Annotated in this window: 55 protein-coding genes, 1 tRNA gene and 1 pseudogene (2 of these 57 only partly in view); 19 read left to right on the forward strand and 38 right to left on the reverse strand. The window is 60.8% G+C overall.

The window, feature by feature from the left end; all coding sequences use genetic code 11:
- From J3P88_RS22800 to aceK, 8 genes are all read right to left on the reverse strand, one after another.
- Positions 1-240: the 5' portion of a GNAT family N-acetyltransferase gene (locus tag J3P88_RS22800; RefSeq protein WP_434571764.1), read on the reverse strand. It extends 885 nt beyond the left edge of the window; the window shows 240 of its 1,125 coding nt (coding positions 1-240); the start codon lies at positions 238-240; the stop codon falls past the left edge of the window.
- A gap of 123 nt (positions 241-363) precedes the next feature.
- Positions 364-1,362 (reverse strand): RHS repeat-associated core domain-containing protein, encoded by a 999-nt coding sequence (locus tag J3P88_RS22805; RefSeq protein WP_434571766.1) that lies wholly within the window; start codon positions 1,360-1,362, stop codon positions 364-366.
- Positions 1,363-1,662: 300 nt separating this feature from the next.
- On the reverse strand, positions 1,663-2,973 hold the full coding sequence (locus J3P88_RS22810) for an OprO/OprP family phosphate-selective porin (RefSeq protein ID WP_053120140.1): 1,311 nt from the start codon (positions 2,971-2,973) through the stop codon (positions 1,663-1,665).
- Positions 2,974-3,266: 293 nt separating this feature from the next.
- Positions 3,267-3,503 (reverse strand): anti-sigma factor family protein, encoded by a 237-nt coding sequence (locus J3P88_RS22815; protein WP_186704593.1) that lies wholly within the window; start codon positions 3,501-3,503, stop codon positions 3,267-3,269.
- Entirely contained in the window at positions 3,497-4,108 is a 612-nt protein-coding gene (locus J3P88_RS22820; RefSeq protein WP_434571768.1) for an RNA polymerase sigma factor, read from the reverse strand. Before J3P88_RS22820 ends, J3P88_RS22815 begins: the two co-directional genes overlap by 7 nt.
- 199 nt (positions 4,109-4,307) lie before the next feature.
- Entirely contained in the window at positions 4,308-5,429 is a 1,122-nt protein-coding gene (locus tag J3P88_RS22825) for a beta-ketoacyl-ACP synthase III (RefSeq protein WP_434571770.1), read from the reverse strand.
- Positions 5,430-5,766: 337 nt separating this feature from the next.
- Complete coding sequence (gene hrpA / locus J3P88_RS22830; RefSeq protein WP_434571772.1) at positions 5,767-9,678, reverse strand: ATP-dependent RNA helicase HrpA; 3,912 nt, start codon at positions 9,676-9,678, stop codon at positions 5,767-5,769.
- Between the two features lie 363 nt (positions 9,679-10,041).
- Entirely contained in the window at positions 10,042-11,763 is a 1,722-nt protein-coding gene (gene aceK, locus J3P88_RS22835; protein ID WP_434571774.1) for a bifunctional isocitrate dehydrogenase kinase/phosphatase, read from the reverse strand.
- A 130-nt stretch (positions 11,764-11,893) separates the two neighbouring features.
- On the opposite strand from aceK, the gene J3P88_RS22840 reads away from it, so the two are divergent.
- A complete protein-coding gene (locus tag J3P88_RS22840) occupies positions 11,894-12,802 on the forward strand; it encodes a DMT family transporter (RefSeq protein ID WP_434571776.1) in 909 nt (302 codons plus the stop codon).
- Positions 12,803-12,922: 120 nt separating this feature from the next.
- On the opposite strand, the gene J3P88_RS22845 is transcribed toward J3P88_RS22840, so the two are convergent.
- The 3 genes from J3P88_RS22845 to cysK form a co-directional block, all read right to left on the reverse strand.
- Positions 12,923-13,786, reverse strand: a complete 864-nt coding sequence (locus J3P88_RS22845) for a DMT family transporter (RefSeq protein ID WP_434571778.1) — start codon at positions 13,784-13,786, stop codon at positions 12,923-12,925.
- A gap of 339 nt (positions 13,787-14,125) precedes the next feature.
- Positions 14,126-15,064 (reverse strand): aspartyl/asparaginyl beta-hydroxylase domain-containing protein, encoded by a 939-nt coding sequence (locus J3P88_RS22850; protein WP_434571782.1) that lies wholly within the window; start codon positions 15,062-15,064, stop codon positions 14,126-14,128.
- Between the two features lie 362 nt (positions 15,065-15,426).
- A complete protein-coding gene (gene cysK / locus J3P88_RS22855) occupies positions 15,427-16,401 on the reverse strand; it encodes a cysteine synthase A (RefSeq protein ID WP_434571784.1) in 975 nt (324 codons plus the stop codon).
- A 146-nt stretch (positions 16,402-16,547) separates the two neighbouring features.
- Here cysK and J3P88_RS22860 point away from each other — a divergent pair, with 146 nt between their 5' ends.
- The 3 genes from J3P88_RS22860 (at position 16,548) to J3P88_RS22870 (ending at position 19,940) form a co-directional block, all read left to right on the forward strand.
- Entirely contained in the window at positions 16,548-17,624 is a 1,077-nt protein-coding gene (locus tag J3P88_RS22860; protein ID WP_434571786.1) for a DUF748 domain-containing protein, read from the forward strand.
- Positions 17,625-17,881: 257 nt separating this feature from the next.
- Positions 17,882-18,727, forward strand: a complete 846-nt coding sequence (locus tag J3P88_RS22865) for an AAA family ATPase (RefSeq protein WP_186704583.1) — start codon at positions 17,882-17,884, stop codon at positions 18,725-18,727.
- Between the two features lie 34 nt (positions 18,728-18,761).
- Positions 18,762-19,940 carry a vWA domain-containing protein gene (locus J3P88_RS22870; protein ID WP_003198888.1) on the forward strand — a complete coding sequence of 393 codons (1,179 nt, stop codon included), beginning with the start codon at positions 18,762-18,764 and terminating at the stop codon, positions 19,938-19,940.
- Positions 19,941-20,046: 106 nt separating this feature from the next.
- Here the strand turns inward: J3P88_RS22870 and J3P88_RS22875 are convergent, their stop codons facing one another.
- The 7 genes from J3P88_RS22875 to J3P88_RS22905 all read right to left on the reverse strand — a co-directional run bounded on the left by J3P88_RS22875 (position 20,047) and on the right by J3P88_RS22905 (position 25,925).
- Positions 20,047-20,967 carry a biotin-dependent carboxyltransferase family protein gene (locus J3P88_RS22875; RefSeq protein ID WP_434571788.1) on the reverse strand — a complete coding sequence of 307 codons (921 nt, stop codon included), beginning with the start codon at positions 20,965-20,967 and terminating at the stop codon, positions 20,047-20,049.
- A complete protein-coding gene (pxpB, locus tag J3P88_RS22880) occupies positions 20,964-21,668 on the reverse strand; it encodes a 5-oxoprolinase subunit PxpB (protein ID WP_434571790.1) in 705 nt (234 codons plus the stop codon). Before pxpB ends, J3P88_RS22875 begins: the two co-directional genes overlap by 4 nt.
- Positions 21,665-22,417: a 5-oxoprolinase subunit PxpA gene (locus J3P88_RS22885; RefSeq protein WP_434571792.1), complete on the reverse strand. Its 753-nt coding sequence runs from the start codon at positions 22,415-22,417 to the stop codon at positions 21,665-21,667. The genes pxpB and J3P88_RS22885 overlap by 4 nt, the downstream gene beginning before the upstream one ends.
- 76 nt (positions 22,418-22,493) lie before the next feature.
- Entirely contained in the window at positions 22,494-23,780 is a 1,287-nt protein-coding gene (locus tag J3P88_RS22890; protein WP_060738732.1) for an MFS transporter, read from the reverse strand.
- A 283-nt stretch (positions 23,781-24,063) separates the two neighbouring features.
- Complete coding sequence (locus J3P88_RS22895) at positions 24,064-24,606, reverse strand: DUF2937 family protein (protein WP_039593345.1); 543 nt, start codon at positions 24,604-24,606, stop codon at positions 24,064-24,066.
- A gap of 12 nt (positions 24,607-24,618) precedes the next feature.
- Positions 24,619-25,395: a class II glutamine amidotransferase gene (locus tag J3P88_RS22900; protein ID WP_434571795.1), complete on the reverse strand. Its 777-nt coding sequence runs from the start codon at positions 25,393-25,395 to the stop codon at positions 24,619-24,621.
- Positions 25,396-25,427: 32 nt separating this feature from the next.
- Entirely contained in the window at positions 25,428-25,925 is a 498-nt protein-coding gene (locus J3P88_RS22905) for an MFS transporter (RefSeq protein ID WP_250962775.1), read from the reverse strand.
- A 135-nt stretch (positions 25,926-26,060) separates the two neighbouring features.
- On the opposite strand from J3P88_RS22905, the gene J3P88_RS22910 reads away from it, so the two are divergent.
- Positions 26,061-28,115 carry a S9 family peptidase gene (locus J3P88_RS22910; RefSeq protein ID WP_434571797.1) on the forward strand — a complete coding sequence of 685 codons (2,055 nt, stop codon included), beginning with the start codon at positions 26,061-26,063 and terminating at the stop codon, positions 28,113-28,115.
- Between the two features lie 222 nt (positions 28,116-28,337).
- Positions 28,338-28,811, forward strand: coding sequence for a cyclic nucleotide-binding domain-containing protein (locus J3P88_RS22915; RefSeq protein WP_014337065.1), 474 nt, complete (start codon positions 28,338-28,340; stop codon positions 28,809-28,811).
- Between the two features lie 153 nt (positions 28,812-28,964).
- On the opposite strand, the gene J3P88_RS22920 is transcribed toward J3P88_RS22915, so the two are convergent.
- Positions 28,965-29,252, reverse strand: a complete 288-nt coding sequence (locus tag J3P88_RS22920) for a hypothetical protein (RefSeq protein ID WP_207965389.1) — start codon at positions 29,250-29,252, stop codon at positions 28,965-28,967.
- 73 nt (positions 29,253-29,325) lie between these two features.
- On the opposite strand from J3P88_RS22920, the gene J3P88_RS22925 reads away from it, so the two are divergent.
- The 4 genes from J3P88_RS22925 to J3P88_RS22940 all read left to right on the forward strand — a co-directional run bounded on the left by J3P88_RS22925 (position 29,326) and on the right by J3P88_RS22940 (position 31,613).
- The gene (locus tag J3P88_RS22925; RefSeq protein ID WP_018607541.1) at positions 29,326-30,012 is read left to right on the forward strand and encodes a spermidine synthase; all 687 of its coding nucleotides are present in this window, start codon (positions 29,326-29,328) and stop codon (positions 30,010-30,012) included.
- Between the two features lie 48 nt (positions 30,013-30,060).
- Positions 30,061-30,435, forward strand: coding sequence for a YajD family HNH nuclease (locus tag J3P88_RS22930; protein WP_003184246.1), 375 nt, complete (start codon positions 30,061-30,063; stop codon positions 30,433-30,435).
- Between the two features lie 252 nt (positions 30,436-30,687).
- Positions 30,688-31,158 carry an RNA methyltransferase gene (locus J3P88_RS22935; RefSeq protein ID WP_030141187.1) on the forward strand — a complete coding sequence of 157 codons (471 nt, stop codon included), beginning with the start codon at positions 30,688-30,690 and terminating at the stop codon, positions 31,156-31,158.
- Positions 31,159-31,235: 77 nt separating this feature from the next.
- Entirely contained in the window at positions 31,236-31,613 is a 378-nt protein-coding gene (locus J3P88_RS22940; protein WP_434571800.1) for a YgaP family membrane protein, read from the forward strand.
- 198 nt (positions 31,614-31,811) lie between these two features.
- Here J3P88_RS22940 and J3P88_RS22945 read toward each other — a convergent pair whose 3' ends face one another.
- Together J3P88_RS22945 and J3P88_RS22950 are read right to left on the reverse strand one after the other, a co-directional pair.
- Positions 31,812-33,041 (reverse strand): hypothetical protein, encoded by a 1,230-nt coding sequence (locus J3P88_RS22945; protein ID WP_434571802.1) that lies wholly within the window; start codon positions 33,039-33,041, stop codon positions 31,812-31,814.
- Between the two features lie 32 nt (positions 33,042-33,073).
- Positions 33,074-33,523: a YcgN family cysteine cluster protein gene (locus J3P88_RS22950; protein WP_413794475.1), complete on the reverse strand. Its 450-nt coding sequence runs from the start codon at positions 33,521-33,523 to the stop codon at positions 33,074-33,076.
- A gap of 160 nt (positions 33,524-33,683) precedes the next feature.
- On the opposite strand from J3P88_RS22950, the gene J3P88_RS22955 reads away from it, so the two are divergent.
- Positions 33,684-34,277: a nitroreductase family protein gene (locus J3P88_RS22955; RefSeq protein WP_186704571.1), complete on the forward strand. Its 594-nt coding sequence runs from the start codon at positions 33,684-33,686 to the stop codon at positions 34,275-34,277.
- A 271-nt stretch (positions 34,278-34,548) separates the two neighbouring features.
- Here the strand turns inward: J3P88_RS22955 and J3P88_RS22960 are convergent, their stop codons facing one another.
- The 6 genes from J3P88_RS22960 to J3P88_RS22985 all read right to left on the reverse strand — a co-directional run bounded on the left by J3P88_RS22960 (position 34,549) and on the right by J3P88_RS22985 (position 41,029).
- A complete protein-coding gene (locus J3P88_RS22960; RefSeq protein ID WP_434571805.1) occupies positions 34,549-35,481 on the reverse strand; it encodes a D-2-hydroxyacid dehydrogenase in 933 nt (310 codons plus the stop codon).
- Between the two features lie 123 nt (positions 35,482-35,604).
- On the reverse strand, positions 35,605-35,898 hold the full coding sequence (locus J3P88_RS22965; RefSeq protein WP_186704569.1) for a YcgL domain-containing protein: 294 nt from the start codon (positions 35,896-35,898) through the stop codon (positions 35,605-35,607).
- On the reverse strand, positions 35,895-37,028 hold the full coding sequence (gene rnd / locus J3P88_RS22970; protein WP_186704568.1) for a ribonuclease D: 1,134 nt from the start codon (positions 37,026-37,028) through the stop codon (positions 35,895-35,897). The genes J3P88_RS22965 and rnd overlap by 4 nt, the downstream gene beginning before the upstream one ends.
- Positions 37,029-37,149: 121 nt before the next feature.
- Positions 37,150-37,791 carry a class I SAM-dependent methyltransferase gene (locus J3P88_RS22975; protein ID WP_434571807.1) on the reverse strand — a complete coding sequence of 214 codons (642 nt, stop codon included), beginning with the start codon at positions 37,789-37,791 and terminating at the stop codon, positions 37,150-37,152.
- A 68-nt stretch (positions 37,792-37,859) separates the two neighbouring features.
- Positions 37,860-39,509 (reverse strand): phosphoethanolamine transferase, encoded by a 1,650-nt coding sequence (locus J3P88_RS22980; protein ID WP_186704566.1) that lies wholly within the window; start codon positions 39,507-39,509, stop codon positions 37,860-37,862.
- A 152-nt stretch (positions 39,510-39,661) separates the two neighbouring features.
- Positions 39,662-41,029, reverse strand: coding sequence for a glutamine synthetase family protein (locus J3P88_RS22985; RefSeq protein ID WP_434576592.1), 1,368 nt, complete (start codon positions 41,027-41,029; stop codon positions 39,662-39,664).
- A gap of 534 nt (positions 41,030-41,563) precedes the next feature.
- Here J3P88_RS22985 and J3P88_RS22990 point away from each other — a divergent pair.
- Complete coding sequence (locus J3P88_RS22990; protein WP_434571809.1) at positions 41,564-42,505, forward strand: LysR substrate-binding domain-containing protein; 942 nt, start codon at positions 41,564-41,566, stop codon at positions 42,503-42,505.
- Here the strand turns inward: J3P88_RS22990 and J3P88_RS22995 are convergent.
- From J3P88_RS22995 to J3P88_RS23020, 6 genes are all read right to left on the reverse strand, one after another.
- Complete coding sequence (locus J3P88_RS22995; protein ID WP_207965379.1) at positions 42,499-42,864, reverse strand: 5-carboxymethyl-2-hydroxymuconate Delta-isomerase; 366 nt, start codon at positions 42,862-42,864, stop codon at positions 42,499-42,501. The two genes, J3P88_RS22990 and J3P88_RS22995, sit on opposite strands and share 7 nt — an antisense overlap.
- A gap of 105 nt (positions 42,865-42,969) precedes the next feature.
- The gene (locus J3P88_RS23000) at positions 42,970-43,893 is read right to left on the reverse strand and encodes a LysR family transcriptional regulator (protein WP_186704563.1); all 924 of its coding nucleotides are present in this window, start codon (positions 43,891-43,893) and stop codon (positions 42,970-42,972) included.
- Between the two features lie 207 nt (positions 43,894-44,100).
- A complete protein-coding gene (locus J3P88_RS23005; protein WP_434571810.1) occupies positions 44,101-46,185 on the reverse strand; it encodes a DUF6311 domain-containing protein in 2,085 nt (694 codons plus the stop codon).
- Positions 46,182-46,517 (reverse strand): GtrA family protein, encoded by a 336-nt coding sequence (locus tag J3P88_RS23010; protein ID WP_186704744.1) that lies wholly within the window; start codon positions 46,515-46,517, stop codon positions 46,182-46,184. Before J3P88_RS23010 ends, J3P88_RS23005 begins: the two co-directional genes overlap by 4 nt.
- A 44-nt stretch (positions 46,518-46,561) precedes the next feature.
- Entirely contained in the window at positions 46,562-47,272 is a 711-nt protein-coding gene (locus tag J3P88_RS23015; protein WP_186730572.1) for a class I SAM-dependent methyltransferase, read from the reverse strand.
- Positions 47,273-47,274: 2 nt separating this feature from the next.
- Positions 47,275-48,243 carry a glycosyltransferase gene (locus J3P88_RS23020; RefSeq protein WP_186704560.1) on the reverse strand — a complete coding sequence of 323 codons (969 nt, stop codon included), beginning with the start codon at positions 48,241-48,243 and terminating at the stop codon, positions 47,275-47,277.
- 291 nt (positions 48,244-48,534) lie between these two features.
- On the opposite strand from J3P88_RS23020, the gene J3P88_RS23025 reads away from it, so the two are divergent.
- From J3P88_RS23025 to J3P88_RS23035, 3 genes are all read left to right on the forward strand, one after another.
- Entirely contained in the window at positions 48,535-48,726 is a 192-nt protein-coding gene (locus J3P88_RS23025) for a YegP family protein (RefSeq protein ID WP_434571813.1), read from the forward strand.
- A gap of 231 nt (positions 48,727-48,957) precedes the next feature.
- Entirely contained in the window at positions 48,958-49,764 is an 807-nt protein-coding gene (locus tag J3P88_RS23030; RefSeq protein ID WP_434571815.1) for an AraC family transcriptional regulator, read from the forward strand.
- A 100-nt stretch (positions 49,765-49,864) separates the two neighbouring features.
- Positions 49,865-50,233 (forward strand): cupin domain-containing protein, encoded by a 369-nt coding sequence (locus J3P88_RS23035; protein WP_186704558.1) that lies wholly within the window; start codon positions 49,865-49,867, stop codon positions 50,231-50,233.
- 11 nt (positions 50,234-50,244) lie between these two features.
- On the opposite strand, the gene J3P88_RS23040 is transcribed toward J3P88_RS23035, so the two are convergent.
- The 3 genes and pseudogenes from J3P88_RS23040 to J3P88_RS23050 form a co-directional block, all read right to left on the reverse strand.
- Positions 50,245-50,940, reverse strand: coding sequence for a phytanoyl-CoA dioxygenase family protein (locus J3P88_RS23040; RefSeq protein WP_434576594.1), 696 nt, complete (start codon positions 50,938-50,940; stop codon positions 50,245-50,247).
- Between the two features lie 63 nt (positions 50,941-51,003).
- A complete protein-coding gene (locus J3P88_RS23045; protein WP_434576595.1) occupies positions 51,004-51,792 on the reverse strand; it encodes a methyl-accepting chemotaxis protein in 789 nt (262 codons plus the stop codon).
- A gap of 117 nt (positions 51,793-51,909) precedes the next feature.
- Positions 51,910-52,683 (reverse strand): annotated as a pseudogene (locus tag J3P88_RS23050) (MCP four helix bundle domain-containing protein); the annotation flags it as partial.
- A gap of 308 nt (positions 52,684-52,991) precedes the next feature.
- Here J3P88_RS23050 and J3P88_RS23055 point away from each other — a divergent pair.
- From J3P88_RS23055 to J3P88_RS23070, 4 genes are all read left to right on the forward strand, one after another.
- The gene (locus J3P88_RS23055; protein ID WP_186636004.1) at positions 52,992-53,273 is read left to right on the forward strand and encodes a hypothetical protein; all 282 of its coding nucleotides are present in this window, start codon (positions 52,992-52,994) and stop codon (positions 53,271-53,273) included.
- Positions 53,273-53,677, forward strand: coding sequence for a hypothetical protein (locus J3P88_RS23060; protein ID WP_186643715.1), 405 nt, complete (start codon positions 53,273-53,275; stop codon positions 53,675-53,677). The genes J3P88_RS23055 and J3P88_RS23060 overlap by 1 nt, the downstream gene beginning before the upstream one ends.
- Before the next feature lie 329 nt (positions 53,678-54,006).
- Positions 54,007-54,273, forward strand: a complete 267-nt coding sequence (locus tag J3P88_RS23065; protein ID WP_186635998.1) for a short-chain dehydrogenase — start codon at positions 54,007-54,009, stop codon at positions 54,271-54,273.
- Between the two features lie 352 nt (positions 54,274-54,625).
- Positions 54,626-55,240: a hypothetical protein gene (locus J3P88_RS23070; RefSeq protein WP_186635995.1), complete on the forward strand. Its 615-nt coding sequence runs from the start codon at positions 54,626-54,628 to the stop codon at positions 55,238-55,240.
- Positions 55,241-55,444: 204 nt separating this feature from the next.
- On the opposite strand, the gene J3P88_RS23075 is transcribed toward J3P88_RS23070, so the two are convergent.
- Positions 55,445-55,534: transfer RNA gene (locus J3P88_RS23075), tRNA-Ser, on the reverse strand.
- An 83-nt stretch (positions 55,535-55,617) separates the two neighbouring features.
- Positions 55,618-56,175 carry the 3' portion of a phosphoribosylaminoimidazolesuccinocarboxamide synthase gene (gene purC, locus J3P88_RS23080; protein WP_025212375.1) on the reverse strand. Its footprint extends 156 nt past the window's final position, so the window shows 558 of its 714 coding nt (coding positions 157-714); its start codon lies beyond the right edge, outside the window; its stop codon occupies positions 55,618-55,620.

Raw genomic sequence — 56,175 nt, forward strand, 5'->3', positions numbered from 1 at the left:
GTCGAACACGTATTCACCGTAGGAATGCCACTTGCGGTAACTGGGCAAGGCCGCCAGCAGACGACCGTCTTCAATGTGCAGCAAATGCTCGGCTTGCCAACCGGTTTGCGGGCCCAGGCTGGCGCTGTCTTCCAATGTGCTCAGGAAGGCGTGACGCAGGAAAGGCTGGTTGACGGGCACCAACGCGTCCCACTCCAGAGGCGCGATGGCGGACAGGCTATCCAAGACGTGAAGCGGCATGCGGTTCTCCGAAGCCCAGGCGGCGATAGGGAGTATCGCCGATCTGGGTCGGATGGTACGAGGAACAAGGTGATTTTTATGGTGTTTTTGATTGAACGATCATAAGAATAGTGCCGTTTAGCTTCATTGCTGACCTAGGAATTCGTCAATAGTTCTTCTACCGTTGCCAGTCTGTGCATTTGATTCAGCGTGCCGGATTTCTTCCGCCAGCTCTTTTAACTTTCGTCTAGAATGCTCCGTAATAGCGACTTTTCTTTTTTCATATTTACGTGTAGCCACTTCGAAAGCTTCAATATACGAATCTACTTTAATGGTCAGTTTTTCAACCTCCTTAGCAGCAGGAACTGTTACGGACCAATCTTTCCCCTGCAACTCAAGACTCTCCAATCTGTCAACAGCCACTTGTCGATCTCGGAAATATTGAGCATACACTGTTTTGATATTATCGAGATCCTCAGGCTGGACAAGTGTAAATCTGGCTGCGCTTTTCCCCTGGGGTTTCACGCGAAGAACACCAGGAATTTTTCTAGAAAAAAAAGATGAAGTATTTGCATTAAACAGCCCATGAAAAAACCCTATATGCCCCGTCGGATCCACATTATTAATCGGATCCCCCACGCAATACATGTATGCATTCAACCCCCCCTTCCCAAACGGGCTCAAGTTGTCCGGGCTGTGAAATCTCATCAACAACGGATTGAAGACGCGGTACCCCTTGCCCAGCAAGTACCAACCGGTTTGCGTTTCGCGCCGCTCGCCGTTGTAGCCCAAATGACTGTTCACCGCCCCATCCTCTGCATGATGACCATACGCCGAATAAGCAACAGCCTTGACCGCATCCTGGCTGATCTCGGACAACACACTGTTCTTGTCATCCCCCGCCAGTAACAGGGTCTTCGGGACGTCACCTGCTTGCTGCTCGGCAAGCACCAGGTCATTCGCCCGTACGAAGGTGCTGCTATTGGTCCCGTGGATCTCGTTCACCAATTCATCGTTTCGGTAGAACCGTTGCTCCCTGCCGCCCGACGCACTGCGCCCGATCAAGGTGTCCAGCGCGTCGTAGTGAAAGCTGACCAACGTTTCGCCAGCCGGCAACTGTTCCGTTTCATCTGAACCCGCCATTGTTGTTCTCCACATTCACCGTTAGCGGCCACCGTTCGTCATGGACGCTTAGTTGCGAAAAGCAGAGCGGGCAGTGCCGGGGATTTCCAGACGCCTGCCACCGCCGCTCTGCGGCTGTAGAAAGTAAGCACCCTCTTCGAAAACCGCGAAACTGTCAGGGTTAACAGGTGGATGTCCATACAGTAGTCGGGACAAGAAAACGCAAAGGTGCGAATAAAACTCAAAAAAAACCCCGCCAGGGGCGGGGTCGAAAGGAGCATTAACGGATGAAAGTGCAGCGGTGTATCAAGTCAAGACGTTTTAGAACACGTACTGGGCACGGACAACAAAACCGTCGCCATCGTCATCGCCATTGGCGTTGGTGACTTTGTCGGTCTTGGCCTTGACGTAGGCACCGGTGATTTTCACCGCTTCGTTGGCGTACCAGTTCACACCCAGGTTGTGCACCTTGGCTTCGGCATCGCCGACTTCACGGGTTGCCGAGGCAGTGGTGATGTTGTCGTCTTCGACGGTCATGCTGTCGAAGCGGTAGAACACTTCCCAGGCGCCGATGGATTTGTTCTGAGGCTTGATGGCGTCGAACTTGCCGACTTTATAGCCACGGGATTCACCGGTGATGGTGTAGGCACCCTGAACGTAGAAGCCGTGGCCTTTGAGGTCTTCGAAGGCGTCGCTGTCAGCCTTGGTCTTGCGGGAGATGTATTCACCCTGGATCGACGCTGGACCCATGGCGAAAGCGGCTTCCAGGCCGAAGGCGGTGTCGGTGTCGTAGGAACCGGCCGGCGAGTTGTTGGCGCCGCCCAGGACCGGACGGTTGCCGTTAGGACCGGCATCGTTGCCGCCCAGGGTTTCAACGCCACGCATGCCCAAGCGGGAGCGGTAACGCGCGTCGAATGCGGTGTCCGAAACGTCGCGGGAGGCCACGTTCAAACCGAAGTGCAGCACGTTGCCGGCTTCGTGCATCGGGGCGAACACGAAGCGACCGTTGGCTTGCTTGATGCTGTTGCCGTCGGTGTCGTCGGTGTCTTTGCTGAATACACCGGCCGAGGCGTAGAACGAATCGGCGAAGGTGCTGGAAGCCTGGATGCCCAGACCGTTCTGATGGCCGTTGGCCCAGTCGATCAGGTCATAGGCGGCGTTACGTTCAGGCGCGGTTACCCACTTGGAGCTGGTGGCTTTTTCCAGGCCGAAGTCGGGGTCGAAGCGACCGACTTTGATCGAAACGGGCTTGAAACCGTTATAGGCCAGGGACGCTTCGTCAAAGTAGCCGTTGTCGGAGTCGCCGCTGTTGTGGGCGAAATCGTAGTTGATGGTGTAGGCCCAATCCGTGTACAGCACACCCGACAGCTCCAGGAAGCCACGACGGATGTAAGCCGCATCGGCCTTGTCGCCATTGTCGGTGTAGATACCGTCGAACTGGCTGTAGTCAGCCTGCAAACGACCGCCGAGCTTGAAGCTGAACTCTTTGTCAGTGGTAGCGACCTCAAGGCCGCCCTTGGTTTTGACCACGATATCGGCGCCGTCGGTGGTGACGGTGCCGGCGAAAGCCTGGGCGGTTACTGCCATTGCCAGTGCGCTGGCGGCAACACCTGCGAAGTGCTTACGGATCATCGAAGAATTCCCCTGTTGGTAGTCTATGCGTTAGAAAACACGCGGAACTGGGCCCGCTGGTGTTGGGAGGGGATCTTGGCGGCCGGTTGTGTCAGGCGAGTTGCTATCACATAAAGATTTTATGACAGCGGAACTTTTTACTTCGAATGGGAATAACCAGTACCGCTATGGAGACCCTGTGGGAGCGAGCCTGCTCGCGATAGCGGTGGGTCAATTAACATCAATGCTGGCTGATCCGCCGCTATCGCGAGCAGGCTCGCTCCCACAAAGGGTCGGTGGGTGTATCGAGGGGTTCAGCGGCTGTTTTTACGGCGCTCGGCGGCGAGTTTCTCGGCGAGGTGATCCAGGTCGGGAATCGGTGGCTGCGGCAGTTTTTTGAGGGTCGCCTGCATCAGGCGCATCTGGCGGATGAACCGTCGGCAATTGGGGCAGAACATCAGGTGATGGCGCACCAGCAGGCGTTCACGAAAGCTCAGTTGTCCGTCGAGGTAATCGCTGGAGCGGGCTACTTGTTCCTTGCAGGTCAGCATTCGCCGGTTTCCTCGAAATGTTCAACAGTCGCGAAGACCTTCAATCGGGCGCGATGCAACAGCACGCGTACATTGGAGAGCGAAATGTCCAAAAGATTACAGATTTCGTCCAACTCCAGGCCCTGTTGTTCCCGCAGGGTCAGCACGCTGCCTTGCAGTTCCGACAGGCTGGACAAGGTGTGTTCCAGGCAATCACGTAATTCACCCTCGGTGAGCAGCGCTTCGGGCGTGTCCTGGTGCCAGGCGAACGGCGCCAGCAGCCAGTGGCCGTCAGCGGCGAAACGCTCATCGCCAAGGGTGCCGTGGGGCGCCGGAAGGTCGTCGAGCAACACTTCCCGCCGGTTCTGTTTGTAACGTCCCTTGGCGGCGTTGGCCGTGATGGTCAGCAGCCAGGTCTTGAGGCTGGAACGTCCCTGGAAACCATTGAGATTGCGCACCACCGACAGCCACGCGTCCTGCACCACTTCGTCGGCATGGCGGCTGCCGACGATGGCATAGGCCACGGCGCGCATCGGGCCCTGGTAGGCGCTGACCAGTTCCTTGTAGGCCTGCTGCTCACCGGCCAGGAGGCGTTGGAGCAGGAGGGTGTCATCGGTGATCGTCATTCAACATCCCAATATCTGCAAGACTGCGATGCTTTTGTGGCGAGGGAGCTTGCTCCCGCTCGGTTGCGCAGCAACCGCAAAATCTTGGGGCCGCTTCGCCCGAAGCGTCGGACCGGCCCAGCGGGAGCAAGCTCCCTCGCCACAAAAGCTCCCCCCCCACAGCAAGCGCCCTTACCCAAAAAATCTGGGCCAGGCCAGATCAATGCTTACGCAAAATCACGCTACCAATCGAATAACCGGCGCCAAACGAACTGAGGACAGCGACCGAACCGCTGGGCAGGTCGTCCTGGTAGGTGTGGAATGCAATCACCGAACCGGCCGAACTGGTGTTGGCGTAGCGGTCGAGGATCACCGGGGCTTCTGCTTCGGTGGCTTCGCGCCCCAGCAGTTTGCGCACGATCAGATGGTTCATGCTCAGGTTGGCCTGGTGCAGCCAGAAACGTTTCACGTCGCCAACGCTCAACTGGTTCTCGTCCAGGTGGGCACCGATCAGTTCGGCCACCATCGGACAGACATCGCGGAACACCTTGCGGCCTTCCTGGACGAACAGTTTGTCGCGGCTGCCCATGCCCTCTTCCGCGGTGCGGTTGAGAAAGCCGAAGTTGTTGCGAATGTTGTTGGAGAACTTGGTCAGCAGCTTGGTACTGACCACGTCGAACTGGTACGGCGAGGTCGCCAGGTCGGCGCGTTCGATGATCACGGCAGTGGCCGCGTCGCCGAAGATGAAGTGGCTGTCGCGGTCACGGAAGTTCAGGTGGCCGGTGCACACTTCCGGGTTGACCATCAAGATCGCCCGGGCCTGGCCCAGTTGCACGCTGTTGGCCGCGGCCTGGATGCCGAAGGTTGCCGAGGAACAGGCCACGTTCATGTCGAAACCGAACCCTTCGATGCCCAGGGCTTCCTGGACTTCGATGGCGATGGCCGGGTACGCACGCTGCAGGTTGGAGCAAGCGACGATCACCCCGTCGATGTCGGCGGCCGTACGGCCGGCGCGCTCCAGGGCCTGTTTGGCGGCGCCGACGGCCATTTCGCAGAGCACCGACCACTCTTCGTTGGAGCGCTCGGGCAGGCGTGGGGTCATGCGTTGCGGATCGAGAATACCGTCCTTGTCCATGACAAAGCGGCTCTTGATGCCGGAAGCCTTTTCGATGAACGCGGCGTTGGATTCGGTCAAGGCCTCGACTTCACCACGCTCGATGGCAGCGGCGTTATCAGCGTTGAATTGGGCGACATAGGTATTGAAAGATTGCACCAGCTCTTCGTTGGAGATGCTGTTGGCCGGGGTGTACAGGCCGGTGCCGCTGATGACGACGTTATGCATGGGTCGTGTCTCTGATCTGTTCAGGCAGAAAGTATTGGCACCGACGTACCAACACGCAAAGGGACTTTTCCCATCCGGGGAAGCAGCCCTGGCATCGCTTTATTCCGATCCGCCCGTGGCATTGAAGCTCAAAACCACGGAACCGGCATTTATAGGCGCCAAGTTTGCCATAAACGCTGGGGTTTGGCCCATTCTCCCTTACTTACGACAAAAAACCTGTGGGAGCGGGCTTGCTCGCGAAAGCGGTTGTACATTCACTATAAATGCAAGCTGATCCACCGCCTTCGCGAGCAAGCCCGCTCCCACAGGGGGTATGTGTGGTGTCCAACTTATCTGATCAACCCTCCACCTGCCCCCATTGCTTGCCCAGGCGCTTATCGGAAATCGGCACCTTGGTGCCCAACTGCTGCGCGAACAATGACACCCGATATTCCTCCAGCCACCAGCGGTATAGTTCCAGTTGCGGGTCGCGCTTGCCTTCCTGGGCGTGTTTGCTGGCGCGGGCCTGGTATTGCGCCCAGAGGTTCGACAGTTCGCCGCTCCAGACCCGGTCCTTCTGCACTTGGCTGCCGAGTTTCTCGAAGCGTTGTTCGATGGCCTTGAGGTAGCGCGGCAGTTCCTTGAGCCACTGATGCGGGGTTTCCCGCACGAAGCCCGGGTACACCAGGTGACTGAGTTGCTGCTTGATGTCGTTCAGCGCCACGGCCTGGGCCAGGTCGATCTTGCCCTTGAAGCGCTTTTGCAGGCCGTGCCAGAGCTTGAGGATGTCCAGGGTCAGCTTCGCCAGGCGTTCGGCGTGCTCGGTCCAGCCGCCGCGCTTGCGCTCGGCCAGGCCGGCCAGGGCGGCGCCGTCACGGGGTAGGCTCGCTTCACCTTCAAGCACGCAGCTATCGAGGCTGGCGAGCAGGATGTCTTCCACCAAGCCATCGATGCGGCCCAAGTCGCGGTACAGCAAACCCAGCTCCGTCAGGCCCGGCAACTTGCTACGCAGGAACTTGGCCGATTCGGCCAGTTGCTGCATGAGCAAGCGCTGCAAGGCGCGGCGATGCTGGAATTCGGCTTCGGCCGGCGTCGGGAAACGTCCTTCCTTGACCACGCCGCCCTCTTCCACCAGCGCCGGGTAGACCGTCATCGACAGCCCGGCGATCTTCTGTTGGGTTTTCTCCGCCACTGGCGCGAAGACCTTCGCCTCCACCGGCGCCTGGCTTTTCGCCGTTTGCGGCACGGCCAAGGCCGCCTGGCTGGCTTCGGCAAAGCGTGCCGTCAGCTCGCCCAGGTCGCGGCCCTCGCCGAGGAACTTGCCCTGGCCGTCGACGATTTCCAGGTTCATGCGCAGGTGGCTTTCGACCTGCTGGGCCGCTTCGGCCCAGGCTTCGTCGCTGACCCGCGCCCCGGTCATGCGCAGCAGCTCACGGCCCAAGGCCTGCGGCAACGAACCCTCGGCGAAGGTGATGCGCTGCAACGCCGCCTTGACGAAATCCGGCACCGGCACGAAGTTCTTGCGCAGGGCCTTGGGCAGATTGCGCACCAGGGCGATGCACTTGGCCTCGATCATCCCCGGAACCAGCCATTCCAAGCGCTCCGGCGGCAGCATCGGCAGCAATGGCGCCGGAACCCGCAGCGTCACGCCGTCACGGGGATGGTTGGGTTCGAAGTGATAGCTCAGCGGCAAGGTCAGGTCACCGACGCGCAAGGTGTCGGGGTACTGCGTGGCGGTGACTTCGCTGGCCTCGCGGGCCAGCACGTCTTCCTCGCGCATAATCAGCAATTGCGGGTCTTTCTGGCTGTTGATCCGGTACCAACTGTCGAACGTTGCGGTCTGGTGAATCTCGGCCGGCAAACGGGCGTCGTAGAACGCAAACAGGGTTTCTTCGTCGGCCAGGATGTCGCGGCGACGGGCCTTGGCTTCCAGCTCGTCGAGCTGCTCCAGCAAGCGCGTATTGGCCCCCAGGCACTTGGCCTTGGACTGGATTTCCCCGCGCACCAGCGCTTCGCGGATGAACAGCTCACGGGACACCACCGGGTCCACCGGTCCGTAGTGCACCGGTCGGCGACCGACGACGATGAGCCCGAACAGCGTGATCTGCTCATAAGCCACCACTTGCCCGCGCTTCTTCTCCCAATGGGGTTCGAAGTGGTTTTTCTTGATCAGGTGCCCGGCCAGCGGCTCGATCCAGTCCGGCTCGATCTTCGCCACCATGCGCGCGTACAACTTGGTGGTTTCCACCAGCTCGGCGGTCATCAGCCACTGCGGACGCTTCTTGCCCAGGCCCGACGAGGGGTGGACCCAGAACCGCCGTTGGCGAGCGCCGAGGTAATCACCGTCCTCGGTTTTCTGGCCGATCTGGCTCAACAGCCCCGACAGCACCGCCTTGTGCAGTTTCGGGTAGTCGGCCGGGTCTTTGTTGAGGCTCAACTGCATGTCGCGGCAGATCAGGCTCAACTGGCGATGGGAATCACGCCACTCGCGCAGGCGCAGGTAGTTGAGGAAGTTCTTGCGGCACCAGTTGCGCAGCGGGCTGGCGGTCAGGGCCTGGCGCTGCTCTTCGAAACCGCGCCACAGGTTGACCAGCCCAGCGAAGTCCGAGTCGGCATCCTTCCATTGGGCATGGGCCTGGTCGGCCGCTTGCTGCCGTTCCGGCGGACGCTCGCGCGGGTCCTGGATCGACATGGCGCTGGCGACGATCAGCACTTCCTGGAGGCTGCCCAGCTTCGCCGCTTCCAGCAGCATGCGGCCCATGCGCGGGTCCACCGGCAGGCGCGCCAACTGCCGACCCAGTGGGGTCAGCTGACTGTTGCGGTCCACCGCCGAGAGTTCTTGGAGCAGGTTGAAACCGTCGCTGATGGCCTTGCCATCCGGCGGCTCGATGAACGGGAAATCGGTGATCTCACCGAGGCGCAGGTGCAGCATCTGCAGGATCACCGCCGCCAGGTTGGTGCGCAGGATTTCCGGGTCGGTGAACTCCGGCCGTCCAAGAAAATCTTCTTCGCTGTACAGGCGCACGCAAATCCCTGGCTCGACCCGCCCGCAGCGGCCCTTGCGCTGGTTGGCGCTGGCCTGGGAAATGGCCTCGATGGGCAGGCGCTGGACCTTGGCCCGATAGCTGTAGCGACTGATGCGTGCGGTACCGCTGTCGATCACGTAGCGGATGCCCGGCACAGTGAGCGAGGTTTCGGCGACGTTGGTCGCCAACACCACTCGACGGCCCGGGTGGGACTGGAAAATCCGCTGCTGTTCGGCCGGTGACAATCGCGCATACAACGGCAGAATCTCGGTGTGCTTGAGCTGGGCCTTGCGCAGCATTTCGGCCGCGTCGCGAATCTCCCGCTCGCCCGGCAGGAACACCAACACATCCCCAGGGCTGCGGCGCTCGCTGCGCTCGTAGGCGGCGATTTCGTCGAGGGTGGCGAGGATCGCCTGGTCGACGGTCAAGTCGTCCTCGACCCGGTTGCCCTCTTCGTCCTGCTCCAGGGTCAGCGGGCGATACCAGGTTTCCACCGGGAAGGTACGGCCCGAGACTTCGACGATCGGCGCGTCATCGAAGTGCTTGGAAAAGCGTTCCAGGTCGATGGTCGCCGACGTGATGATGACTTTCAGGTCCGGACGGCGCGGCAGCAAGGTCTTGAGGTAGCCGAGCAGGAAGTCGATGTTCAGGCTGCGTTCGTGGGCTTCGTCGACGATGATTGTGTCGTAGCGTTCGAGGTAGCGATCATTCTGGGTTTCGGCCAGCAGGATGCCGTCGGTCATCAGCTTGATCAGGGTGTTGGCGTCGCTCTGGTCTTCGAAGCGGACCTGATAACCCACCAGCGCGCCCAACGGCGTGGCCAGTTCCTCGGCCACGCGGCTTGCGACACTGCGGGCGGCGATGCGGCGCGGCTGGGTGTGGCCGATCAAGCCATGCTGGCCACGACCGATTTCCAGGCAGATCTTCGGCAATTGCGTGGTTTTGCCCGAGCCGGTCTCGCCCGCGATGATCAGCACCTGGTGCTTGAGCAGCGCTTGCTTGATTTCGTCGCGCTTGGCGGCAATCGGCAAATTGTCGTCATAGCGGATCACCGGCAGGCTCGCCTTGCGCGCCAGCACCTGATCGCACGACGCCTGCATCCGCGCCACCCACTGGGCCAGCTTGGCCTCGTCGGGCTTCTTGCGCAGCTCGAGCAACTGCCGCCGCAACCGGTGACGGTCGGCGAGCATGGCGTGGTCGAGGTTTTTCAGCAGTTTGTCGATAGCGGGGGCTTGGTCAGTCATCAGGTACGCAAGGGTCGTCGGTTTGAGCAAGGGGGCGATTGTCGCAGATTTGCGGCTATTGCGCCGAGCACCAGAAGCGGCCCCACCACCCTCCCACAGGAGGGTTTGTGCCAAGGCTGGGCTTTTGTGGCGAGGGAGCTTGCTCCCGCTGGGGTGCGAAGCAGCCCCCAGCAGTATTCGGCACCGCGATGTGACGGACAGAACGCAGGGGCCTGCTGCGCAGTCCAGCGGGAGCAAGCTCCCTCGCCACAAAAGCCACACAAACCACAAACCACAGAACACAGAACACAGAACAAAGAACACAAACTACAAACTACAAACTACAAGCCACAAGCCACAGGGGCTTCGTTTGCTCGCCTGGCGTTATTCGCTGTCCAGGTCCTTACGCCGATACGGGAACACATCGATCACCTTCCCAGCCCGGATCGCGTCCTGCAGGCCTTTCCAGTAGTCAGCGTTGTACAGCTCACCGTGTAACTGGTCGAACAGCTTGCGTTGCCCGGCGTCGGCGAACAGGAACGGCGGGAACTCTTCGGGGAAGACGTCCAGCGGTCCGATGGAATACCAAGGCTCGGAAGCCATTTCGTCTTCCGGTGTACGGGGCTGGGGGATGTGGCGAAAGTTGGCTTCTGTAAGGAAGCAGATTTCATCGTAGTCGTAGAACACCACGCGGCCGTGGCGGGTCACGCCGAAGTTCTTGAGCAGCATGTCGCCGGGGAAGATATTGGCTGCCGCCAGTTGCTTGATCGCCAGGCCATAGTCTTCCAGCGCCTCGCGCACCTGGTCCGGGTTGGCGTTTTCCAGATAGAGGTTCAGCGGCGTCATCCGGCGTTCGGTCCAGCAGTGGCGAATCAGTACCGTTTCGCCTTCCACCGACACCGTGGACGGCGCCACTTCCAACAGTTCCTCCAGGCAGGCCGGCTCGAATTTGCTCAGGGGAAAGCGGAAATCGGCGAACTCCTGGGTATCGGCCATGCGCCCGACCCGGTCGACGCTTTTCACCAGTCGGTATTTCTCGATCACCGTGGCCCGGTCGACGTTTTTCGACGGCGAGAAGCGGTCCTTGATGATCTTGAACACGGTGTTGAAGCCCGGCAGGGTGAACACGCTCATGACCATGCCACGCACACCCGGGGCCATGATGAACTGGTCGTCGGTGTTCGCCAGGTGGTTGATCAAGGCCCGGTAGAACTCGGACTTGCCGTGCTTGTAGAAACCAATGGAGGTGTACAACTCGGCGATGTGCTTGCCCGGCAGGATGCGCTTGAGAAAGCCGATGAATTCCGCCGGCACCGGCACATCCACCATGAAGTACGAACGGGTGAACGAGAAGATGATCGACACCTGCGCCTCGTCGGTGATCAGCGCATCGATCTGGATACCCCGGCCCTCGCGGTGCAACAGCGGAATCACCAGCGGCCATTGGTCGTCGCGGGTGTAGATCCGGCCCACCAGGTAGGCGCCCTTGTTGCGATAGAGCACCGAGGAAAACAACTCCACCGTCAGTTCCGGGTCCTTGCAGACCCAGTCCGGCAGGTTCTCGCGCAACTGCGCTTCGAGGCGCTGCAGGTCCCCCGGCAAATCGGCGTAGTCCTCGCTGAAACGGTAATCGGCGAAGACGCTCTCCAGCATCCGGTCCAACTGCCCCTGGGGCTTGTAGGTGCGCGTCTGCGCGGCGCGAGCCCGGCGCAGGCTGGGCCGGGTGGTGTGGATGAACATGGTGCCGTCGCTGATCAGGTCGTGGCTGAACAGCCCGCAGAAGATCGAGTTGTACCAGGTTTCCGACAGCTCATCGTCGAAGCGCAGGTCGATCAGGCTGATGTAGGCGCTCTTGACCAGCGGCCAGCAGCTCACGTCCATCAGGGTTTCGTCATCGAAGGCCTTGTGCAGCTTGGCGACGGTTTCGAAGACTTTTTCTTCATACAAGTTGATGCGCGCCGCCGAAGCCGTTTGCGCCTCCAGCCACAGCGCCTGCTCGAACCGGGCGCGAGCGCCGTCGGTGATCTGCCGGAAATGCTCACGATAATCGTCGAAGCCGTCGAGGATCGAACGGGCGATTTCGATGGCGGGCCATGGCTGCGGCATAGGGTAAACCTCGGCGGGTCATGCTTGTTATTGGCGACTGAGCTTAGAGGCCAATCACGCGGCAACGCAACCATTGCCATCGGTATGCAAGGCGGCGACACTTGCCCCCCCATCAAGGAAGGAGTGGCTCGTGAACCTCGTCGATATCCTGCGTTTACTGTCATTGGCCGCCATCTGGGGCGCCAGTTTCCTGTTCATGCGCATTATCGCCCCCGTCATCGGCACGATTCCCACGGCCTTCTTTCGTGTGTCCATTGCCTTCGTCGGGCTGCTGGTGATCCTGGCCCTGATGCGCGTCGACTGGAATTTTCGTGGCAAGCTCAAAGTCGTGATGGTGCTGGGCCTGATCAACTCGGGCATTCCGGCCACGTTCTATTCGCTGGCGGCCCAGGTGCTGCCGGCCGGTTACTCGGCAATCTTCAATGCCACCACGCCGCTGATGGGGGTGTTGATCGGCGGTTTGTTCTTCAGCGAAAAACTCACTTTGGCCAAGGTCGGCGGGGTCTTCCTCGGGCTGCTCGGCGTGGGCATCCTGACCCGCGCCGGCCCGGTGGCGTTCGACCTGCAACTGTTGATGGGCGCCCTCGCCTGCCTGCTGGCCACCACCTGCTACGGCTTTGCCGGTTTCCTCACCCGGCGCTGGCTCGATCATCAAGGTGGCCTGGACAGCCGCCTTTCGGCCCTGGGCAGCATGTTCGGCGCCACGGTGTTCTTGCTGCCGCTGTTTGGCTACAGCGTCGTCAGCCAGCCGCCGGCCAGTTGGGGCGGCTGGAGTGTCTGGTTGTCACTGCTGGGCCTGGGCCTGGTGTGCACCGCGCTGGCGTACATCCTTTATTTCCGTCTGCTCAGTTCCATCGGCCCGGTCAAGTCCATGACCGTGACATTCCTGATCCCGCCGTTCGGTGTGTTGTGGGGGGCGTTGTTGCTGGATGAGCCGTTGGGGATGGCGCACTTGTATGGCGGGGTGTTGATTGCGGCGGCGTTGTGGTTGGTGCTCAAGCCTTCAGTCACGAAACCGGCTGAGGTGTCTGCCCGATAACCCATCGGTGCCGCTGAAAATGCTATCGCGAGCAGGCTCGCTCCCACAGGGAATTGCGCTAACCCTGTGGGAGCGAGCCTGCTCGCGATAGCGGTAGTTCAGTCAGCGAGTAGCCAAAGCTCAGCGGCGCTTACGAAACACAAACACCAACCCCACGATGATCAGCACCATCCCCAGCAAGCTCAGCAACGCCAACCGGTTGCCGAACACCAGGTAGTCCATGATCGCCGTCACCGCCGGCACCAGGTAGAACAGGCTGGTGACGTTCACCAGGTTGCCGCGGGCAATCAAACGGTACAGCAGCAGCGTCGCCAGCACCGACACCACCAGCCCCATCCACAGCACCGGCACGAAGAACCCCGTGCTGTATTCGAAGTGAAACGGCTGGAACGGCACGAACACCGCGCACAGCACCAGCCCGGCCAGGTACTGCACCGGTAGCGTGCCCAGTGGGTTGTCGGTGATGCGCTTCTGCATGATGGAGCCAGCCGTCATGCTGACCAGTGCCAGCAACCCGCACAGCATCCCTGCCAGGGACATACCGGCCAGGCCGATGCCCTGGTACACCACCATGACCAACCCGACCAAGCCCAATACCAGGCCGAACATCCGCGCCCCGGAACGCCGGCGCTCCATAAGCACTACAGTCAGGATCGGTTGCACACCCATCAGGGTCGCCATGACGCCGGGCGTGACATTCATTTGCAGCGCCAGCAGATAAAAAATCTGATAGGCGCCCAGCAGCACCAGTCCGGTGGTCACCGCGTACAGCATCGGCTTGCCGGTCTTGGGCAACTTGAACTTGAGCAACGGAATCAACAGCACCAGCGCGAACAGCGCGATGGCAAATCGGATCAACAGAAAAGCGAAGGGTGAAGCGTGGGCCAGGCCCAGCTTGGAAAAGATCGCCCCGCTGCTCCACAGCAAAACGAACAGGCTCGTGGAAGCCGCCGCCAACAAGGCGTTTTTGGAAAGGGAAAACATGGATACCACCTGTAGTCAGGCAAAAAGCCAACTCAGCCGAAGCTGAAGTCCAGTAGTTTTTTCAGGCGGGCACAGGGGATGGCAACCGTTGCCGATCAGCCCTGAATGCCAACACCCGGCGGTGATACGACGACGTACACCGATGAGCTACGGACAGGTGGGGGATATTGACCGATCTGCGCAGGCTGCTGGTTCCCACACGGCACGACGCCAGCGTTGAACGCTGGAACCACGACCGCGATGACAGGGGATGCAGGCATGAGCCGATCTCTTGGAGAGTGGGTTCGAAAACCCGAAGAGCGCTGACTATAACCAGCGCCCGATGGACTACGCAATGTTTTAAACGAACAACCAATAGCCAAGCGCCGTCAGCACCGTCACCGCCAACACCGGCCGCATCACCCGGTAGGCCTTGGGATGCTTGCGTTTGAACTGCTTGACCCGGCCGCTGATGCCGTCGCTGAACGACTTGCTCCAGGCATAGGCCTGGTTGATGCCGCCGACGTGTTCATCGTCCAGGTTCTGCGGCGCGGTGGCTCGGCCGAGGAACGCGCTGATGGTACGGTTGAGGCGGGTCATCAGCCGACTTTTCAAGGGCCGCTCGACATCACAGAACAGGATCAGGCGGGTCTGTGGGGTTTCGTTCTTGACCCAGTGCACATAGGTTTCATCGAACATGACGTCTTCGCCGTCGCGCCAGGCATAGATCTGACCGTCGACGAAGATCCGGCAGTCCTCGGAATTGGGGGTTGAGAGCCCCAGGTGATAACGCAACGAACCGGCGAAGGGGTCTCGATGAGGGTTCAGATGGCTACCACCGGGCAGCAAGGCAAACATCGCGCCGCGAACGCTGGGGATCCGACTGACCAGTTCAACCGTCCTCGGGCACAGCAACTCAGCCGACGGCAGCGGTTTGTCGTACCACTTGAGGTAGAAGCGCTTCCAACCCTTCTTGAAGAACGAACCGAAACCCGCATCGTTGTTCTTCTCGGCGGCTCGAATGTAGCCATCGTCGAACAAGTGCATGGCTTCGTCGCGGATGACTTGCCAGTTGTCCTTGAGCACATCCAGTTCGGGAAATTGGCTGCGATCCAGGTAAGGCCTCGAGGGCACGCCGGAGAACAGGTACATCAAGGCGTTATAGGGGGCGAACAGCGCCGAGTGGTTGACGAACTGACGCAACACCGGCAACCGCGCCTTACCACGCAAATGCACATAGAGCGTACTGCCCAGGAACAGCAGCAACACCGAGGCCTTGGCGACAAACGAAACGGTCATTTTTTTAAACTCCTTGTCCAAAAACAACTGACGCAACGCCTACTGCCCGACGTAGCCGGGGGCCATGTTAAATACCCATGGCCCGGGTAAAAACCGTCTGACGCAAGATTCTCTGTTGAGTGAAACGCAATAAACACTTTTTAACAGACGTCACCTGAACGTTGGCTGACGCATCGAACAATCATTCAACCTACCTGAGGTCGCGAGTGCTCTTGTGGCGAGGGAGCTTGCTCCCGCTGGCGTGCGGAGCGCGCCCCTGGGATTTGGCGACCCGGGTTGAATCCGGGGCGCCTGCTGCGCAGTCGAGCGGGAGCAAGCTCCCTCGCCACACAAGCAGCGCTCACCACCCATCCTGCCTGCGGTTACTGCTGAATCTCCTGATCGGTAAACAGATCACTGAACAACATGCTCGACAAATACCGCTCGCCCGAATCCGGCAGGATCACCACGATGGTCTTGCCCTGCATTTCCGGTTTTTCCGCCAGGCGCACGGCCACGGCCATTGCCGCGCCGCAGGAGATCCCGCAGAGGATGCCCTCCTCCTGCATCAAGCGCAGGGCCATGGCCTTGGACTCGTCGTCAGTGACGCGCTCGACCAGGTCGACGATGGACAGGTCGAGGTTCTTCGGCACGAACCCGGCGCCGATCCCCTGGATCTTGTGGGGGCTGGGCTTGATTTCATCCCCCGCCATCGCCTGGGTGATCACTGGCGACACTTCGGGCTCGACCGCCACCGACAGGATCGGCTTGCCACAGGTGTTCTTGATATACCGCGAAACCCCGGTAATGGTTCCGCCGGTGCCCACGCCCGCGACCAGCACGTCCACGGCGCCGTCGGTGTCGTTCCAGATTTCCGGGCCGGTGGTTTTTTCGTGGATCGCCGGGTTCGCCGGGTTATCGAACTGCTGCGGCATGAAATATTTGGACGGATCGCTGGCCATGATCTCGGCGGCTTTCTCGATGGCGCCCTTCATGCCCTTCGCCGGTTCGGTGAGCACCAACTCCGCGCCCAGGGCCTTGAGGACCTTGCGCCGCTCGATGCTCATGGAGGCCGGCATGGTCAGCATCAGCTTGTAGCCACGGGCGGCGGCGACGAACGCCAGGCCGATCCCGGTGTTGCCCGAGGTCGGTTCGACAATGGTCATGCCCGGCTTGAGCTTGCCCGAGCTTTCAGCGTCCCAGATCATGTTTGCGCCGATCCGGCACTTGACCGAATACCCTGGGTTACGCCCCTCGATCTTGGCCAGGATGGTCACGCCGCGCGGCGCAATGCGGTTGATCTGTACCAGTGGCGTATTGCCGATGGAATGGGCGTTGTCAGCGAATATGCGGCTCATGGCTGGGTCCTTGATGGGGCGAAATTGAAGCCTTTAAAGGTATGCCTGTTGCCCATGGGCGTCCAGTTGCACCGAACGTTCCCGTTGTTGCGACAGTCAATGGCATTAGGAGGCGCTCCCCCAACAAACGCTGGAGACTGACAGACATGAAGCGTCGATACCGCTGGCCACTGTGGGTTTTCGCCACCCTCGTCGCGGTGCTGGTGGCCCTGCATTTCGCCCTGCCTTACCTGGTACGCGACTACCTGAACGATAAACTGGCCGACATGGGCGATTATCGCGGCCAGATCGCCGACGTGGACTTGGCCCTGTGGCGCGGTGCCTACCGGATCAACGGCCTGGAAATCGTCAAGGTCGACGGCAAGGTCCCGGTGCCGTTCGTCAACGCGCCACTGGTGGACCTGTCGGTGAGCTGGCACTCGCTGTGGTACGACCATGCGGTGGTGTCCGAGGTGGAGTTCACCCGCCCCGAAGTGAACTTCGTCGACGGCGGGGCCAACCGGCAGAACTCCCAGACCGGCCAGGGCACCAACTGGCGCCAGCAACTGGAAAAACTGCTGCCCATCACCTTCAACGAAGTGCGCATCCGGGAGGGCAAGGTCACCTTTCGCAATTTCAATTCCAAGCCGCCGGTCAACCTGCGGGCCACCGACGTCAACGCCAGCTTCTATAACCTGACCAACGTGGTCGACACCGAAGGCAAGCGCGACGCCCGCTTCGAAGGCAAGGCCCTGGTGGCCGAGCATGCGCCCCTGGAAATGCAGGCTACCTTCGACCCCTTGAGCGACTTCGAGGATTTCGATTTCCGCCTGCGGGCCAGGAACATCGAACTCAAGCGCCTCAACGATTTTGCCGCCGCCTATGGCAAGTTCGATTTCAATGCCGGCCACGGCGACCTGGTGATCGAGGCTGAAGCCGATAACGCCAAGCTCAGCGGCTATATCAAGCCATTGCTGCGGGATGTCGACGTATTCGACTGGCAGCAGGACGTGGAAAACCAGAACAAGAACATCTTCCGCTCGGTCTGGGAAGCGCTGGTCGGGACCGGCGAAACGGCCCTCAAGAACCAGCGCAAGAACCAGTTTGCCACCCGGGTGGAACTCAGCGGCAATGTTCACCAGCAGGACATCAGCGCCTTCGAAGCCTTCCTGCAGATCCTGCGCAACGGTTTCGTCCAGGCCTTCAATGCCCGTTATGAACAGCCACCGCCTTCGAAGGATTGAGATTTGCGGCTTTTAGTGGCGAGGGAGCTTGCTCCCGCTGGGCCGCGAAGCGGCCCTAAAAAGCCTGCGAGCGCTGCGCACTCGAGCGGGAGCAAGCTCCCTCGCCACAAGACTGAGTCAACATGTGACGCCCCATTCAGAGACTGAATACAGCGTCTGCGTTCACAGTCGGCGCGGCCTCGCGTTATAGTCGGGCACGATATTTATTTCGCGCGCCCCGCCTCGCCGGGCCGGCGACACGTTCGAGGAAATTGCAGATGAAGTTCGAAGGCACCAGCGCCTACGTGGCCACCGATGACCTGAAACTGGCCGTGAACGCCGCCATCACCTTGGAGCGGCCGTTGCTGGTCAAGGGCGAACCAGGCACCGGCAAAACCATGCTGGCCGAGCAATTGGCCGAGTCCTTCGGCGCGCGCCTGATCACCTGGCACATCAAGTCCACCACCAAGGCCCACCAGGGCTTGTACGAGTACGACGCGGTCAGCCGCCTGCGGGACTCACAGTTGGGCGTGGACAAGGTCCACGACGTGCGCAACTACCTGAAGAAGGGCAAGCTCTGGGAAGCGTTCGAGTCCGAGGAGCGGGTGATCCTGCTGATCGACGAAATCGACAAGGCCGACATCGAGTTCCCCAACGACCTGCTACAAGAGCTCGACAAGATGGAGTTCTACGTCTACGAGACCGACGAAACCATCAAGGCCAAGCAGCGCCCGATCATCATCATTACCTCCAACAACGAAAAGGAACTGCCGGACGCCTTCCTGCGCCGCTGCTTCTTCCACTACATCGCGTTCCCCGACCGCGTCACCCTGCAGAAAATCGTCGATGTGCATTACCCAAACATCAAGAAGGACCTGGTCAGCGAAGCGCTGGACGTGTTCTTCGACGTGCGCAAGGTGCCGGGCCTGAAGAAAAAACCTTCCACCTCCGAACTGGTGGACTGGCTCAAGCTGCTGATGGCCGACAACATCGGCGAAGCGGTGCTGCGCGAGCGTGATCCGACCAAGGCCATTCCGCCGCTGGCCGGCGCCCTGGTGAAAAACGAACAAGACGTGCAACTGCTCGAGCGCCTGGCGTTCATGAGCCGTCGCGGCACCCGCTGATCCTCTTCGTTTAACAAGAGCGAGGGCGATTGCCATGCTGCTTAACCTGTTCAATGAGATGCGCGCCGCCAAGGTGCCCGTGTCGGTGCGTGAACTGCTGGACCTGATCAACGCGCTGAAACAGCGGGTGATCTTCGCCGACATGGACGAGTTCTATTACCTGTCCCGGGCGATCCTGGTGAAGGACGAACGGCATTTCGACAAGTTCGACCGGGCCTTCGCCGCCTACTTCAACGGTTTGGAGAAGCTCGACGATCACCTCCAGGCGCTGATTCCCGAAGACTGGTTGCGCAAGGAATTCGAGCGTTCGCTGACCGACGAGGAACGGGCGCAGATCCAGTCCCTCGGTGGCCTGGACAAGCTGATCGAAGAATTCAAGAAACGCCTGGAAGAACAGAAGGAACGCCATGCCGGCGGCAACAAGTGGATCGGCACCGGCGGCACTAGCCCGTTCGGCTCCGGCGGTTTCAACCCCGAGGGCATCCGGGTCGGCGACGCCGGCAAGCGCCAGGGCAAGGCCGTAAAGGTCTGGGACCAGCGCGAATACAAGAACCTCGATGACCAGGTGGAATTGGGCACCCGCAACATCAAGATCGCCCTGCGCCGCCTGCGCAAGTTCGCCCGCCAGGGCGCGGCCGAAGAGCTGGACATCGACGGCACCATCGATCACACCGCCCGGGACGCCGGCCTCTTGAACATCCAGATGCGCCCGGAGCGACGCAACACCGTCAAGCTGTTGTTGCTGTTCGACATCGGTGGCTCGATGGATGCCCACGTGAAGATCTGTGAAGAACTGTTCTCGGCCTGCAAGACCGAGTTCAAGCACTTGGAGTATTTCTACTTCCACAACTTCGTCTACGAATCGGTGTGGAAGAACAACCTGCGCCGCACCTCGGAGCGCACCTCGACCCAGGATTTGCTGCACAAGTACGGTGCCGACTACAAAGTGATCTTCATCGGCGACGCCGCCATGGCGCCTTATGAAATCACCCAGGCCGGCGGCAGCGTCGAGCACTGGAACGAAGAAGCCGGTTATGTGTGGATGCAGCGCTTCATGGAGAAGTACAAGAAACTCATCTGGATCAACCCGTACCCCAAGGACACCTGGGGCTACACCGCCTCGACCAACATCGTGCGCGAGTTGGTGGAGGACCGGATGTATCCGCTGACGTTGCGGGGGTTGGAGGAAGGGATGCGGTTTCTTTCCAAGTAAAGTCTTCCGGTGCCTGTAAGGGCCTCTTCGCGAGCAAGCCCGCTCCCACAAGGGATCTCCTGTGCGACACAGATCCAGTGTGGGAGCGGGCTTGCTCGCGAAGCTTTTAGCGGTTTGACAGCCCCCGCAGGCATTCAACCTGCTGCCCATGCGCAACCTCCTGCACCACCGGCCGCAACCGCACCTGCGCCCCGGGCAGGCATTGCGCCAGCCGGGCCAGGGACAGCGGCGTCAACGCCCCCAGGCGTGGATAACCACCGATGGTTTGTCGGTCGTTGAGCAACACGATCGGCTGGCCGTCCGGTGGCACCTGCACGGCACCGAGGGGAATGCCCTCGGAAATCATCGCCGGCCCCTGATATTCCAACGCCGTGCCCAGCAAGCGCATGCCCATGCGGTCGGCGCGACTGTCCAGCGTCCACGCAGTGTTGAATGCATCGAACAGGCTGCGCCCACTGAACGCGCCATTCTGCGCACCGAGGATCAGGTCCAGCGGCTGCGCTTGCTGGAAATCCGGAATCCGCGTGTGGGGCATGGGCCGCGGCGTCGGCGTGCCTGAATAGCTCAAGTGTTCACCGCGACTCAGCGCCCGCCCCCGCCCATCCAGGCCACCGAGTTCCTCACGGACCACCGTCGCCCGGCTGCCCAGCACCGTAGGCGCATTGAACCCACCTGGGGCCGCCAAGTAGGCCCGGGCACCGAGCACAGGCTGGGTGAGCGCCAGGACCTGGCCTTTGCGCAAGCTGAAGAAACGCCACGATGCCACGCCCTGGCCGTCTATCCGCGCGCCCAGGTCAGCCCCGGCCAGCGCCAGCACGCAATCCTCGTCGGCCACCACGGTAAAGCCGCCGAGGGTAATCTCCACCACCGCCGCGTCCAGGTCATTGCCCAGCATCCAATTGGCCCAGGCCATCGACAACCAATCCGCCGCGCCGCCCTGGGTCACGCCCAGGTGTCTCACGCCGAAACGGCCGGCGTCCTGTAACAGGCACAGCGGGGTGCTGGCCTCGATCAACAACCGGCTCATGCCTGGGCCTCCAACGGTGTGTCGTCGCCACCCAGGGCGATGAATTCGGCGTGGTCCACGGCGGCAAAACGTACCGTGTCCCCCGGCTGCATCAGGCTGTAGCCGTCACGCTCACGATCGAACAGTTTGGCCGGGGTGCGCCCGATCAGGTTCCAACCGCCGGGCGAAACCACTGGATACGCCGCGGTCTGACGCTCGGCAATACCGACGCTGCCCGCTGCCACGCGCTTGCGTGGCGTGTCGAGGCGCGGGGCGGCCAGTTCTTCGTCCACCAGCCCCATGAAGGCGAAACCGGGGGCGAAGCCCAGGGCAAACACCTGGTACTCCCGTTCGCTGTGGCGGCGGATCACCTGGGCGACCGTCAAGCCGCTGCGACTCGCCAACAGCTCAAGCTCCGGCCCGACGCTTACGTCGTACCACACCGGCAGCACATGGCATTGGCCGGTCGAGCGGGCATCCGGTGAAAGGTTATGCAGCGCCTCGTCGATCAAATCGCGGGCCTGGACCGGGTTCAGGGCGAGCAAATCGTAGTGCACCATCAAGGTGGTGTAGGACGGCACCAGATCGATCAAACGCTCGGCAAACACCGCTCGCAGGCGCTCGCTGGCGGCGAGCATCCAGGGCATGTTGGCCTCGGTGATCTCATCGAACAGGCGCACCATCAGGCAGTCCACCGCCACCACTTCCACGCGTGGTTTCATGGCGCACTCTGCCCGTCCAGGGCTTCGCGGATGCGCTGCACGGCCGCCACGGAGCTGGCGTTGTCGCCGTGCACGCACAAGGTATTGGCCATGAGGTGCAAGGCACTGCCGTCGCTGGCGGTCAACGCATCGCCACGGGCGATGGTCAGGGCCTGCCCGATGATGACCTCGGGATCGTGATGCACCGCCCCCGGTGCCTGTCGCGAAACCAGGCGACCGGCACTGTCATAGGCCCGATCGGCAAAGGCCTCGAACCACAGGGTCAGGCCGTACTCGTCGCCCAGGGCCTGGGCGGCGCTGTTGTCCCGGGTCGCCATGAGCATCAGCGGCAGTTGCCGGTCATAGGCCGCGACGGCCTGGATCACGGCGCGCAGTTGCGCTGGGTTGGCCATCATGTCGTTGTACATCGCCCCGTGGGGCTTGACGTAGCTGACTCGCCCGCCCTGGGCCCGGCAGATGCCGTCGAGGGCGCCGATCTGGTAGTGCAGCAAGTCCTGCAGCTCCTGGGCGCCATAGGCCATGGAACGCCGGCCGAAGCCCGCCAGGTCCTGATAGGCCGGGTGCGCGCCGATCCGCACGCCGTGGCTCAGGGCCAGGCTGACGGTCTTGCGCATGATGCTCGGGTCGCCAGCGTGGAAGCCGCAGGCAATGTTGGCGCAATCGATGAAGGGCATCACCTCGGCGTCCAGACCCATGGTCCAGCTGCCGAAGCTTTCGCCGATATCGCAATTCAGTAGCAGGCGGTTCACGGTGAACGCTCCTGTAGTTTTTTCTTCTTTGACTGTGGGGCCAAGCCATGGAGCCCAGGCCCCCACAGGGTATCAGTTACTCGGCTTCCAACTGCTTGCCTTGGGTTTCCGGCAGGCTCAGGGCCGCGAGGATCACCACGCCGTAGGACACCGCCGCGAACGCGCCGATACCCACGCTCAGCGGCACCTTCTGGCTCAAGATACCGATCAACAGCGGGAACAATGCCGCCACCGCCCGGCCAATGTTGTAGCAAAAGCCCTGGCCCGAACCGCGGATGCGCGTAGGAAACAGCTCGGTGAGGAACGAGCCCATGCCGCTGAACATCCCGGAAGCGAAAAAGCCCAGGGGAAAGCCCAACCACAGCATCACGTTATTGCTCACCGGCACCTGGGTGTACAGCAGGACGATGGTGAACGAGCCGACAGCGTACAGAACGAAGTTCTTCTTTCGTCCCAGGATGTCCGACAGGTACGCGCTGATGACATAGCCCACGTAGGAACCGACGATCACCATCGCCAGGTAGCCACCGGTGCTCAATACACTCAAGCCCCGTTCATTCTTGAGAAACGTCGGCAGCCAGGACGTGATGGCGTAGTAGCCGCCCAGGGCACCGGTGGTCAGCAGCGAGGCACGCAGGGTGGTGAAGAGGATGCCAGGGGCAAAAATCTCGTAGAACTTCGCGGGATTTTCCGGCGTCAACCGGGCCTTGGTCTGGTTATAGACTTCCGGGTCCTTGACCAGCCGGCGGACGAAAATCACGAACACCGCCGGCACGATGCCGAGGATGAACAGTGCGCGCCAGGCATCTTCCGGCGGCAACACCGAGAACAGTAGCGCATACAGAATCGCCGTCATGCCCCAGCCCAGCGCCCAACCCGATTGCACCATGCCCACCGCCTTGCCGCGGTCCTTGGCACGGATCACCTCGCCCATCAACACCGCACCGGCGGTCCACTCGCCGCCAAAGCCGAAGCCCATCAAGGTGCGGGCGATCAACAGCTGCTCGTAGTTCTGGGCAAAGCCGCACAGGAAGGTGAAGAACGCGAACCACAGCACCGTCAGTTGCAAGGTGCGCACCCGACCGATCCGGTCCGAGAGAATACCCGCCACCCAGCCGCCAATGGCCGACGCGATCAAGGTGCTGGTGTGGATCAGGCCTGCCTGGCCGGTGGTGATGCCCCACATCGCGATCAGGGTCGGCACCACGAAACTGAGCATCTGGGTGTCCATGCCGTCCAGGGCGTAACCGATCTTGCAGCTCCAGAAGGTGCGACGTTCCTGCTGGTTGATGTTGCGATACCAATCGAACGGGCCAGAACGGGCCTGGGGTTGGGGGACGCCGAGCGTGTCGGGTGCACTCATGGTGGTTCTCCACGGTTTTATTGTTGTGAGTCTCGACGACGCTGACGTGGAGACCGTTGCCCCGATTCTTGAGCGCGCGGCCGATCCCGTCCAACGAATAAAACCTTGGCTGGGTCATAAGAAAAATTTGATTGGGCAGCACATCACCCGCAAAGGCAGACCGCTTTTGTGGCGAGGGAGCTTGCTCCCGCTCGAGTGCGTAGCGCTCGCAAAATCTTGGGGCCGCTCCGCAGCCCAGCGGGAGCAAGCTCCCTCGCCACAGGAAGCTCACTGAACCATCGAGTCAGAGCCCGCGCAGGTCACGCTCTTCGATCGGCCGGCCCTGGCGCAGGCGCTTGCCGCCCAGCACCACCCAGTCGATCAGGCGGAACAGGCATTCCAGGCCGAACGACAGCAACATCGCGCCGCTGATGCCCCAGATCATCGCTTCGGGGGTCAGCAGGATCTGGTAGCTGTAGCCGTTCCAGGTTTCCTTGCGGATGTCCGGATCGGCGGCCAGCGCCACTTGCAGCAGGCGGATGTACCACGGGCCTTGCATCGCCTGGAATTGCTTGTCCAAGGCCTGCTGGCGCACGAGCAAGGTGTTCAGGCTGTCGGCATCGCTGCGAAAGATCGGGTCTTCGCTGGCGCGGTAATGGGCCACCAGCGCCTGCATGTCACCCTTGAAAAATTGGTTGGCGGTGCCCTGGAAACCTTGCAGGCCGGTCTGCGCCTCGATCAGGTGAGCCTCGACCCGCTTGGCGTAATCATTGATGAACCCTGGCACCTGGACCCCAACCAACAGGCCCACCGCGAACAACACCAGCCGTAGATAACTGAGCAACATAGCGTGACGTCCTTATTCGGTCCGGCCTTGGCTGACGCATTCGCCGCGTCGCCACAGGCTCCATTGGCCCGGTTCGTAGCGGGTCCAGGTTTCGTTTTCGGTCAAGGGTTCGGTGGCGATCACCGTGACCACGTCGTTGGGTGTGGTTTCCGCCTGGAAATCGACAATCACGTCCACATCCTTGAGCCGCGCCGGGCCGAACGGCGCGCGACGGGTGATCTGGGCCAGTTTGGTCGAGCAATAGCAGAACAGCCAGTCGCCATCGCTGAGCAGGCAATTGAACACGCCTTTGCTGCGGTATTCGGTGCAGGCCTCGATCAACGACGGCAGCAACTGTTCCACGTCCACCGGTTCGGGGAAGGCCTGGCGCATGCGGTTGAGCAGATCGCAGAAAGCCGCTTCGCTGTCGGTGTCGCCCACCGGGCGGTAGAAGCTTGCGCCCGGCTGGAAATCGGCGAGCTGGCCGTTGTGGGCGAAACACCAGTTGCGGCCCCACAACTCACGCACGAACGGATGGGTGTTGGACAGGCAGACCTTGCCGACGTTGGCCTGGCGAATGTGCCCGATCACCACTTCGCTCTTGATTGGATAACGCTGCACCAGGTTCGCCACCTCCGATTCGCTGCTGGCGGCCGGGTCCTGGAACAGGCGCAGGCCACGGCCCTCATAGAAGGCGATGCCCCAGCCGTCCCGGTGCGGCCCGGTCTTGCCGCCGCGCTGCATCAGCCCGGTGAAGCTGAACACGATGTCGGTCGGCACATTGGCGCTCATGCCCAGTAACTCACACATGCTCGAACTCTCGCTTCAAGGGGCAGGCCTGCTTACAGGCGCGGTTCGATACGCGAACGCTGGGGGTTGCTCGGCACGGGTGGGCGACCGTAACGGTCATCCCCGGCCACGCCGAACGGTGGCTCGTCCTCCGGCTCATCGGCCGCGGCGGCGGCTTTGGCGGCGGCAGCCCGTTCCTTGCGCGCGTTGGCGGCCCGCTCGATGGGGAAGCGGATCAGCACGATCACCAGGTAGAGGCCGAAGGCGATCATGCCGTACATGAGCAGGTCGGACGCCGCCCGCCAGGCGTTGTTGCCGACCTTGAACAAGATGTCCAGGGCGACAATGGCCAGGGCCGGGGCAACCTTGTCCTTCACCGGATCGACGACGGTGGGGCTGAACAGCAACACCGCCATCAGCAAGCGCAGCGGTTCACGCAACCAGCGCCACATCCAGCGCGTCATCCGCATCCACACCAGCAGGCAGCCCAGGGCGGCGAAGGCGTAGAGGCCCCAGGCGATCAGATAGTCATTCTCGGTCATGGTGTCCATGGCAAGGCAGGCAAAGAGGCGCTTATAGTAACGGCTTTTCGCGCGTCAGGCTGCCCCGGCGTCTGGCGAATGGCCTGGGCGGTGGGTTCTGTCCAGGCCGCGTGTCCCTTTTCGTACAACGTTCGAGAGCCTTTCATGTCCCTATCTGCCCACGTTTCCAACGCCCCGATCGCCCGCAGGGACGCCGGTGTTGACCCGTACGCCTGGCTGCAGGAACGCGACACCGACGCCGTGCTCGACTACCTCAAGGCGGAAAACAGCTACCAGGAGGCGCAACTCGCCGATCAGGCCGAACTGCGCGAAACCCTGTTCCAGGAAATCAAGGGCCGGATCCTCGAGACCGACCTGTCGCTGCCCTCGCCCTGGGGCCCGTACCTGTATTACACCCGCACCACCGCCGGTGACGAATACCCACGCCATTACCGTTGCCCGCGCCCGGCTGACGACAGCCTGACCGTGGACGAAAGCCACGAACAACTGCTGCTGGACCCGAACGCGTTGGCCGGCGGCGGTTTCTTTGCCCTGGGCGCCTTCAGCATCAGCCCCGACCACCAGCGCCTGGCCTACAGCCTGGACACCACGGGCGACGAGATCTACACCCTGTTCGTGAAGGAATTGTCCAACGACAAGGTCAGTGAACTGTCCTTCGACAATTGCGACGGCAGCATGACCTGGGCCAACGACAGCCTGACGCTGTTTTTTGGCGAACTGGACGACACCCACCGCCCCCACAAGCTCTGGCGCTATCGCCTGGACGGCACGGCCGCCGAGGAAGTGTTCCATGAGCCGGACGGACGTTTCTTCCTGCATTGCTATCGTTCGAGTTCGGAAAAGCAGTTGATCCTGTCCCTCGGGAGCAAGACCACCAGCGAAGTCTGGGTATTGGACGCCGCGCAACCGCAACAGCCCTTCACCTGCCTGGCACCACGGGTGGAAAACCACGAATACGACGTCGACCACGGCCTCCTCGATGGTCAATGGACCTGGTTGATCCGCAGTAACCGCGACGGGATCAACTTCGCCCTGTATCAGGCCGCCGACACCGGCGTGGCACCAACCGAGGCCGACTGGCAGAACCTGATCCCCCACAGCGACACGGTGATGATCGACGGCCTGAGCCTGAACGCCGGGGCCATGACCTTGAGCCTGCGCGAAGGCGGCCTGCCGATCATCGAGGTGCATCCCCAGGGTTTGCCGGCGTATCGGGTGCAACTGCCGGACGCGGCCTACAGCCTGCATGTGCAGAACAGCCTGGAATTCATCAGCGATCGCATTCGCCTGCGTTACGAGGCCTTGAACCGTCCGGCGCAGATCCGTCAGTTGGACCTGGCCAGCGGCGCCCAGGTGGTGCTCAAGCAAACCCCTGTGCTGGGGCCGTTCGATGCCGACGCCTATGTCAGCCAGCGGCTCTGGGCCACGGCGCCGGACGGCACCCAGGTGCCCATCAGCCTGGTGGTCAGGCGCGAAGACCTCGGCCGGCCGGTGCCGCTGTACCTGTACGGCTACGGTGCCTATGGCGAAAGCCTCGACCCGTGGTTTTCCCATTCGCGGCTGAGCCTGCTCGACCGCGGCGTGGCGTTTGCCATCGCCCACGTACGGGGCGGCGGCGAGCTGGGGGAAGCCTGGTATCGCGCCGGCAAGCAGGAACATAAGCACAACACGTTCGGCGACTTCATCGCCTGCGCCGAACATTTGATCGCCAACGGTTTCACCACCGCCGGGCAACTGGCGATCAGCGGCGGCAGTGCCGGTGGCCTGCTGATCGGCGCGGTGCTCAACCAACGCCCGGAGCTGTTCAAGGTGGCGATTGCCGAAGTGCCGTTCGTCGATGTGCTCAACACCATGCTCGACCCGGACTTGCCGCTGACGGTCACCGAATACGACGAATGGGGCAATCCAGAGGAGCCGGACGTTTATGATCGGATCCGGGCCTACGCCCCGTACGAAAACGTCAGCGCCCAGGCGTACCCGGCGCTGCTGGTGATCGCTGGCTACAACGACAGCCGCGTGCAGTACTGGGAAGCGGCCAAGTGGGTGGCGAAATTGCGCGCCACCAAGACCGACAACAACCCCCTGCTGCTCAAGACCGAGCTGGGCGCCGGCCACGGCGGAATGAGCGGGCGCTACCAGGGATTACGTGACGTAGCGCTCGAATATGCATTTGTCTTGAAGGTTTTGGGGCGGGTCTGAGGAACTCTGTGGGATGGCCGGGTCTTAGCTGCATGCGCAAGGCTCAGACATGACGCTGCCCCATTGTGGGAGCGGGCTTGCTCGCGAAAGCGGACTGACATTCAACTTGGATGTCGAATGACCGACCGTCTTCGCGAGCAAGCCCGCTCCCACAAGAGATCGCCTTGCACTCAAGACAATCCAAAGAACCGCAGAAAACGACAAGAAAAAGACCGTGCCGACATGTCAGAACCGACCTTACTGAACAAAGAAATCCGCGACTGGCTGATGGACTGCGGCCTGTTCGACCAGTTGCTACCGGTAGACTTCGCCGCGGCGTCGGGCTATTTCAGCATCAGCGCGATCGCCGAGGGCGAAGCGATTTTCCGCGAAGGCGATGCCGGCAGCTTCATGTGCATCATCCACACCGGCCAAGTGGCCGTGCAGAAAACCGGCCCCGACGGCCAACCCGTGACCATCGCCACGCTGCGCAGCGGCCGGGCCTTCGGCGAAATGGCCGTGCTCGACGGTGAACGGCGCTCAGCCAGTTGCATTGCCGCCAGCGATTGCCAGTTGCTGAACCTGGGCAAGGACTCCTTGGAAAAAATGCTCAACGACGCCCCCAAGATCGCCGCCAAGATCATCCGCGCCCTCGCCGTCTCCCTGTCCAAGCGCCTGCGCATGGCCGATGGGCAGCTGTTGTCGCAGCAGGTCTGACAGCCGCCATAATCCCCTGTGGCAACCATACCCCCTGTGGGAGCGGGCTTGCTCGCGAAAGCGGTGTGCCAGTCAACATCAATGCTGACTGATCCGCCGCCTTCGCGAGCAAGCCCGCTCCCACAGGGTTTCATTGTCCAAAGGATCTCAGTCCTACCCCCCCGGCGACTTGGCCTTCACCGGCTTCGGCTCCATGCCCGGTATCGGCTGGTCCTTGGGCGGCTTGGGCATTTCGATCGGCGGCAGCAAGGGCGGCCCACCATTTCCCGGGCCGGCCTTGGGCACGCCGTTAGGCGTGACCGGCGGATACGGCATGGGCGTGGCAGTGCCCGGCGATCCGGGGATGCTCGGCGGGTTGACCGGAATCGTCGGTTGTTGAGCCTGGGCGCAACTTATTGAGAGCGCCGCCAGGGCAATGGCCGTTAGAATGATGCACTTCATCAATGGCTCCGTGGCTATTGTCTGCTTTAAGGCTAGTCGTTACCGCGCCGGTCTGCCCTCCTACGAGATCTCCATGAAACGTTTCGTTCTGCTCGACACCACGCCCATTCCTGACAACGGCGGTGCCCTGTGCCTGTTCGAGTACGGCGAAGACTTCGTCATCAAGATCCAGGGCGGCGATGGCGGGCAGTTGATGAACACCCGCATGCACGGTTCCGAAGACGCCCTGGCCGAGATTCCTTGCCGCAAGGTCGCCGGCCGTCCTGGCTCGCGCGTGCTGATCGGCGGCCTCGGCATGGGCTTCACCCTTGCCTCGGCCCTCAAGCACCTGGGCAAGACCGCCGAAGTGGTGGTGGCCGAGCTGGTGCCCGGCGTGGTCGAGTGGAACCGTGGCCCCCTGGGTGAAAAGGCCGGGCGGCCGCTGGCGGACCCGCGCACGGTGATCCGCATGGAAGACGTGGCCAAGGTGCTGCAAGCCGAACCCCAGGGGTTCGACGCGATCATGCTCGATGTCGATAACGGCCCGGAAGGCCTGACCCAGAAAGCCAACAGTTGGCTGTATTCGGCCGGTGGCCTGGCCGCTTGCGCCAAGGCCCTGCGGCCCAAGGGCGTGCTGGCGGTATGGTCGGCCAGCGCTGACCGGCAGTTTTCCGACAAGCTGAAGAAGGCCGGTTTCAAGGCCGAAGAGGTGCAAGTGTTCGCCCATGGCAACAAAGGCACTCGCCACACCATCTGGATTGCCGAGAAGCTCAAGGGCTGAGCTAAACTCTGTCCAACCGTCATCAGTCTTTTCTACGAAGGTGAACCCATGAGTTCGTCAACGCCACCGTCCAACACCGCCAAGCTGGACCGCATCCTCGCCGATGCCCAGCGCGACCGGGAGATGGGCTACCGCGACAAAGCCCTGAAAATGTACCCCCATGTCTGTGGCCGCTGCGCCCGTGAGTTTTCCGGCAAGCGCCTGAGCGAACTGACCGTTCACCACCGCGACCACAACCATGACAACAATCCGCAGGACGGTTCCAACTGGGAACTGCTGTGCCTGTACTGCCACGACAACGAACATTCGCGCTACACCGACCAGCAGTACTTCGGCGACGGCTCCCTGAGCACCCCGAAGATTGCCAAGGCGACCCACAACCCGTTCGCCGCGTTGGCTGGGTTGATGAAGAAAGACGAGTAATCAGCCAAGTGACGAGCCCCGCTTTTGTGGGAGCAAGGCTTGCCCGCGATGAAGCCGATGCGGTCTTTCAGAAACCGAGGCGCCTATTTCGCGAGCAAGCTTTGCTCCCACAGGATTTTGTGAACGCCGAAAATGCACTGTGGGAGCGAGCCTGCTCGCGAAGGCGGCCGACCATGCACCACACATCTCGAACCTGACCACCCTTCCCCATTCCCCGTATAATCGCGCCTTTTCCCCAAAGGCACCCCGCCCGTGGCCAACAAACGCTATAGCTGCATCGGTCTGTTCAACCCCAAGTCTCCGGAAAACGTCGGTTCGGTCATGCGTGCCGCCGGTTGCTACGGCGTGGCGTCGGTGTTCTACACCGGCAAGCGCTATGAGCGCGCTGCCGACTTCGTCACCGACACCAAGAAAGTCCACTACGACATCCCGCTGATCGGTATCGATGACCTGAAGAAAATCCTGCCCCTGGGCTGTGTGCCAGTGGCCGTCGAGCTGGTGGAAGGCGCTCGCCCACTGCCCGAATACACCCACCCGGACCGGGCGCTGTACATCTTCGGCCCGGAAGACGGCTCGCTGGACAAGGACATCCGTGATTGGTGCGAAGACGTGATCTATATCCCCACCAACGGCTGCATGAACCTGGCCGCCACCGTCAACGTCGTGTTGTACGACCGCATGGCCAAGGGCAACAACACCCGTTCGGGGCCGCAATTCCGCTGATCGGTGCGATATTCGATTGAACAAGGCAATCGCTCAGGCAGTCAGCTTTATACCAATCCCCACACTGGAGACAGATCATGAGCGATAACAATCCGTTCGAGCCGATTGAGCGCACCCCTTTCCAATCTCATCCGCCGCAAAACGTGCACGGCTGGGAGCGCATTGGCTCGTTGGCCGGCGGTGTGCTGATGATGGGCAAGGGCATACGCCGTGGCGGGGTGATCGGGCTGGCTCAACTGGCGATCGGCGGCATGGCGTTGGCGCGGGGCATCACCGGGCATTGCTCGGCCAAGAGCCTGCTGGAAAAGAATCGCCAGAACCTGGACAACGCCCGTGCCCGCATCGAGCAGGCCGGTGAAGAGCTGAGTCGCCTGAAGGCCAACGCCGAGGCGGCGACTGGCACGGCTACGGTGACGGGGAATGATTCGTTGAATTCGCCGAAGGTTGGGCTCTGAATTGCCCCGGAGCAAGCTCCCTTTCACAGAGGTTTAAAAATCGCACAGTCTCGTGGCGAGGGAGCTTGCTCCCGCTTGAGTGCGAAGCGCTCACCGCTTTTTTGGGGCCGCTGCGCGCCCCAGCGGGAGCAAGCTCCCTCGCCACACAAGCCTCCAGGCCATTGCGCAAAACTGTGGGGCTTGCTCGCGAAGACGGTATCACTGAAGTAACTGGGTATCCAGCACAGTGGAAGCCCCACCCAAAACACTTTCACTGAGCTGTACAAACGCCTCGGTGTCGACGGTTTCCAGGCGCATCGCCCCCTGCAACACATCATCCAGCGAACGCTTGTTACGGGTCTTCAGGCGAATCTCGCGGTCCAGTTCCTGCAACAGCAATACCGCCTTGGCCACGGCCGCCGGGCTGATCTGCTCGCCGCGCAAAGTGGTGACGCCCTTGCTGTCGTGGGCGAGTCGGTCGTTCAGGGTCTGGTAGCGCTCATCGCTCAAGCCGCCAGCGCGGCGCAGCAGTTCGACCGCGTAATATTCGGTCAGCCCCTCGCTGATCCAATCGCTACGGTCCTGATCATTGACCCGGGCCAGTGCCTGCACCAACTCCCGCAACAACGGGCTGCTGCCCCGTTCGCTGACCAGCGGCGGGCGGCTGTGCAGGTAAATCGAGTCATGGCCGGCCTGGGCGCCACGCCACAACGGATCGCCAGCGCCGACAATCAGCAACTTGGCCGGATGGCGCGGCACCAGCGCTTGCACCTGCGGCCAGACGAACGTCAGCAGCGTCAGCACGTCCATCCGGCGCATGCCCTGGCCCCGGGGCGAGGCCACGGTCACTTCGGTTTCACCCAGGCGGGTACGGCGGCTTCCCAGTTTGCCGGCGAGCATCCAGCCCGTGGGACGGTCGAACAGGCGCGAGGGGTTGTCGATGCGGAAGCGCTGCTTGCCGATGCGCGGCCAAGGGGTCTCGATGCTTTTCCAGCCGTCAGGCAATTCAACCTCAAGACGTGCCACCAGTTCGATGCCGTCCTGCTGATCGAGCTTGGCCGACGGCACCAGATCATCGCCGCGCAGCAACGCCCAGGTCGGGGTCATGCGGGTTTCGAAGGTGGCGTTCTTGCGGGCATGGCTGATGCGCACGCGGTAGCTCAGGCTCGCCTTGTCCGCGGCCGGACGCCAGCCACCACGGGCTTCTTTGCCAGGGGTGAGCTGCCATTGGCCGTCGGCCTTGAAATCGCTGTAGCGACTGCCGTCGCCGAGGTCGAAATCCAGGCTGCGCACCGCCGAGCCCCGGGCCAGGGTCAGGCGCACTTCGGCCTGGTCGCTCTGGGGCAACAGGTGCACGTGATAATCCAGGTCGACTTTCTGCGCCGCCCACAGCGGCCCGCACACTGCCAGCAACCCGGCCGCCAGTATCCGTTTCAATCCTGCAGCCATGGGTTCTCCCAGGTGGCGCGCCGCCCGGCGGTTCAGCCGGCGCGAAAAATCAGATGATCTTCCCAGTCGTCTTCCGGCACGCTGCCTTCGGCCAGCATACGTCCAGACTGGGAAATGCGTTCATGGTGCACGGCATCGCGATCGCCGCAGACCAGGTGGTGCCACAACGGCAAGTCCTTGCCCTCGCTGACCAGCCGATAACCGCAGGTCGGCGGCAGCCATTTGAACTCATCGGCCTTGCCCGGCGTGAGCTGGATGCAATCGGGCACGAACTCACGACGGTTGGGGTAGTCGGTGCACTGGCAGGTTTTCAGGTCCAGCAGTTTGCAGGCGATGCGGGTGTAGTAGACGCTGTTGTCATCTTCGTCTTCGAGCTTTTGCAGGCAGCACAGGCCACAGCCGTCGCACAGCGATTCCCATTCCTGGGGATCGAGCTGATCGAGGGTTTTGCGTATCCAGAACGGTTCGACTTTGGCGGCCATGGTTCGAGCATCAACATCAGGTGGTGAAAAGGCCGACAGTCTAGTGCCGGGGCCTCTTGAGGCCAAGCATTGGCGACTGTCGGTATACAGGGGCTTGTCAGGCCGGGCGGCGGGACGTAGGTTGCTTGATTGTCTTTCCACACTCGTGCCAGGTAAGCCCATGAGCGCCAACTCCCGTATTGCCGATTACGCGATCCACCCCCAGTTCATCGAACGCTGGTCGCCCCGCGCCTTTACCGGCGAAAGCATTGCCGAAGAAACCTTGCTGAGCTTCTTCGAAGCCGCACGCTGGGCCCCTTCGGCCTACAACTCCCAGCCTTGGCGTTTCCTGTACGCACGGCGCGACACGCCGAACTGGGAGCGTTTCCTGGGCTTGCTCAACGAGTTCAACCGCGGCTGGGCCCAACACGCCTCGGCGCTGGTGATCATCGTCTCGAAAACCACCTTCGCGGTGCCCGGCGCCACCGAGGAAACCCCGGCGCAGAGCCACACCTTCGACACCGGCGCGGCCTGGGGCCACCTGGCGCTGCAAGCCAGCCTCAGCGGCTGGCACACCCATGGCATGGCCGGTTTCGACCAGGAACTGACCCGCAAGGAACTGAAGATCCCGCAAGGCTACGCCCTGCACGCCGCCGTGGCGATTGGCAAGCTGGGGGACAAATCGACCCTGGCCGAATACCTCCAGGCCCGCGAAGTCCCAAGCCCACGCCGGCCGCTGAGCGAACTGGTGGCAGAAGGTGATTTCACCCTGTAACCCCTTTTATGCTCACTGAAATAACCACTGTGGGAGCGAGCCTGCTCGCGATGGCGCCAGATCAGCCACTTCGATGGCGACTGACACACCGCTATCGCGAGCAAGCTCGCTCCCACAATGGGTTCTGTGGCGAACGCATTTTTTGTGGCCACTGAAAAATCACTGTGGGAGCGGGCTTGCTCGCGAAAGCGGAGTCTCAGTCAGCATAAATGTTGAATGTGCCGGCCCTTTCGCGAGCAAGCCCGCTCCCACAATTTGATCGAGGATGGCTTCAATAGCCTCGGGCGAAATTCACTTCACCACGCAGTGCTTCGCCCGCCTGGTAGGCCCGCAGGTTATCCAGGAACAACTGCGCCATCATCGGTGGCGAAGTCGGTGCCGAACTGTGGCCGGTCAGCAGCAGGCCCCAGGCGGTCCAGAACGGATGGCGCTGCGGCAGCGGCTCCTGGCGGCAGACGTCGATCACCGCGCCGGCCAGGTGCCCTTCCTTCAGGGCTTGCACCAGGTCCGCGTCCACAACCGCTACGCCGCGGCCAACGTTGATGAACAACCCGGTCGGCTTGAACTGCTTGAACAGCGCCGCGTCGTAGATGTCATGGGTCTCTGGCGTGTTGGGCAGCAGATTGATCACGTAATCCACCTCGCCCACCAGCCGCGGCAGATCCTTCAGTGCCCCGACCTCGATGAACGGCGCCATTTCCCTGGCTTCGCTGGCGATGCCGTACAACTGCACGCCGAACGGCACCAGGAACTGCGCCACACGCTGGCCGATGTCCCCCGTCCCGACGATCAGCACCTTGCGTCCAGCCAGGCCTTGGCCCTGGCGGTTGTCCCACTTGCGCTCGACCTGGCTGACCAACCGGGCCAGCACCTCGCGCTCATGGCCGAGCATGTAGGTCAGCACATACTCAGCCATCACCTGGCCAAAAATGCCCACGGCACGGGTCAGGCGGTAATCGCGGCTCAAGCCATCGGCCAGCAGCGGCGTGATGCCCGCCCAGGTCGATTGCAGCCAGCGGGGCTGGTGGCCTTGACGCAACAGGGTGGCCAGCAGATCAGGCTGGCCGAGCCAGACCGGGCAATCGGTGGCGAGTCGCGACAGTTCGGCGGAATCGCCGCTGGTCAGCACTTCAATATCGGGTGCAGCCTGACGCAGAAGCTGGGCATACACCGCGTGATCGTGTTCGGCAATCAGAACGCGCATGAATCAAACCTTTCAAAAACAGTGCAGACGATCGCCGACAGAGTGTCGCTCCATCCTTGCGATCATCGTCAATAAATCATTCCGTTTTTCAAGAAGCGCCCAGGACAGGCGCCTCCAATACCATCAGACCGGGTCGTTGCGGCGCAACAACTCTTCGGGCAAATGCTCGATGTACTCGTCTTCGGCCGGTGGCATCTGCAAGTGATAGCCCTGGGTGTCGAGGTTTTCCAGCACTTTGTTGATGTCTTCCCGGGACAGCTCACGCTCGGGGCTCAGCACCAGGTCAAAGGCGTGGATCGCCTTGCCGAAGGCGGCCATCAATGGCTCGGGCACGCGCTCCAAGGCATCGCTCTTGAGCACATACAGGTACATCTCGTTTTTCTTCGAGCTGCGGTAGATGGAGCAGATACGTTTCAAGGCTGTTCTCCGGCAGTGGCCAGGCTGTCGAGCAGCGCCTGGCCCATCAATTCGCGGCGCCAGCCACGCAGCGAATCGGGCAATTGGTAAGGACCCTCGGGAAAGCCGCTCTTGATCAGCGCCTCGAGGGTTTTCTTGCGCAGCATCAGCTCCGGGGCAATGCCCAGGCGCTCGGCTTCAGCCTGCCCCAGCGCCCGCAGGCGCTTGACCAGGGCAGCGGCCTCGATGGGCAACGGCTCGGCCACGGCCGGCGGCCATTGCTCGGGCGGGATGCTGGCGGCGCGCTGGATCAGGTCCAGCAGAAACTGGCCGTCCTGGCGCACGGTACGCGGGTGCATGTCTTCGATTTTCGCCAGCGCGCCGAGGTTATCCGGCTGGGTGCGGGCCAGGGGCCACAGCGAATGCTCGCGGATGATGCGGTTGCGCGGCAGGTCACGGGCCCGCGCCTCACGTTCGCGCCAGGCGCACAGCTCGCGCAGCACGGCCAATTGGGCACGGGAAAGTTTCCAGGCCAGCTTCGCCTCGCGGTAGACCTCGTACGGGTCGACTTCGCGACGCAGGTTGGCCACCAGTTCGGCCCCATCCTCCAAGACCCAGCGGTATTTTTCGTCGGAAAGCTTCGGGCGCAGTTCTACGAAAACCTCCGCCAGATGCACCGCATCCTCTGCCGCATAGCTGATTTGCGTCTCGGACAGGGGCCGTTGCAACCAATCGGAACGGGTCTCGCCCTTGGGCAGCTCGATGCCCAGCACTTCCTGCACCAGCCGCGAATAGCCCATGGAGAAACCCAGGTTCAGGTAGGCGGCAGCCAATTGGGTATCGAACAGCGGCGCGGGCAGGCTACCGGTCAGGCGCAGCAGCACTTCAAGGTCTTCGCTGCAAGCGTGCAGCACCTTGAGCACCGCCGGGTTTTCCAGCAGAGCGGCCAACGGCTGCCAGTTGTCGATGGTCAAGGGGTCGATCAGGTAGGCACGCTTGCCGTCGCCAATCTGCAATAAGCCAGCAATGGGATAAAAGGTGTCGACCCGCATGAATTCGGTGTCGAGGGCGACGAATGGCAACTGCTGCCACTCGGCGCAAAACTGACCGAGGCTATCGTTGTCGCGAATCCAGTGAATATCGATGGCCACACGGCTCTCCCTTGAAGAATGGCGCGCAGTATATATCGCCGCTGGCGATTGCGAGCATCCATAGAGCAGCTGTCTGAGAGAAATCGCCTGCGAAAAAGCAAGAATAGTCCTACATCAAGAATTAACCGGTTTTACGCAATACATAAACACGCGTCAGCGCAAAACCGGGTAGGAAATCCTGGTACCAAAGCACGCTGAAACCCGCCTGGCGAAACTCGGCTTCGACATTGGCCTTGTCGGCCAGGCTGCGTTGCGGCACCTGGCCCATCTTGAGGCGCCCTTCGATTTTCACCGAAACGATCACCGTGTCGCGACTGACCCGATGAAACTCGCGCAACAGTACCAGGCGATGCTCGCTGGCGCGGAGGTGGCGAAACAGTTGCAAACAGAAAATACAATCCACTGCGTTGGCCGACAGCCCAAGGGTGAATGCCGAACTCGGGAAGGTCTTGACCCGCTGGAGCAACGTGTCGCCATGGTGGGTGAGCGCGTGTTCGAGCGTGTCCGGCGACGGGTCCGCCGCCAGGATCACCCGGTTGGCATGCTCGGCCAGCACCGGCCAGAACCGTCCTGCCCCACAGGCCACGTCCAGCACCAACCCCGGCTCGCCCGCCACCTTGAGGGCATTGCGAACCATTTGTTCGTCGCGCCAGAACGCCAGGCGCAAGCGGCGAGGCGCCGGTCGGCAGCAAACCTGCGCATGCTCCTGGTCATGCTGCCTGGCGAACTCAAGCTCGATGGTGGATGGGGGTAACCCGGACATACAAACGGCTCTTGGAAAAGGCTGGCTGACAGGTTAACCAACCCCGCGTGAAAAAAAGGTCCAGGCGTTCACTCCCGTGCCAGCACACCGTCAATCACCGCGCCGCGACAATTGGCGAACAGGTCCAGGTCGCGGTTGTAGACCTGGCTGTTGACTTCCAGCAACCCGAGCATCGAATGAAACAGGTTGTCCTGGCTCAAGGGCTTTTCACGACTCAGTTGCAGGCAATGGGTGTCGACCGAAAAGGACTTCTGGTAGCTGTCGGAGAACCAGGCCAGCATCGCCACGTGTTTCTGTTGTTCCGGGGCGAGCATGTAGGGCGTGCCATGGAGAAACAGGTTGTACTCGCCCAGGGACTCGCCATGGTCGGACAGGTACAGCATGGCCGTGTCGACCTTGTCCTGGTTGGCCCGCAGCAGATCGATCAGGGTCGACAGCACATGATCGGTGTACACCAGCGTGTTGTCGTAGCCATTGACGATGCTCTCGCGGCTGCAATTGTTCAGCGCATTGCTTTCGCACACCGGGGTGAAATGCTCGTATTCCTTGGGGTAGCGCTTGAAGTATTCCGGCCCGTGGCTGCCCATCTGGTGCAGCACCAGTACCGTGTCCTTGTCGAGGGTGTCGATGAAATGCTGCAGCCCCTGGAGCAGGATCTCATCGCGGCACTCACTGTTGGCGCACAGCGCCGGGTCCTTGAGGTTGCTGACATCCTGCAGCGTGACCCGGTCGCAGGTACCCTTGCAGCCAGATTGATTGTCCCGCCAGATCACCTCCAGCCCGGCGCGCTTGAGCACATCCAGCAAGCCCTCCTCATTCTTGGCCTTGCTGGCGTCGTAGTTCTTGCGCCCCATGTTGGAAAACATGCAGGGCACCGACACGGCGGTCTCGGTGCCGCAGGAATGCACGTCGGTGAAGGCGATCAGGCCGGCCTCCTTGTCCAATGTCGGCGTGGTGTCGCGGTGATAACCGAGGATGCCGAAGTTCTCGGCCCGGGCGCTCTCGCCCACCACCAGGACGGTCAGGGATTTACGGCCATGGGTTTGCCAGGCCGGGTTGCGACTCGCGTCCTCGCCCAAGGTGATGAACGGCTGCTTGGCCGACGCGACCTGTTCGCGCAAATACCCAAGCGAGGCACCGATGTAATTGCTCGGTACGACCATCAAGCGCAACTCGTGGTGGTTGCGAAACAGTGACGACAAACCTTGGTAGTTGACCAGGGCAACCACGCCGATCACCGCGGCCGAGGCCACGCCGACCAGTAACTTACTTAATAACTCCTTTGGCCAACGACGGTAGTTGATCGGGGTCTTGAACAACAACCAGCACGGCAAGACACCCAATAAGCCGATATAGACAAACAACTTCAACGACAACAGATCACGGACTTCCGTGGCATTGGTTTCAGCGAAGTTGCGCAACATGCCGGCATCGATCAGGACGCCGTATTGGGCCATGAAATACGCCACGCCGGCGCTGATCAGGAACAACAGCATCAGCACCGGCTTGAGCAGCGGACGGAAGGCTACGAGGGTCAACACCAGGTTGAACGCACAGAAAATCATCAGGCCAAATGCCACGCACATCAGCAGGCCCCGAGCGTCCGCCGTCGTGATCGCCAGCAAGTGTTGCCAGAGCACGAGGTTGAAGCCCACTAACAAAAAGGCACTGGCGGCCAGCGTCACCCACTCGGGGCGCACGGCTTTAATAGTCAGCATGAGGGTTGACGGCTTCCTGAAGTTGCTCTTTGAAAAAGAAGTGCCGCAGAAAACATGTAAAAAAGATGTTTTCTACGGCAACACAAACTTTAGGCAGCCCACCATCAATTTTTCGTGAAAAAGTTGCTGTTAAATAATTATTTAAGCTGCTGCTAGGCCTGATTCAGATACCACCGCCAATCCTGTTCCCCGACTTCCCTCATGAACTGCCGGTATTCGGCGCGCTTGACCGCCAGATAAACCCCCAGGAACGCCTCGCCAAACGCTTCCCGGGCCCAAGTCGAAGCCTCGAGGGCACGCAGGGTAGTGAGCCAGTCAGTGGGCAGCAGTTCGGTCGCCTGGGCGTAGCCGTTGCCTTCCACAGGTTTCCCGGGATCGCACTGTTCACGCAAGCCGTGATGGATGCCCGCCAATATCGCCGCGGCCGCCAGGTAAGGGTTGGCATCGGCGCCGCAAATACGATGCTCGATGTGCCGCGAGAACGCCGGGCCGCCCGGTACCCTCAGGCTCACGGTGCGGTTGTCCACGCCCCAGGTGGCGGCCAGCGGTGCGTAGCTGTTGCTTTGGAAGCGCCGGTAGGAGTTGGCGTTCGGGCAAAACATCAACAACGAATCGAGCAAAGTATCGAGCATCCCGCCCACGGCATGGCGCAACAGTGGCGTACCGTCGCCGGCTTCACTGGCAAACAGGTTGTGGCCATCGCGGTCGGCCAGGCTGACATGCATGTGCAGGCCGGAGCCCGCCAAGTGCTCGAACGGCTTGGCCATGAAACACGCCTGCATGCCGTGCTTGTGGGCCACGCCCTTGACCAGTCGTTTGTAGCGCACCGCTTCATCCATGGCTTGCAAGGCATCGCTGCGGTGTTCAAGGGTGATTTCCACTTGTCCCGGAGCGTATTCGGAAATCGCGGTCCGGGCCGGAATGCCTTGCAGCTTGCACGCGGCGTACAGGTCGGCGAGGAACGGCTCGATCTGCTCCAGTTCACGCAAACCATAGACCTGGGTGGCGCGGGGCCGACCACCGTCAGCGTCCCGCGCCGGTTGCGGCCGGCCTTGGCTGTCGCGCTGTGCGTCCAGCAGATAAAACTCCAGCTCCGCCGCCATCACCGGATAAAAACCGTCGGCCTGCAGGGCTTCGATCACCTGGCTGAGCAGATAACGCGGATCGGCGATGGTCGCTGGCATGCCTTCCTGGGGATGCATACTGACCTGCACCGCCGCCGTGGGAATCAACCGCCACGGCATGCGTTGCAAGCTGCCGCTGAGGGGATAGGCGCGGCAATCAATGTCGCCGACGTCCCACACCAGCCCGGAATTTTCCACATCATCGCCATTGAGGGTCAGCCCGAGAATCGTACTGGGCAGCGGCCGGCCACTTTCATAGACCGCCAACAACTCGTCCCGATGCAACAACTTGCCCCGGGGCACGCCGTTGTTATCGAGAATGAACAACTCGAACATCTCGATATCGGGGTTTTGCGCAAGGAACGCCTGGGCGTGTTGCACGGGTGCGAAAGACATCTTGGCAAGGCTCATGAGAAAACTCGTATTTCCGTGTCGGACGGGCGACAACGCGCCGTCAGTCTGTGCTCGCCATGAGCGAGCACCGTGATGTTCAACAGGAAAAACGAGTGTCCGGAGGACGCGCATGGCGACAATGCCAGAGCGCCCAAAAAGCCAGCTCGGAGGGCAGCGCACCAAGGGAGGGAGCCATGGCAGGCGTGCATCTGCCGACCGGATCGACTGCGGCGGATGGAGGGTATTGCACTGCCAGGGGCCAAGCGTCCATGAGCGCATCACAGGAAACACATCGGGCAAGCGTCCCACGGCACCTTGGGCGGTTAAACATGGATTTGATGAAGCTTGGATCACCGCTAACTAAACTTAAGCAAACGAGTCGGTCGTTGATCGACACGTCGTGTTCCCTACACTATCTGTCCCGTTCCCGACCATGAAAGCGCCTGCCTGGCATTCTCTTGGCACCATCGTTCCGTTACGATCGTCAGCCTGGTTTGCGCAAGATCCGCGCAAGGAAGCGAGTGAGAGACAGAACGGATGCTGAACAGTAACGCCCTCAGAAAGCTCGACATGCAGGACCTCATGGTGTTTAGCGCCGTGTACGAGCAAAGCAGTGTCACCGGTGTGTCCGAGGTCCTGTGCGTCAGCCAGTCAACCGTCAGTTATTGCCTCAAGAAACTGCGAACCTGTTTCGAGGACGAACTGTTTATCAACACCCGCACCGGCATGCGCCCCACCTGCAAGGCCGAGGGCATGTACAACCATGTGCGCGCCATTTTGCAAAGCATCAACCTTTGCCATGCCGGTCCGCCGACCTTTGATCCGACCCGGCAAGCCGTCACCTTCAACATCTGCGCACCAGAATATTTCGAACACCTGATCCTGCCGCAGCTGCTGCAAGGCTTCGATTACGCCAATTTGCCGGTGGTGGTGAACGTGCACAAACTTGAAGCCGACATTCCCGCCGAGGAATTGCGCGACGGCAGCCTGGACTTGGTGATCTGCTTCGGCCCGAACGTTCACGGCGACCATGCCGATTTAAGATCCCGGCAGTTGCTGGAGGAAGATTGGGTCTGCGTCATGGACAAACGGGCGACGCCACTTGAGCCGCAACTGAGCCTTCAATCTTTCGTACAGCGCCGACACGTGTTTGCGAAGCCTTGGGCGTCAGCGAGCAACAGGGTGGACGGCTGGCTGTCGCGGCAGGCCCATCACCGGCAAGTCGCCGCGCGCGCCAACAGCTACAGTGCCGCGCTGAAGATGATCACCGGCACTGACTTCATCCTGACCCTGCCCCGGCGCATCCAGAAACTGCTGGCCAATGAGGCGATCTTCAATTACCACGAAGCGCCCAAGGGCTTGCCGGGGTTGACCTTGGACATGCAATGGAGCCAGGCCGCCGATCAGGACAGTGCCAACACCTGGCTACGCGAACAGATCATCAAGGCCTGCGCCCACGCAACGCCTGCGCGTCATTGACCGATCAAGGCCTTGGCATAGGGCTCGCGGTCGATGTCGAGGATCTCAACGCACAATTGCACGCTGACTTCGGCCGGCCATGGCCCCAGGTCCTGGATCACCGCCAGCAGGCTTTCGGCCAATTGCTTCTTGATTTCCGGCGAACGGCCACTGAGCAGGGCCAGCTTCACGTGCACGAAACCCCGCTCGCCCATCCCTGTACCCACCCGGAACGTCTCCAGTTTCACGGCCCGGCTCTTGATGTCGTGCTCGGCGGAAAATTGACCGGAGGCCACCAGCGCATTGTTCAGGCGCAGCAATGCGACTTCGGCCTTCAGCTCGGGCAGGTTGGCGGTGTACTCCATGTGCAGGTGAGGCATGTGTTCGACTCCGATTCGAAAAATATGACGAGGTGGTTTCAGCGGTCACAACCTTACCTCGACTTTATTCTTTGGGGCAGGATTTTGTTTCGCGGCAGGCCGGTGTCAAGGTTGTGCCAAGGGCCCGCGCTCGCCCATGAAGGCCTCCAACCGCGAGCGCAACCAGCGCTCGGCCGGGTCACTGTCGACATGACTCAACCAGACCATGGATAAATCCAGGGTCGGGGTCTTGAAGGGAAAGGGTTCGTTGAACAGTTGCCCCGAGGCCGCCATGGCGGCGGCGGTATAGTCCGGCAGGCTGGCGATCAGGTCAGTACCGGCCAGCAACGCCGGCAATGCGCTGTATTGCGGCACCGACAACACGACCTGGCGCTTGCGCCCGATCTCCGCCAGCCATTCGTCAGCGAACCCGGCGACGTTGGCGGTATGGGACACCAGCACATGAGGCCGCGAGCAGTATTCGTCCAGGGTCAGCGGCGTGTCCGACGCATCGGCGCGCAACACGCGGGGTTGGATATGACGCAACAGCTTGCGCTTGGCGTTGGCCGGCAGGCCGCGCGTCTGGCTGATGCCCACGGTGATGTCGCCCGATGCCAGCAAATCGGGGATGCGCCAGTAATCGACATGCTGGACCACAAACACGATTTGCGGCGCCTCTTGCCGCAGGCTGCTCAACAGGGGCGGCAACAGGCCGAACTCGACGTCGTCCGACAGGCCGATGCGGAATGTCATGGCGCTGTTGGCGGGATCGAAATCGTGGGTCAGGCTCAACGCCACCGACAGCGAATCGAGCGCCGGCGAGAGGTGCTGGATGATTTCCTCGGCCCGGGCCGTCGGCTCCATGCGGTGGCCGACGCGAATGAACAGCGGATCGTTGAACATCTTGCGCAGACGATTGAGGGCCGAGCTGATGGTCGGTTGGCCCAGGAACAGTTTTTCCGCCACCCGTGTCACGTTGCGCTCAAGCATCAACGTTTCGAACACCACCATCAGGTTGATGTCGGCCTTGCGCAATTCGTTGCGGTTCATCCACTGCCCCTCGACTCCTTGATTGGGTGCAGTGTAGAAACGCAGGGATTGTGCGTCTATGCGCTAAAAGTCCAGTCGCCTGCTTTTGTGGCGAGGGAGCTTGCTCCCGCTCGGTTGCGCAGCAACCGCAAAATATTGGGGCCGCTTCGCAGCCCAGCGGGAGCAAGCTCCCTCGCCACAATGAGTAAGCCATTGTGAAGTGGAAAACTACTTAACAGTCAGCGACTTCAACCCCAACGCCATGACGCGCTCATCACTCCCCAACCCCAGCGCCTTGGGACTGATGGCATCGGGCAAATGGAACCGCACCCGCACTCGCCCATCCGCACCCATCGTTTCGCGAATGGCTGCCGTCAGAGGCAGTTCCAACGTGTTGTCCTGCAGTCGGTTGAACTGCGTCGCCAGCGCCGCAACGCCGTTGATCGACACCTCCACCCGTTGGCGCGTGTGCGAGGGCTGCACGAACGCCGCGGCTTCGATCGAGAGGGCACGCGCTTCTGGCGGTATGCGTAAAACAACCTCAGCCTCAGGCCCTTCCGACCAGGTGCCCCAATCCTCGACCCGTCCCCAGCCATTGGCCAACATCGCGTTGGTTCGGCTGAACACTTGCCGCTCACCGAGCTTGACCTGCATGTCCAGTGTTTCATCGGCGAACGGTGGGCATTGGGCGCATGTCTTCCAGCCCGGCGCCAGCACCACCAGGCCATCGATACGGGTCAACAGGTCGGTCTGGCGATTGACGGTTTTCGCCGCCTGGAGCGCGGCGCCAGGGTCGAGGATGTACAGCGAATCCGCGGCGTACTGGCCGCTGGCAAGCATCTGCTCGGCGTGTCGCTGGGCTCGCTCGATCGCCCGGTCACTCATGCGCCCCAAGTACACGCCATCGGTTTCCAGGCCGTGCGTCAGGGCGTATTGGCTGGTCAGCAGCCAGTTGTCCGGCTGGTTCTGCGGCAATAACGTGCGGACTTTCGAATAATGACCGGCCGCACTGGCCCAGAACGGATCATTCAGGGGCGTAGGCCAACTCGAGGCCGCCGGCGTCATCCGGCTCTGGCGCAGGCCGGCCCATCCCGCGCGGGTATCCAGGGCCTGCACCACCAAGGCCATGGCTAGCAGACACGCCGCCGTCCGGGGTTTGTTGCCGCGGATCACCAGGAAAATCACCGCAAATATGATGGCGTAGAACACCGGCCAGAACATCCGGCCGGCCGCGCGAAAGACGTTCGCCACAAGCTCAAGGGGTTTGGGTAGCCAGTAATGCACGTTCTGCATGCCGATGCCGAGATGGTTGGTCAGCGAAAACAACGTCAGCCCGATCAATGCCCACAGCAACAGGCGCCTGTGGCGCACGGCATTCACCAAACCGGTGTTGCCTTGCAGCAAAGCCACGCCGGCGCAGATCGCCAGCATGAGGACGCCCAATCCCAGGTAATTGAAACCTTCGTAGTCCCCGGGGCCCTGGGGCATATCGCGCAAGGTGTAGGACCAGCCGCTAGGGTTGACCAGCGACATCACATTCAGGCGATACAACCCAAAACCGCCCGCCACGGTCCCGCCACCCACGCTGAAATAACCCGCCTGCCAACAACAGAACGCCACCAGCACAAACAAGCCGCCCAGCTCAATCAAGGCATCACGCCGGGACAACCGCCCCTTCGTGGCCTGGCTGGCAAGGTCGGCCAACCAGATCAACGCCACCATCGCCAACAGATACGCATGCACCAGCGCGGTGGCGGCCAACAGCACGCCCCAGGCCAGCCGCCGCTTTTGCAAGCCGGGCCGCAGCGCCAGGTACAGGGCCGCCAGGATCAGGAAATGCCCGGACAGCGACAAGTGCCCGCCCATGCGCAGAAACATCGGCGGCGAAAACACAAATAACCCAGTACCCAACAGCCTGATCCACAGCGACGGCGTCAGCAGTCCGATGAGTTTCCAGGCGAACCAGGCCTGCAGGACGAAACAGGTCAGCAACCACAGGCCAAAATACTGGAACGTCTCGGGAAGCCAGGCGTTGAAGGGTTTGAACAAGAACGCCAGCAACGGATTGGAGTCGGAAAAAATGATGCCGTTGCCCAACTCCAGACCATAGGAAGGGTTCATGCCCAACGGAAAGGTCCAGGGTGAACTGCGGAAAAACGCCCAGCCCATGTAATGGGTCGCCGCATCGCCCTCCCCCAGCCAGGCGATGTTGGTCGGATCCAGCACCCGAGGACCGATCACCAACAGGAACGCCAGCGCGCCCAACAATATGGGCAACAAGGAAACCGGGAAACGCTGACTACGAAGGGTCATCGGTACGTCCAGAAATTATGCAGGATGAAGGTGTACACCGGGATGATCAGCGCCACGGCCGCGATGCCCGCCAGGTAACCCAGGCCGACGCGCTGGGCCACCCAGGCCACCAGCATCGCCAGCCCCAACCCGCCGATCGAGACCACCACGAAACGGCCGAGGGTGCGGCCATGCAAGCGGCTGGAAAAACTCCAGAGGGTGTTGATCAGGTACGACACCATGGTCGCCACGACAAAGGCGAAACCATTGGCCAATGGCGGGTTGGCCAGGACCAGGTGCACGAACAGCACGGCCGCCACCACGTGGACGCCAGTGACGAGCAGGCCGGTCATGGCAAAACGCAAGGCACGTCGCAGCAAGGGCGAGTGCGTCCAGGTCACGGCTTCTGCGCCAGGCAGAACACCGTCAGGCCGGCAATGCGATTGGCCCCCATGAATGGACGCTCCAGGCTGCACAATGCCCTCAATACGCCATTGACCAGCGGATGATGCCGCGCCAGCTGCGACTTGGCCGGCGCTCCGGTGGCGTTGCGCTGTAACAGGCGCAGGCCGGCGGCGATGGGAAAGACCAGGCCGAAGTAGTACGCACCTTGCTGCACCTGCAAACCCGCCTGCGCCACGACGCTCTCCAACTGCTTGAGGGTATAGCGGCGCTTGTGCTCGAGAAAATCGTCATGCCCGCTCCAGAGGAACTGGAACGCCGGCACGGTGATCAAGAAACGGCTGCCGGACGGCACCTTGTCGACATAGGCCTTGAGCAGGCCCACGTCATCGTCCACGTGCTCCAGCACATCCATCAGCAACACCAGGTCGGCATCCAGCGTGTCGATGGCGCGTCGGTAGCGGACCGGTTTACCGGCGGTGCTGGCGTCGGAGTCGGCCGGGTAGCTGATGTCCACGCACCAGGCCTGGGCGGTTGCGGTATGGGTCAACAAGTGATGGGAAAAAAAGCCCGACCCAGCGCCCACGTCCAGCAGCGTACTGGCGGAGGTGCCCTTGAGCATGTGGAGCATGGCCCGCGCTTTCGACCGGTAGTACCAGTGCTGCTCGATATCGGGACCGAGGATGTCGGTTTCCTTGAGGTCCATGGTCAGTCCTTGGCGTCATAGATGCGCCGCACCAGGAAAACCGGTCGACGCTTGGATTCGATATAGGTGCGGCCCAGGTATTCACCCAACACGCCGATGCCGATCAGTTGCAACCCGCCCAGGAAGGTGACCGCGACCATCAGCGAGGCATAGCCCGGCAGGTCGACCCCGGAAATCAGGGTCCGCAACACGATGAAAATGGCGAACGCAAAGGACACCAGCGAGACGCAAAGCCCCAGGTACGTCCAGATACGCAGCGGTTCGGTGCTGAAGCTGGTGATGCCTTCGAGGGCAAAATTCCACAAGCGCCAGCCATTGAACTTGCTTTCTCCGGCGCTGCGCTCAGGCCTGACGTAGTCCACGTAGGTGGTCCGGAAACCCACCCAGGCAAACAACCCTTTCATGAAGCGACGCGATTCCGGCAGGGTTAGCAAGGCATCGACCACGCAGCGATCCATCAAGCGAAAATCGCCGACATTTTCCGGCAGCTTGTGGTCGGCGATTTTGTTGTGCAGTCGGTAGAAGCCGTTGGCGGACACCTGTTTGGCCCAGGAATCGGAGTCGCGATTGATCCGATGGCCCAACACCACTTCGGCGCCGTTGCGCCAATGGGCGATCATTTCCAGGATCACTTCGGGAGGATCCTGCAGATCGACATCGATCGGCACCACCGCCTGGCCACGGGCGGCTTGCAGGCCGGCACTCAAGGCCGCCTCCTTGCCGAAATTGCGACTCAGGTCGACGATCCGGATACGCGGGTCGGCCTTCTGCCTGTCCAGCAGCAACACCAACGTATCGTCGCCACTGCCGTCGTTGACGAACACCAGCTCCAGGCTCACCAGTGATTCATCGGCAAAGACCTGGTCGATCCGGGCCATGAACAAATCGATGGACTGGGCTTCGTTGAAGACCGGGATGACAAGCGAAAGCGTTAGACGACCTTGTAGATCCACTCCTGGATATTCAGTCACTTGATGGCTCTTTTTCTTATAGTGTTTTCAGTCCCTTCGGGCTTCCGGCCCTAGGCGTCGAAACGTATTAAGCAGGACCAGACAGGGCAACGCAAGGATCCACCCCGAACTTCCAGCCGACCACATGTTCGCAACATGACTTTTTCCATGGAAACGGTCGAATGCCCAATCCGGCAATATTCGATAACCAATGGAAACGATTTTCCCGTAGCCAAAACCACCCACTTGGCTAGGCTTGCAGCCACATGTCCAACGCATGTCTTGACTGAATCAATCGCAGGGAGCGAACCGATGTATTTTGAAATCTATCGACAGACCCGAGGCACCCCGAGCACCGGAAAAGGCCAATGGCGCTGGCGCTTGAGGGCCGGCAACCACGAAACGATCGCCAGTGGCGAATCCTATGTGAACAAGAGTGACTGCCTTCATGTGATCGGGCTGATCAAGAATGCCCAGGGTGAGACGCCGGTAAAAGAGATCTGAACGGCGCTGTAAGAGATTGGCCTGGGCTCAACTCACTGGCTTGTTTGAATCATTGTGGCGAGGGAGCTTGCTCCCGCTGGGCTGCGAAGCAGCCCTTTTTTGTGAGCGCTTCGCACTGGAGCGCCAGCCCGGTCAAGCGGGAGCAAGCTCCCTCGCCACAAGGTTCATCATTTTTCTTGAGAGAACTGCGTTAGGTAGGGTATACGGGACAAAAGCAGGAGGCCCGGCGCAATGACTCGACCCATCCACAACCGCGACTGGCTGGTGCGAGCACCCGAATCGAGGAAAATGGAACGCATCGAGGCTTATTTCAGTGGCCATGGCTACAGCACCCATCGCCATGACACCTACGCCATCGGCATCACGCTTTCGGGCGTGCAGAGCTTCAACTATCGCCACAGCAAACGCCACAGCCAGCCCGGCGGCACCATCGTGCTGCACCCGGACGAGGTACACGATGGCGAAGCCGGGACGCGCGAGGGCTTTCGCTACCGGATGTTCTACATAGAACCGTCGATGATCCAGCACGTACTGGGAGGCAAGCCATTGCCTTTCATCGAAGGTGGATTGTCCAACGACCTTCACCTCAACATCGCGACCCGCCGATTGTTGAACAGCCTGGATCACCCCCTCGACCCGCTGGAGGAAGAGGACGCCATCTACGACGTGGCCCAGGCGCTCGACCTTGCGGCGGGCAATCGGCGTGGACGGCGATTGATCGACTACCCGGCAGCAGAGCGTGCCCGCCTGTTCATTCACGATGCCCTCGACCAGGTGATCACCCTGGACGACCTGGTGCAGGCAAGCGGCAGGGATCGATGGAGCCTGTCCCGGGATTTCCGGGCGCTGTACGGCACCAGCCCCTATCGCTACATCACCCAGCGTCGCTTGCATGAAGCCCGGCGGCTGGCATTCCACGGCACGCCATTGAGCGAAGTGGCCCTGGCCTGTGGTTTTTTCGATCAAAGCCACATGACCCGGCTGCATACCCAGGCCTTTGGCATCTCACCGGCACGCTGGCTGAACATGCTGCGCTAAGGCATCGACTGCGCGCGGCAAAAAGCTGCACGATCATCCAATACGCACGTTGGCTCGAACAATAAAGTAGGACGCACCACCCACCCAGGAGCATGCCTCGATGACCCGCTATTGCCCCATCAACTTCGCTCAGAAATACACCCTGTTCCAGGAACAGTGGACGCCAAAAGTCGTGGCCGAAATGAACGACTACCAATTCAAGCTCGCCCGGCTCGAAGGTGATTTCGTCTGGCACACCCACGCCGACACCGATGAAACCTTCATCGTGCTGGAAGGCGAGCTGCGTATCGACTTTCGCGATGGCGCGGTGACCCTTGGCCCAGGCGAGATGTACGTGGTCAAAAAAGGCGTCGAGCACAAGCCCAGCGCCGCGCAGGAAGTGAAACTGCTGTTGATCGAGCCTCGCGGCGTCATCAATACCGGCGAAGAAACCAATGAGCGAACGGCGGTCAATGATGTGTGGATCTGACTGAGCCAGCCTCAATCGTATTCAGCCTCCTGGTGATCACCCAGTAACCGCCGCTGGCGAGGTGTCGCCGCGGCCAGCACCTCAGGGTTGAACTGCCAGTGCAGATAGGGTGAAAACTTCTGCGCGACCATCCGCCGGCCATAATGCACTTGGACCATGTAGCGGGTGCGGTCGGCGGTGCGGTTGTCGCTGCCGGCGTGCCACAGTTCGCTGCGCAATATCAAGACATCGCCCGCCCGGCACAACACGGGCTGCGCGGTACGCCCCTGCCAGTGCGTTTCGCCCGCCACCGGCGCCCGACCAGCCTTGTGGCTGCCAGGAATCACCTGGGTCGGGCTCAAGTCGGCGTCGATGTCATCCAGGTAAAACTGCGCGGTGAACACCTGCATTGGCAACTCGAAGGCCGGGTCGGCCAACAGCGTGGGCGGCAATTTCATCGCCAGGTAATCCAGGTGCAACGGCGCCCCTTTGAAACCCGGATGGCAGCGCCAGGCCGTCTGGCCGATAACATGACAGTCATCGCCCAGGGCCGCCTCGGCCAGTTCGATCACGCCGGCCACCTCCAGGAACGGCAGCCAGAACGGGTCGCGATTAAACACGCATTTGTAATGATCGATGACGCCGCTGTAGTCCCAATGCTGAGGCTTCAACTGGTCGATGGCATGGCGCAGGTTGGCAATCTGCGCGGCATCCAGTACGGCTGGCATCAGGACGAAACCGTCCTGATGCAACGCTCGCAGACTATCGCTGATGGCCACAGCGCGCCTGCCTCAGGTGCGGAAGCGGCCGACCAGCCCAGCCAGGTTTTGCGACAGAGAGGACAGCTGTCGGCTGGCATGCATGCTCTGGGCGGAATTCGCAGCCGCTTCGTTGGACAAGTCGCGGATATCGGAGATGTTGCGGGCAATCTCTTCGGTGACGCTGCTCTGCTCCTCGCAAGCACTGGCGATCTGCGCAGCCATGTCGTTGATCCGCTGGATCGAACCGCCGGTACCGCTGAGCACCTGGTCGACACCCGCTGCACGTTCGACACTGTCCCGGGCCTTGCTGCTGCCCACATGCATGGCTTGCACAGCCTTGGCGACGCCGCTCTGCAAGCGCTCGATGCGAACCTGAATGTCTTTGGTCGAGTCCTGGGTGCGGGCCGCAAGCGCCCTCACTTCATCGGCCACCACGGCAAAACCACGGCCCTGTTCACCGGCCCGCGCCGCTTCGATGGCAGCGTTCAGCGCCAACAGGTTGGTTTGTTCGGCGATGCCACGGATCACTTCGAGCACGGCGCCGATACTGGACGTTTCCTGGGCCAATGCCTCGATCGTGCCCGAAGCGGTCTCCACTTCCTGGGCCAACTGGCGGATCGACTCGATGGTACTGCTGACCACCTGAGCGCCGTCACGAGACTGGCTGCTCGCCTCCTGCGCGGCGCCCGAGGCGCTCGCCGCGTTATGCGCCACTTCATGCACCGCAGCGCTCATCTGGGTGGCGGCGGTACTGACCTGATCGAGCGCCGCGTGCTCACTGCTGATCAACCGGTCATTCGTCGAGGCCATGTCGGCCATGGCCCGTGCTGCGGAATCAACCTCTCCGGTCACCCGCCCAACCTCGGCGATCAACGGTTGCAACTTGTCGAGAAAACGGTTGAAGGCACTGCCGAGCTGCCCCAATTCATCGGCTGAGCGTACTTCGAGACGCCCTTTCAGATCGCCACCGCCCTCGGCGATCTGCTCGATGCGGTGCAACAAGCGACGCATAGGGCTCAACACCACCAGCGGCAGAACCAGGAGCACCAAGATGCAACCGAGCAGGCCAATGAACAGAATCACGCCCTGTTGCACGCCGACTGCCTCGCCGTTTTCAATCGCAGCGTCGCCTTCGCGATGGGACGCCGCATCTTCCAACTCACCCAGCTTGTCGATGGAATCACGCATGGTTTCAAACAGGCGCTCACTGTCACCAAAACTCAGCGCACTGGCGCCCTGCGGATCGCCTACCGACAGTTCGAGGACCCGCCGCGAAACCTGCATCCATTTACCGAAGCTGTCGTTGAACTGACTGACCAACGCCTGCGCCTCGGCACCGGGCTGCATCGCGGCATATTTCTGCACACGGTCGTAAGCCTGCTTCGCATTCTCGCCATGGCTGGCGCTCAGCGCTTTCAGATGCTCGCTTGCATGACCATCCAGCAGACTGCGCTCGGCTACGAAAGCCTGGTAAAGATCACGATCGGCATTGAGTAACAGGCTGATGGCCGGCAGATAACGTTTGGTCAATTGCGTGCTGGATTCAGTCACTTGACTGATGCCGCGCATGCCCGTCCACCCCATCAGCGCCAGCAACACAGCCAGGAATGCAATCGGGAGAGTGATTTTCCAGCGAAAGCCCAAGTCGGCGAAGAACCGCAGCATGGTGTCACTCCTTACACGGGGGAATACCTGCCTATCGGCAGCCATGCCTTGAGCTATAGACCATTAGTCTGATTGTCACAAAGAAGTGACGAAACGACTTAACCAAAAGTGAGGCGCTTCGTAGGACCTTTCTGAAAACCACATTGATAGCCTTCATCTGGATACAAGCCCGTCGCAAGGGTTCTTCAGCCGCGTTAGGCTTCATAGATCGCCGTAGATAGCACCTCACCGTCAGGATTCAAGAGAATGTTCACTCTGGAAAACTGATATACAATAGATATCACCCTCAGGAAGAAGGTGTACAGGAGCAGGACGCTCCCTAACTTGAGACCACGCTACACATGGAGCACATCATGCCCAGCATCGCTGAAAAATCCGAAAGCTTCCTGCTGCGGTTACGTAAACAGGACACACCGACGGGGGTCAGTCTCTCGACCATCGAGTTACTTATGCGTCAGACCGGCCTGAGTAAAACCGAAATCGCTCACCTCGCACTGCGTCAGCTAGCTGACCGTTATTTACCAAAGTACGAGCTGGATGACGGCCCGTTGACCCAAGAACAAATCGCCGCGATTCGTGCCGCTAGCCCTGCTACGGATATTCCGGAGGAACGCGTAACCAGAAGGCTCTATTAATGACCGTTCCTTTTCGTCCACTGCCTGCACCAGGCGATTTTGTCTGGTGCCATTTTCCAGAGGTTGTCGGGAAACCCGGCCCAAAAGCTCGACCCGGTTTAATAGTCGCTGTTTTTGATGACGACCACGCCGTAAGGATCGCCTATGGAACGACTCAAAAAACCGAGAAGCTTTACCCAGGTGAGTTTGTGTTAGATCCCGCAGATCCTGGTTTTTCTTCAAGCGGGCTGACCCACCGGACAAAGTTCGATTTGAATCATGAAGTCCAGGTTTTATTCGATTCAGATTGGTTTGCACCGAACCAAAGCGTCTATGCCTGCGTCCCCTTGCCGAAGATGGGGAGGCTGGACATCAGTTACTACCCAGCCGTGCAAAAAGCCGCCAAAGCCAAACGTCAGAAATAGTCTTTATCGGCTCGCCGACGCCCAGCGTACCCAAGCGGGCCGGCGTTGGATTGCTGACGACCTGCCGCAAAACTGCGACCGAAACGCCGTGATTATTTAGATCCCAGAATGGGGTGGGGCGCAATAAAAAGGGCGGCGGGACGCAATTGCAGAAGGGGAATTTTCTGACATTTCCAGCCCACATAATTCAGGGAATCTTCTTACGCATCATCTGATTGATGATTTCTACAGAAGGGCTCTATATTCCAATTGTCGTTCGTAAGAGCGGCTTGGGTTTGGCGACCCAATGACAAATGGTAAGAAAAGCCCTCAATCAAACGGAGTTTGAAATGAATAGATACATGGCTCTTACCAACAATGCCGACGATCAACCCCTCTTCGTCGATACCTCTGCGCCTTTGCACATCCTGCTCGACACGGCGGGCTATAGAATTCGCGCGGTCACCCAGCTTCTAGAGAACCTCGCCATGCGAGGAGATATTCCGAGTGAGTCAGTGGTCCTCCAGGACTTTGCACAACTATGCTGCATCTCCTTGAGGGATGGCTGCGACGTGCTCGATGTCATTGCCCGGCGATTGGATGCAGAGCCGGCCTAGCTCAAAGGGCCTCTCACGGGGCCCATTTCGTCGAAACGAGCATGGTTCGATGACACTGAAACCCTCCGGTTTACCCAGACTCGATTAATCACATAAGCTGATCAACGCACCTCGGAGGCTCCGATGGCTACTATAAAAAAGTCGAGAAAGCGCGCAGAAAAGTCACTCACGAAGAGCTGACATTTCTTGACGTTCGACAAGCTGCACGTGATGGTCAGAAAGTGTTCGATAGATTTGTAATCACTGGCAAGCTTCCTATTACAAAGTAGGCTTGGATGCCAGTCGTTAAAACTTCCGCACTTTTTGAAAAAACACGGAACTGGAAAAATATAAATCATCAAGGCGTAAACCAATGAAAATCGGAAGTTTCATTCTCAGCCTCTCGATTTACAGCGTACTTCAAACACTCTCAATCCATGCGCTGGCGGAAAGCAAGCTGTGGGTGACCACTGATCGCACCGCCAGACACACCTGTCCTTCTACCGAGTGTGGAGTAGCAGGCCGTCTAATGTTTAGGGAGGGGGTAGACGTTTTAGAAAGAAAAGGAGATTGGGCCCGTATCACCAAGGCGTACTCAGCATCTTGTGTTGGAGGTAAAAGCGAGTATGTGAAAGACGGGAACAAAGCCTGCACCAGTGCCAACGGCATTAGAGAAGGAAAATTCGCCGAATGGGTCCAAATCAAAGATTTTAGTAAGAATCGTCCTAATGACCCCGCAGAGAACGCAACCGGCGATGATTCCCTCATCAAAGGTTCGGACGACTACAGAATCTACAAGGCCAAATTTTCCCAGGCCGCTCGCCAACTCATAGACGAAGGAACCTGTACGGAAGGAGACTTCATAGAGATGGGAGGGTGGATGGCTTCGAGCAATAGGGGCCCGGGGATGTACTTCACGTATTGCGGCGGTATGTCCCTAAGCAACAAAGTCTACCTAGATGCCAATACGGGGAAAACCAGTCGTTAAAAAGAGCTGGGCCAACCACCACGCGTCTACAAGTCGTATCTCCCGCCCTTCTCCCAAGTCGATAGCTAACCTATCAACCGCATTCACAGAGCATTCTGAGACGGCATCATAGCGAGCCCTTTAGCTCCCCCCTAAACCAAACGCAAGAAACGAAAAAGCCCCTGAAATGTTCAACCATTTCAGGGGCTTAGTCATACACAATTATGGCGGAGAGATAGGGATTTGAACCCTAGGTACTGTCGCCAGTACAACGGATTTCGAATCCGTCCCGTTCGGCCACTCCGGCATCTCTCCAGTGGCGCGCATCATACCAGCACATTTGCCGGAAGCGAACCCCCGGGCGAAATTTTTTCCGTGCTATCAGATGCTTGCGTCGATTACAGCGGTACACCCAGGCGCTGGGCGACTTCTTCGTAGGCTTCGATGACGTCACCGAGGCCTTGGCGGAAGCGGTCCTTGTCCATCTTCTTCTTGGTGTCCTTGTCCCAGAGGCGGCAGCCGTCCGGGCTGAATTCGTCGCCCAGGACGATGGAGCCATCGCTGAACACGCCGAATTCAAGCTTGAAGTCCACCAGCAGCAGGCCAGCGTCGTCGAACAGCTTGGTCAGCACTTCGTTGACCTTGAGGGACAATTCCTTCATGCGCGCCAACTGCTCGGCGGTGCCCCAACCGAATGCCACGACGTGGGATTCGTTGATGAACGGGTCGCCCTTGGCGTCGTCCTTCAGGAACAGCTCGAAGGTGTAAGGGTTGAGCTTCATGCCCTCTTCCACGCCCAGGCGCTTGACCAGGCTGCCGGCGGCGTAGTTACGCACGACGCATTCGACCGGGATCATGTCCAGCTTCTTGACCAGGCATTCGTTGTCGCCCAGCAGCTTGTCGAACTGGGTCGGCACGCCGGCGGCTTCGAGCTTTTGCATGATGAAGGCGTTGAA

This window comes from Pseudomonas sp. Z3-6 (assembly GCF_051131985.1).
Classification (GTDB): domain Bacteria; phylum Pseudomonadota; class Gammaproteobacteria; order Pseudomonadales; family Pseudomonadaceae; genus Aquipseudomonas; species Aquipseudomonas zanjanensis.

Excerpts from the sequence above, each read along its gene's own strand:
- J3P88_RS22850 (WP_434571782.1), bottom strand. The coding sequence starts at position 15,064 with ATGACCGTTTCGTTTGTCGCCAAGGCCTCGGTGTTGCTGCTGTTCCTG.
- J3P88_RS22925 (WP_018607541.1), top strand. The coding sequence starts at position 29,326 with ATGAAACGTTTCGTTCTGCTCGACACCACGCCCATTCCTGACAACGGC.
- J3P88_RS23070 (WP_186635995.1), top strand. The coding sequence starts at position 54,626 with ATGAAAATCGGAAGTTTCATTCTCAGCCTCTCGATTTACAGCGTACTT.
- J3P88_RS22995 (WP_207965379.1), bottom strand. The coding sequence starts at position 42,864 with ATGCCTCACCTGCACATGGAGTACACCGCCAACCTGCCCGAGCTGAAG.
- cysK (WP_434571784.1), bottom strand. The coding sequence starts at position 16,401 with ATGAGCCGCATATTCGCTGACAACGCCCATTCCATCGGCAATACGCCA.
- J3P88_RS22890 (WP_060738732.1), bottom strand. The coding sequence starts at position 23,780 with ATGAGTGCACCCGACACGCTCGGCGTCCCCCAACCCCAGGCCCGTTCT.
- J3P88_RS22915 (WP_014337065.1), top strand. The coding sequence starts at position 28,338 with ATGTCAGAACCGACCTTACTGAACAAAGAAATCCGCGACTGGCTGATG.
- J3P88_RS22975 (WP_434571807.1), bottom strand. The coding sequence starts at position 37,791 with ATGTCCGGGTTACCCCCATCCACCATCGAGCTTGAGTTCGCCAGGCAG.
- J3P88_RS22895 (WP_039593345.1), bottom strand. The coding sequence starts at position 24,606 with ATGTTGCTCAGTTATCTACGGCTGGTGTTGTTCGCGGTGGGCCTGTTG.
- J3P88_RS22945 (WP_434571802.1), bottom strand. The coding sequence starts at position 33,041 with ATGGCTGCAGGATTGAAACGGATACTGGCGGCCGGGTTGCTGGCAGTG.
- hrpA (WP_434571772.1), bottom strand. The coding sequence starts at position 9,678 with ATGACTGACCAAGCCCCCGCTATCGACAAACTGCTGAAAAACCTCGAC.
- J3P88_RS22825 (WP_434571770.1), bottom strand. The coding sequence starts at position 5,429 with ATGCATAACGTCGTCATCAGCGGCACCGGCCTGTACACCCCGGCCAAC.
- J3P88_RS23000 (WP_186704563.1), bottom strand. The coding sequence starts at position 43,893 with ATGAACCGCAACGAATTGCGCAAGGCCGACATCAACCTGATGGTGGTG.
- J3P88_RS23010 (WP_186704744.1), bottom strand. The coding sequence starts at position 46,517 with ATGACCGGCCTGCTCGTCACTGGCGTCCACGTGGTGGCGGCCGTGCTG.
- J3P88_RS22980 (WP_186704566.1), bottom strand. The coding sequence starts at position 39,509 with ATGCTGACTATTAAAGCCGTGCGCCCCGAGTGGGTGACGCTGGCCGCC.
- J3P88_RS23015 (WP_186730572.1), bottom strand. The coding sequence starts at position 47,272 with ATGGACCTCAAGGAAACCGACATCCTCGGTCCCGATATCGAGCAGCAC.
- J3P88_RS22990 (WP_434571809.1), top strand. The coding sequence starts at position 41,564 with ATGCTGAACAGTAACGCCCTCAGAAAGCTCGACATGCAGGACCTCATG.
- J3P88_RS22955 (WP_186704571.1), top strand. The coding sequence starts at position 33,684 with ATGAGCGCCAACTCCCGTATTGCCGATTACGCGATCCACCCCCAGTTC.
- J3P88_RS22810 (WP_053120140.1), bottom strand. The coding sequence starts at position 2,973 with ATGATCCGTAAGCACTTCGCAGGTGTTGCCGCCAGCGCACTGGCAATG.
- J3P88_RS22820 (WP_434571768.1), bottom strand. The coding sequence starts at position 4,108 with ATGACGATCACCGATGACACCCTCCTGCTCCAACGCCTCCTGGCCGGT.
- J3P88_RS22870 (WP_003198888.1), top strand. The coding sequence starts at position 18,762 with ATGCTGCTTAACCTGTTCAATGAGATGCGCGCCGCCAAGGTGCCCGTG.
- J3P88_RS23035 (WP_186704558.1), top strand. The coding sequence starts at position 49,865 with ATGACCCGCTATTGCCCCATCAACTTCGCTCAGAAATACACCCTGTTC.
- J3P88_RS22805 (WP_434571766.1), bottom strand. The coding sequence starts at position 1,362 with ATGGCGGGTTCAGATGAAACGGAACAGTTGCCGGCTGGCGAAACGTTG.
- J3P88_RS22905 (WP_250962775.1), bottom strand. The coding sequence starts at position 25,925 with ATGGACACCATGACCGAGAATGACTATCTGATCGCCTGGGGCCTCTAC.
- J3P88_RS22815 (WP_186704593.1), bottom strand. The coding sequence starts at position 3,503 with ATGCTGACCTGCAAGGAACAAGTAGCCCGCTCCAGCGATTACCTCGAC.
- J3P88_RS22860 (WP_434571786.1), top strand. The coding sequence starts at position 16,548 with ATGAAGCGTCGATACCGCTGGCCACTGTGGGTTTTCGCCACCCTCGTC.
- J3P88_RS23030 (WP_434571815.1), top strand. The coding sequence starts at position 48,958 with ATGACTCGACCCATCCACAACCGCGACTGGCTGGTGCGAGCACCCGAA.
- J3P88_RS22875 (WP_434571788.1), bottom strand. The coding sequence starts at position 20,967 with ATGAGCCGGTTGTTGATCGAGGCCAGCACCCCGCTGTGCCTGTTACAG.
- J3P88_RS22950 (WP_413794475.1), bottom strand. The coding sequence starts at position 33,523 with ATGGCCGCCAAAGTCGAACCGTTCTGGATACGCAAAACCCTCGATCAG.
- J3P88_RS23065 (WP_186635998.1), top strand. The coding sequence starts at position 54,007 with ATGAATAGATACATGGCTCTTACCAACAATGCCGACGATCAACCCCTC.
- J3P88_RS22985 (WP_434576592.1), bottom strand. The coding sequence starts at position 41,029 with ATGTCTTTCGCACCCGTGCAACACGCCCAGGCGTTCCTTGCGCAAAAC.
- J3P88_RS22940 (WP_434571800.1), top strand. The coding sequence starts at position 31,236 with ATGAGCGATAACAATCCGTTCGAGCCGATTGAGCGCACCCCTTTCCAA.
- J3P88_RS23045 (WP_434576595.1), bottom strand. The coding sequence starts at position 51,792 with ATGGCCGACATGGCCTCGACGAATGACCGGTTGATCAGCAGTGAGCAC.
- aceK (WP_434571774.1), bottom strand. The coding sequence starts at position 11,763 with ATGCCGCAGCCATGGCCCGCCATCGAAATCGCCCGTTCGATCCTCGAC.
- J3P88_RS23005 (WP_434571810.1), bottom strand. The coding sequence starts at position 46,185 with ATGACCCTTCGTAGTCAGCGTTTCCCGGTTTCCTTGTTGCCCATATTG.
- J3P88_RS23055 (WP_186636004.1), top strand. The coding sequence starts at position 52,992 with ATGCCCAGCATCGCTGAAAAATCCGAAAGCTTCCTGCTGCGGTTACGT.
- J3P88_RS22865 (WP_186704583.1), top strand. The coding sequence starts at position 17,882 with ATGAAGTTCGAAGGCACCAGCGCCTACGTGGCCACCGATGACCTGAAA.
- J3P88_RS23040 (WP_434576594.1), bottom strand. The coding sequence starts at position 50,940 with ATGCCAGCCGTACTGGATGCCGCGCAGATTGCCAACCTGCGCCATGCC.
- J3P88_RS22920 (WP_207965389.1), bottom strand. The coding sequence starts at position 29,252 with ATGAAGTGCATCATTCTAACGGCCATTGCCCTGGCGGCGCTCTCAATA.
- pxpB (WP_434571790.1), bottom strand. The coding sequence starts at position 21,668 with ATGAAACCACGCGTGGAAGTGGTGGCGGTGGACTGCCTGATGGTGCGC.
- J3P88_RS22900 (WP_434571795.1), bottom strand. The coding sequence starts at position 25,395 with ATGTGTGAGTTACTGGGCATGAGCGCCAATGTGCCGACCGACATCGTG.
- J3P88_RS23025 (WP_434571813.1), top strand. The coding sequence starts at position 48,535 with ATGTATTTTGAAATCTATCGACAGACCCGAGGCACCCCGAGCACCGGA.
- J3P88_RS22960 (WP_434571805.1), bottom strand. The coding sequence starts at position 35,481 with ATGCGCGTTCTGATTGCCGAACACGATCACGCGGTGTATGCCCAGCTT.
- J3P88_RS23060 (WP_186643715.1), top strand. The coding sequence starts at position 53,273 with ATGACCGTTCCTTTTCGTCCACTGCCTGCACCAGGCGATTTTGTCTGG.
- J3P88_RS22930 (WP_003184246.1), top strand. The coding sequence starts at position 30,061 with ATGAGTTCGTCAACGCCACCGTCCAACACCGCCAAGCTGGACCGCATC.
- J3P88_RS22910 (WP_434571797.1), top strand. The coding sequence starts at position 26,061 with ATGTCCCTATCTGCCCACGTTTCCAACGCCCCGATCGCCCGCAGGGAC.
- J3P88_RS22845 (WP_434571778.1), bottom strand. The coding sequence starts at position 13,786 with ATGTTTTCCCTTTCCAAAAACGCCTTGTTGGCGGCGGCTTCCACGAGC.